The sequence below is a fragment of the Agrobacterium sp. CFBP 3001 genome (assembly GCF_027871605.1).
Taxonomy (GTDB): Bacteria; Pseudomonadota; Alphaproteobacteria; order Rhizobiales; family Rhizobiaceae; genus Agrobacterium; species Agrobacterium leguminum.
Window position 1 is genome coordinate 1 of record NZ_JAQAHD010000007.1, and the last position, 57,671, is coordinate 57,671.

Genomic DNA, 57,671 nt, shown 5'->3' on the forward strand with positions numbered 1-57,671 from the left:
AATGGAGGGCGGCCGGGAGGAACTTTGTTGCCGCGCGAGGAATGGCGGCAGAGCCGACAGGGGAAGAAAGTTTCGGATGGCCGTTGCGGGAAGACGATCGAGGCGAAGCCGCTCTCCGGTCAGACATGCCTCGTCGAGCCCGCAAATGGAGCGCCGCTAACGTCAGGCAAAGGCACGTGGCAATGGTTCCCGTCGAGGGCCAACGGCAATGGTCGAAAGCGGTGCCGCGGCAATCCATATCGGCAAACGTCCAGGGACGCCGGCCGATTGTGTCAGCGCTATCCGGAAATGGAGGCCGGAAATCCGTAGCTATTGTCGGAAAGCTCGGAGCTCACCGCCATGTCGAGAGAATTGTCTGCGCGGCGAAAGACCTCGTAGGTGATCCTGTCGATGATTTCGTTTTTTTCTCCGAAGACCAGCACGCGTGGCTTGAGCTTGATGATGTCATCGACTTCGCAAAAGACGCTGGATGCGATGATAATCTCATCGCCTTGCTGACACGTGCGGGCGGCCGCACCGTTGAGAATGCAGCACCTGGAGCCGGGATCGCCGTAGAGCACATAAGTGCTGATCCTCGCTCCGGACATCTTGTTCCAGATCTCCACATATTCCAGCGGTTTCAGACCGACCTCCCGGCAGAAGTCCGCATCGATCGTGATCGAGCCGTGGTAGTTCAGTTTTGCGTCGGTCACTCGAAGGCCATGCAGCTTCGCGCCCACGTATTTTTCCACGGCCTGCCCCTCCCCAGTCGGTATATTCGCAATCCCACCTATATTTGTGCGATGCAGCATTCCGCAACAACCCATGGGGCGAACTGTGCTCCTTGCAAACAACCTGAGCAGGCGGGCGAGGGTGGAAATTCCCTTTGTCACCAATGGCGTTGGACGTCGTTCCATCGAAACCACCGGTAGGAAACGTTGGAATGACAGCCTGTTGCGTTCAGCAGCGCGCGCGATATCGTTCAGGCGCGATTCGTCAAGCAGGAGGATTTATGCGTCAGCAGACAAAGCCGTTTATCGTCGAGAGGAAGCCGTCCCGCAAACCCAAGTCCGATGCCACGAAGGCATCGATCTGGGGCAAGTTGGACCTTACACTGAACCAGCATCCGCAGACCGAACGAGAGCCAATCAAGAAGACGGCCGTCGGCGTTGACGACCGTCCCTGAATCAAAGCAGCCCTATGCCGCCGCCTTGCTGCTACCCTCCTCGGACCGCTGCAGATCGTGAAGATAGTTGACCGCGCGCTGCGCATGCGCCGCCGCCTGGAAGATGGCACGCTTGTCATTTGAGAGAACGGTGAGCCAGGACTGAAGGTAGGAGGCGTGATCCGGCCGCGGCTCCAGCTCCGGAGCGATGCCGAGGTCAGCGCAGAGGAAGCAACTGCCAAGTTCGGCAATCAGTTCCTCGCGGGCGCGCTCGCTCTTATCTTTCGAATATCGGCTGAGATCGCGGCCGACTCGTCGCGGACTTGCCGTCCAGTGGGTTTCCTCATGACTCAGCGTCGCCACGTAGGAAGCTGCGTCGCGGAAGGTCTCGAAAGGCGGCATCTGGATGTGGTCCGTCACCGGCGAGTAATATGCCTGCGATCCTCCATGCCGGATGACTGCACCAGTGTTGCGGAAGAAGCGATCGGCATTCTCGATCCGCTCAACCGGATCGAGGACCGGTGTCGGACGATGGTAATAATGGTCCGGCAGACCGTCGATCTGGTCAACGTTGAAGACGGAATACGCCTTCAGGAAGGGAATTTCCCGGTCGACATCGTTGCCGTTGCGGTCGGTCTCCGACTTCGTGAAGCGGCTGGCGAACACGACGGTCGAGCCGGTTTCGCCCTTGCGAACCGCGGCTCCGAGCTCCAGCGCCTGCTTGAAGGTCATCCACATCGGAGAGGAAAAACCTCTTGCCATCCCCTCGGACCAAAGGAGGAGAACGTTCATGCCAGAATAGGGCTGGCCGTTGTGTCGCAGCGGCCGCGTAATCCGGCGCTCGGTGTTTGCCGCGTTCCACGGCTTCATCCATGGGCGAACTCCTTTCTCCAGATCCTCGATGATCTTGTCAGTGATCCGCGTGTAGATGTCGGCGCGCTGGCCTTCGTCCTTCCTGCTCATTTCAAACCTCCATTTCAAGGAGGTCGCGCCGATCGCGACCCCGTCACGGCGGTCCAAAGGGCGGAGCGGAAAGGTGTGAGGGCACCGGCAGGCCGGAACGGAAGTGGAGGACGGCGAAGCCGTAGCCCGAACGCCGCGCTCCGCCAGGACCAAAAGCCGGACGGGGTTGCGACGAGCAGATCTCGGCGTCACTCGTTCATTCGCTTCAGGGAATGGTTTCGAGGTCGGTCGACCTGAACTCGTTCGCCGTAGCGAGGATCGGCACGCCATGGAATTTGGCACAGGCATAATGCAGGCAATCGCCGAGGTTCAGACCATGGCGGCCGCTGCGATAGCGGTGCGCTGCGACAAGGGCGAGCCGCGTCGTCTCGGACGCGGGCGGAAGATCACGAACCTCGATTTCGCGCGCCTCGAGGAATTCCATCACGATCGTTTCGACTGCGGGCACCGGAAGATTGAACTTGTCCGGCCGTGCAAGACCGAGGACGGTTTCGAGAATGACGACCGGAGATGTGAAGGGATGTCTGGCAGAAGCAACGGCGTCGGAGACGCGCGCCGCTTCCGGCTCATCGGAGAGAAGCGCGATGATCGCGCAGGCATCGACGAACATCAGGCGTCATCCCACATCTCGTCGAAGGCTTCCCGGGCAAGAGGCTTGCGGGCGTCTTCGCTCATCGCAACCCCATGCTTTTCTCGCAAGCGCGCAGCAGTCTGCAATGGCGTCTCCGTGCGATTGCGACGCTCGATCGCCTCCCGCATGGCGATGACGATGGCGTCGGTAATGCCGACGCCGGCCATTTCGGCGAACTTGCGCGTCAGCGCGTCCGCCTCCGGATTGTTGACGTTGATCGGCATGAGCCGTCTCCATGTAGATAATTCTCGAAAGTAATGTAGATCATTGTGCGAGCTTTTCCAAGGCGGCTTGCCCCTCGCCATGGAAAAGGCGGGGCCGGAGCCCCGCCGGAAAAGCACTCAGTCGAAGGCCGACATCTGTGCTTCGGCCGCCTTGCGATCGAGGGAGTGACCTGGGTTTTCGACGGGCCGATCGAAGGGCTTCCAGGTCTCGCCGACGATGTGCTTGTAGGCTGCAACGGCGCCCTCCGCGGCCATCCGAAGCGCATGAGCCTGCACGCCCATGTCGGCAGCGAACTCGCGTCTGCGCTGGGCAGCACTGTCGTAGCCGACAGGGCCGTCGAGGTCCTCGTCACGGGCGTCGTTGGCGGCTTTGGCGGTGGCGTCCCGCGCCTCGGTGACGGCGCGGCTGTAGAACTGGCCTGCACCGTGCGCGGAACCAACAAAGGCGCCGACGATCCGCTGCAGGTGGATCTGCATGGCCTTTTCGCCGAGGCCATCGCTCAGAGCATCGGCCGTCTCGGAGATCAGGCGCTCATGGAGATTGCGGATTCCGTCGCTGTCGACGATCGCGGTTCCGAAGCTCTCGGCGATCTTGAGCGCCTGGGCACTGTCGGGGCATGTGAGCCGGACCATTTCGAGGGTTGCGCCTTTGCGCAGGGCCACGACGCGGGCGGACTGACGAGGGGAGGTAGCGGGCTTTGCCATGATTTCTTCCTTTCAACCTCGAAGCGGCTCCGGCCCCGTGCCGGCTTGCCCTTCGGTGCGGTCGCCCCGAACCGGCGGAAGACGGGCGCTTCAAGGTCCGGAGACGACAGGCAGAGCGGAGCCGGTTTGCGGGCAAGCGGGGCATCCTGCCCTGCGACGCCCGCGAGCCTGCTCCGTGAAGGACGGCGGTTTCCGGCCGCCCCGCGGCGCGGAACGCGGCCTTGAAGCGACCGGCCGCTGGTTCAGACCGCAACAAAACCGAAGGGCAAACCGGCACGGGTCCGGTCCAACCAGGTGGTGAAAGGAAGATGGTTGCCGGGGACGCTATACGTCGTCACTTCCCGAACCGGCCTCACGCTCAACCGTCGCGATGAGGGTCTCGGTCGAAGGTTTCGGCTTGGGAAGCCGGTAAGATTGCAGCCAGCTCGGACCGTGCGTGTTTCGAAGACCGCGGAGTGTCCCGCCATCGTCATAGGGCGCCCCACCCATCCAGACGTTGTTCAGGATGCTTTTCCAGCGACGCCCGTGTCTGACGGCATAGGCCTGGAGCGCGGCGTGTTGTTCGTCGGTCAATGGAGGAAGCCGTTCGCGCTTTGGAACACCGCCGCGCCTATTCGGAATGACTTCAGCCAGACCCTCCTTCGCGGCGATGATTCGCCTGAGCTCCGCCACGCCCGCATCGAGGCAAGCCTGTCCGTCGAGGTGGTGGAACTGCTGCCAGAACGCGGTGCGCTCCGCGGGCGATGGCCCAATGCCAGCTCTCAGTTCGAGGTCTCCGATCGTTCCCATGGCGCTAGACCTCCGCTCGTGGCTGAGCCGCGTCACCAACGTGTTCGAACCGTTTGCGAAAGGCAGCTATTGCAGCATCCTGCCGGGCCAGCTTTCGTGTCAGCGCATCAAACTCCGGCTGACGCTCCGCCGTCAGGGCGGCGAGATTGTTGCGATAGCGTTCGAGGAAAGAACCGGTATCCGGTGCCTTCCCGCGCCGATATCCAGTTTGCCGGCGCGCGAGCTGCGGCAGGATCGATGTGATCCGGCGCAAGACCTGGCAATCGATCAGTTCCAACTGGCGCTGCGTCTGCCGCCGCGCCCCTTCCATGCGCGACAGTTGCGCATAGTGGATTGGCGTTGCAGCCATCACGCAACCCTCCTTTGCCAACCCGCAAAACTGGAAGGGCCGTCATAGCGACCGTGGCGGTCAGGATCGATGACGAAGCCGAAGCGGTCACGCGCGGCGTATTCGGCGCGGGGCACGAGAAAGCGGATCTCCTGCGCCCGCCCATCGCGCCGGCCGCCACGTGAGGCGACCACCTCCGTCATGTCGGCATGGTGGCTTGAAAAGATCGCGGAGATCACGACCCAGTCGCCGGCATGCCTGCGCTCGAAAGCTTGCCGGTCCTTCGTCCAGGATTGGCCGGGTGCGAGTTCGCGGCAATGGATCGCCTCCCAGGCCGACGGCCAGCTGTTGCGGATCGTCTCGTCCGCACATTTGCGCTCATAGGCCGTGAACAGGTCCGGGAAGGTATGAGCGACGATGGCCCATTCGGCATCCTCCTCGTACCAGGGCGAGGATTTTCGCAGCATGGGAAGGACGCAGGCATTCCGCTCGGCCGACAGATGAAACCCGCCATGGCCGGCCGTCATATGTGAGACGATCCCCTCGGCATAGATGGTCGCGAGCTGCGACGGACCCCACGGCGTATTCGCTGCCATACGGGTTTGGTTCCGCCCGAGCGCGGAAAGTTCACGGCTGTGCCGCGCGGTTTCGAACACACGCGTGCGAAACGCTGCCTCATCTTCGAGGCGCCCTTCATGACAGTGGAAATCCTCCCGCGTCAGCGCTGACAGCGGGCGAGTGAGGCGCCAGGCGCTCGCGAGGAAGCTGGCGCCATCCCGCGCCGGCACCATAGCCAGGAGGGTATCGGCGATCCGCGCGACCGGAAACCCATCGGCGCTGACGCCGAATTCCACGCTCAGATCCTCTGAAGTCGAGGCCGGTTCGTGCTGGAGATCAGAGGTCCTCATGCGGCAACCCTCCCTTCAATGTGAGCGGCAGCAACCTCGTCGGCGGTCACCTCTTCGAGCACGGCGCTCGGGTATCCATGCTCTTTCAGCCAGGCTGCGGCCGCCTCGCGACTGTCGGCGAGATGGACGAGCTCCGCGTTCGCACCGGCGCGATCGAAGACGCGGATAGAACCGAGCGCGGGGCGTTCGAGAACCTTGAAGCTGAGATCGGAAGCGAGACCGAAGGTTCGGTGAATGCGGATGACCACAGTATTCTTGCCGCCGAAGTCCGCCTCATGCAGCGTGAAATATCCCGGTGAGGCGTAGTTGCCGGATTGGCGCGGACCCTCCTTGCGGATCAGGCAGCCCTTGCTGTTGCGGGTCTGCCAGGCCGCGAGCTTCTTCTTGAAACGCTCGGGCGGGCGGGGCGAACCGTCGGACCAGGCGACAATGGAGCCGATCGGGGCGAGGTCGTAGATCAGGGATGCAGACATCAGATATCTCCTTGAAATTCTGCGGTTGATGGAAACAAAGCCGCCGCCGGTGAGGCCGGCGGCGGGTGTCGATCGGATGAGAAGGGAAGAGTGGCTATTCGGCCGCAATGCCGTAGGCAGTTTCGTCCTCGTCGGGAGCACCGTCTTCCGGCGCAGGCGGAGACGCGCCGTGCCCGGCCTCGGGATCGTCCGCGGAGAGGTCGGCCGCATCGCCGGCGGCGCTGCCGTCGGTGAGTTGGCCTTCAAGACTATCCGCCGTTTCTTCGGAGGTGACGGTGTTCTCCTCTTCGACGATCTCGCCTTGCTTGATCAGTCCGGCAATATCCTTCGGGTCTGGCGCGAACAGGGCTGCCGAATGGACGAAGTGCCCCTCCTTGAAGTGTTCGACGAGTGCTGCGCGCGTCTCACGGACCTTTGGACGCGGGAGAACCGCCGCATCCTTGCAGGACGTCTCAAGTGCCTGCCGCGACAGGCAAAGCAGGAAATCCTCCGTGCCCATATTCGGGAGATAGCCATCCGCGCCGATGGCCTCGCCGGCGATACGCGAAACAATACCGCTGTTCGACATACCGCGGCGGCAAGAAAGCACATCGACCAGCGTCGAACGCGCAGCAACCCGCAATGTGTCGATGTCGAAGGACAGCTTGCCGCCGCCGTCGAGCAACCGAACCGCATGGCGAGCGAACCGCTTCGGACCGAAGACGGTGTCGTTTGCACCAGAGTCGACCCGGACGTTCAGACCGGCAAAGGCGAGCACGAGGAGCGCCGTCAGCGTGTCGTCCTCAATCGGTGCGCGAGCGAACGCCTCGTGCAGCGCGTCCGTTCTGAGGTCACCGATGATGTCGTGGCCCTTTTGCGTGACATCAGGACGCTGCTTCGGCGCGTCGATCACGTCGTCGCCAGCGGTGGCACCACCTCCAACGACGGCTCCTTTGCCCGCGGTCTTCTTCTCCTCCGGCATCCGGTAGTGGACGGTCTGAACCTTGCCGTTCCGATCCAGGTACATGGCGGTGTGGTCGCCCTTGTTTGGCTTGCCATAGACGCGGCTCGCCTTCTGCGGCAGCTTTGCGTCGCCCCATTGCGTGACCTCGACGATCACGCCCTTCTTGGGCAGATTGTCGGTCATCCACTCCTGCTGGGCGCCGAGATAGGCTTCGACATTGGTGGTGTAGCGGCTGTCCTCGTCGGCAGGGGCAAACAGATCCTCGATCCATTCGATGCCGTAGGCTTCCCTGAGATCGTCGCCGAAGCTCGCATCCTTGGCATACATGCGGGTCTTGCTCAGCGCGTTGGCGATCTGGAACCACACGGCAGGCTGGCCCTTCTTCGGCTTCTGCGCCTTCCAGACCTCCTTCTGCTCATCGAGGTGTGCGGCCGCGATCGTTCGAAGCTGCTGCTCGTTCGGCATGTCGCCGAGCGCCATCTGATCGAGCATGGCGGGCAAGACGTTGGCGAGCAGCCGCAACTTGCGAATCTGCCGGACGGGCAGGGCAAGTGCGACGGCAATTGCTTCCTCGGTCCAGTCGAGAGCGATCAGGCGTTCGATCCCGCGCCACTGGTCGACCGGGTTCAAAGGTTCGCGTGCGATGTTCTCGACCATGGACCGCATGGCGCCATTGTCGTTGGCGGCTTCGACGACGAGAACCTCGATTTCTTCGAGCCCCGCGGCGATCGCCATGCGGGTGCGCCGATGGCCGGCTTCGATGACGTAGCCATTCCCGCCACCGACCTCGGGAAAGATGACAGGCGGCTGGATGATGCCGACGGCTTTTATCGTGGCGAGCAACAGGGCATCGGCCTGTGGCGTGGATTTGGACTGGCGGGTGTTGTCCGGGTTGTCCTTCAACGATCGCGGATCGACCTTCATGATGTGCATGGGATTTTCCTCTTCCGGGATGCGGGACGCGGCTCTCTTGCCGGTCCTTCCTGTCTTCATTTTTTCCGAAGACACCTCCCGGACCGCAGGGCGGGCGGACCGGCGCAACGGCGGCCGAGCGTCCCTGCTGCGAAGGACAAGCGGGGCTGACAGCCCTGCGCGGGGCGAGGAGCCGGGATGCGGAGGCGGCGGTTGAGCGCACGCGACGACGGTCGGACCGGTCTGCGACCGGTTTCTCTTCCTCCTTCCTCTTTTCCTTCTTCTCACCCTCCTACTCGCACTTTTGAGAGTTCACGGCGGCCAAGAAGGCGCCGTAGGTTGGTGCGCAACTCAAGGAGGTTCCAATGCACGATGCAAAAGAGATATTTGCCTTTCAGGTCGTTCCGGGAACAGACGAGATCCTGGCCTTCACCGAGACCTTGAGGCTCGCCCGGCAGGAGGCGTCCGAGCACTTCGACGGGTTGAGACAGATCGGTGCAAATGTGGATGCCGGAATTGCGATCTACAAAATCGGCTTGAAGGATCCGAGGCTCGCCGACTTCGTGACCGTCCTGAACGACCCGGAGGATATGAGCGAGCGGCTGATCGAAAAGATGGAGCGCGTCGAGGTGATTACCTGAGCGCGGGAACACCGCGACGAAGATGACCCTCGTAAGGGTTGTTTCCATGAACGAAAATCAGGACAAAAAAAGAGGGCCACGAGAAAACTCGGGCCCTTTAGATGTGAAGGTAATTTAAACCTCCAGAGGGGAACAGCTGCTGCGGCGGCACTGGGAGGAAATCCGCCATGTGCATCAGCTGTGTGCACTATGCTCAAATTTCGGTCGGAAGGAAAGCAAATATTGTGCAACGCAGCCATGCAAATGCTGCACTGCATCATAACCGGTGCTCCAGATCAAGCGGCCTCCGCCGGGGCGTCGTCGTTCTGAACTGACGCGGCTGCAAGAGCATCGTCAACGTCGCGAAGCTGCCGGCGCTTTTCGGCAAGTTCGTCGGCGAAGGCGAAAGTGCCGCCTTCGCGGGAGCGATAGGAAACGAGCCGTCGGCGTGCTTCATCCAGACGATGGCGATAGCGTTCCCGCTCTTCTTCAAAGCCGCCGAGCGCATGCTCGAGTCGGGAAATGGCGCCAAGCGGCGTCACGGTGACCGCAAGATCGATCTCGTAGTCGGCGCCGGTGCGTTGGAGCGTGGTGGCGTAGCGATACCCATCGCCCTTTCCGAAGCGCTCGCCCTGATAGACAAGATCGAAGCCGCCGATGGATGCAAGGTGAACCTCGCCCTCTTGCTGGAGCTGGAGGAGCGTCAGAATTTCCTTCATCAGCGCGCGACCAGCCTCCTTGCGCTCATCGTAGTCCTTGCCAAGGACCTTCAGCGCAAACGCGTCGCCCGCTGTAGGCACAAGCCGACCGATATCCTGGCCGATCTCGCCGATGCGGCGGGTCGAGACCTCGATGTCACGCTCGGCATCACGCATCTGCCGACGCACCGCGTACTGGTCATCGTCATGGGCGGCGCGCAGTCTTTCCAGCCGGGCGATATCGGCTTCGAGACCCGCTTTCTGCATCAGCCGCTCGTCGCCCGAGGCGATTGCCTTGGCCATGGCGAACTGGTTGGCTTGCCCTTCACCGAGGTCTTCGAGCCGGCGGATCGAGGTATCTCCGCTGAGCGCTGCCGCGATGAACCGGGCTTTTCGCTCGTTGTTCTGCCACATGGAAGCGTCGAGGCTGCCCTCCGTCGCATAAGCGAAAATATCGACGGCATCGTGCTGATTGCCCTGCCGGACGATGCGGCCTTCGCGCTGCTCGATGTGCGACGGCAGCCACGGCACGTCGAGGTGGTGCAAGGCCTTGAGCCGCGCTTGAGCGTTCACGCCCGTTCCCATCGTCTCCGACGATCCGATCAGAAACCGAACCCGGCCAGCGCGCACGTCGGCGAACAGCCGTTGCTTGGCCTCGGTCTTCTTATAGTCCTGCATGAACGCGATTTGAGACGGGGGAACGCCGAGCCGGACGAGCTCGTCGCGGATCCAGCGGTAAGCGGAAAAGCCGCGGGTCTTCTCGACATTGATCGTACCGAGATCGCTGAAGATCATCTGCGCGGCGCCGGGCAGGTCATAGGACTTGCCGTCGGGCCGGAGATAAGTGGCTTCACCTGTGTCCTGCCAGATCCGGAAGGCATTGCGGACGAGGAGATTGAGCTTGTTGTGCTCCTCGTTGTCGTTGGCAGGCATCACAAGGCGCAGATCGATCGCCGCATGGCGGCCGTCGGTGATCACCGAGAGCAGGATATCGTCGCCGGGCTGCGCCGGTCCCTCGCGCATCTCGATCGCCTTGATGCGGGCGTCGAGGATCTGCTGATAGGTTTTGAACGCTGCCGTCGGCTTGGCGGTCAGGATCTGCCGCCGGCCGGTGGAGATATCCGGCACCTTGACGTATTCGCGGAGATCCGCCGGCATGACGACATCAGCAAAGGCTCGGAACATGGCGATCAGTTCCGGGACATTGACGAAGCTCGCAAAGCGGCTGACCGGCTTGTATTTGCCGGACGGCTGGATCTCCAGCTCGGTCGTCGTGTCGCCGAAGCACGACGCCCAGGCGTCGAATTCGTGCAAGCCGCGTTCGGCCAATGCCTCGTGACCAAGCAGCCGCTGGATCGAGAACATCTCGCCGAGTGTGTTGGTAATCGGCGTCCCGGAAGCAAGTACCAGGGCGCGGCCCGGGTTCTTCGTTTCGAGGAACCGGGACTTCACATAGAGGTCCCAGGCGCGCTGCGAGCCGTTCGGATCGATGCCCTTCAACGTGCTCATGTTTGTAGCGAAGGAAAGCTTCCGAAACTCCTGCGCTTCATCGACAATGATCTGATCGACACCGATCTCCGCGATGGTGAGCAGATCGTCCTTTCGGGTCGCGAGCCCTTCCAGCCGTTCCTGCAGACCTTCCTTCAGCCGCTCGAGGCGCTTGCGCGAAACGCGGTCCTCGCTGTCTACCTTGGTCAGCAGATCCTCGTAGAGTTCCAGCTCATCGTGGATCATCTGTTGTTCGAAGGCAGAGGGCACTGCGATGAACCTGAAGGCCGAGTGCGTGATGATGATCGCGTCCCAGGTGGCAGTCGCCGCGCGCGACAGGAAGCGAGCGCGCTTGTCCTTGGTGAAATTCGTCTCGTCTGCGACGAGAATGCGGGCATTCGGATAGAGTGCCAGAAACTCGCGGGCAGCCTGCGCCAGGCAATGACCGGGCACCACCAGCATGGCCTTGGCGATCAGCCCAAGACGGCGCTGTTCCATGATCGCCGCTGCCATCGTCATCGTCTTGCCGGCGCCGACGGCGTGCGCAAGATAGGTCGAGCCGGAGGAGATGATCCGCCAGATGCCGCGTTTCTGGTGCCCATAAAGAACAAAGGCGCCAGAGGCGCCGGGAAGTTTCAGATGGGAGCCATCGAATTTTCGAGGCGCGATGTTGTTGAATCGGTCGTTATAGACCCGCGCCAGCCGGTCGGTGCGATCGGGATCGGTCCAGACCCAGTTCTGGAAAGCTTCCTTGATTTTCTGCAACTTGTCGCGCGCCGCCTCGGTATCGACGACGTTCAGGACACGCCGCTCGCCATTGAGATCCTTGAAGACGTCGAAGATCTGCGGCACGCGGCTGTTCAGCGCATCGGCCAGCAGTTCGCCAGCGTCACGGCGGCTGGTGCCCCATTCGGATGTGCCGGCGGCACTGTAGCCAAGCTGCCGTGCCTCGACGGTCCAGCTCCCAAGCTCGGGCATATGGTGGATCCTGATCTCGGCGCCCATCATTTCCTTTACAAAAGCCACGACATCGCTGGCCGGAATCCACGGCGCACCGAGGCGCGCGGTGATATCGGAGGGACGAAGGTCGGCGGGTTGGACTGCCTGAAGCGCGCGGACGTTGCGCTCATAGGCTGGATCCAGCGCCGCGGCAGCTTCGGCGACAGCGAGCTTGGTGCGGACCGGGCCGGCGAGATAGGCATCCGCCGTCTGCCAGGATCCGTCGGCCGGATCCCGGAAGATCGCATCGCTGAGCTCGTCGACGACCGCATCGGTGTGTCTGTGCAGCAGTTCGGCGATATGCTCGACGTCGACGCGGCCGCGTTCGTTGAGCACGACGGCCAGCGCATCCGCGGCACTGGTGATTTCGGGCGGGGCAGGGGGCGAGATCACACGCTCGGTAAAGATCGGGCCTGGTTTCGCCGTATCGGTGTCGAGGTCGTAATCCTCGATCGAGGCGACCAGCCAGCAATCGGGATCGTCGAGGAAGGGCTGCAGGTTCGGGCGGCGGTGGGTTTCGCGCACCTCGCCGGATTCCTCGTCCTCGCTGATCGAGACCGTGGTGTGGTTGATCGGGCCGAAGTCGCGCACGAAGCTCGACCAGGCGATGCGCAGGCGAACCTGCAAATCCCGCCACGGACGATCCCGCTCCTGGGCCTTCAATACCTCGCGCACGGCGTCACGGATCGGAATCAGCTTCTTTATGATGCCGACGTGCTTTTCCGGGATGCCGTCACCGGTGCGCCCCTTGCGGAGTTTGACCTCGACAGGCGCGCCGTCGACCATCTGCATGAGACCGCGCCTGATGTCGATGAAGAAGCTACCCTCACGGACCTTGGCGTCGCCTGGGCGAAGATCGACTATCTCGCCGAGCTCGTCCTCGAGGTCGATGTCGATTGCGGTCGGCTCGCCGTCATAGCAGCCTTCGGGGAGGCGCCGGATGGCCCCCTCCAGAAACGCCTGCAGGTCCTCGCCGGCGCGGGGCAGGCAGGTGTAGGTTTCGCCAAAAGGCCCGGAGGTGAGGGCATGATCGCCGAGCACGAATTCGGGATGCCGCGCGAACCAACGGTTCACGCGAATTGCACCCTCGCCTTGGCTTTCGGGGCGCACCTCCTCGAGATCGAGCCATGACAGATCGCTTGTCGGTTCGCCGACCTTGCGTTTGCGGAAGAACAGAAGATCGACCACGACATCCGAGCCGGCGTCACGGCGGAAGCTGCCCTCCGGCATTCTGATTGCGGCGATCAGGTCGGCGGTCCTGGCGATGTACTCGCGCGCAGTCGCGTCCGCCTTGTCCATCGTGCCGGAACTGGTGACGAAGGCGGCGAGCGCGCCGGGTTTGAGCAGGTCTATCGACCGGGCGATGAAGTAGTCGTGCAGCCGGAGACCGAGCGAACGATAGGTCCGATCTGACCGGACGGGCCGGTCGGAGAAGGGTGGATTGCCGATGGCGAGATCATAGATCGGCGCCAGATCGGTGCGCGCAAAGTCACCGTTGATGATGCGAGCCTTCGGCTGCAGCAACTTGACGATTCGGGCGGTGACGGGATCGAGCTCGACGCCGGTGACGAAGGTCCTGTCCCGGAACGCCGCCGGCATCAGAGCAGGAAACAGGCCCGTACCGATACCGGGCTCGAGCACACGGCCGCCACGCCAGCCCATGCGCTGCAAGCCCGCCCAGATCGCCCGGATGATGAACTCCGGCGTGAAATGGGCATATTGCGTGCAGCGGGCGAGCGACGTGTAATCGGCGTCCGAAACAGCGCTTTCGAGCGAGCCGCCGAGCTCGCTCCACTCGGCCCGGAAATCGCCTTCCCCAGGGCGGCGGAACATCCCGTTCGCCAGTTCGCTCGCGCCGAAGCCGGTGAAACGGACGAGTTGCGCCTGCTCCTTCGGCGTGGCTGGTCGATCCTGCTTCTCGATGTTGTTCGCGATCAGGATCGCCGCAACATTGGCGCGGGCACGATCCTTCCAGGATACGGCCAAGCCTCGATCCGCGTCGTCGAGGTAGAAGTTGCGCCGGTTGCCCTGCCGCCGGGGCGCCGGACGTTCAATCGCCGCGACCGGCAAAGCCGGAGCGGGAGAGGGCGGCGTCGGTTCGGGGTCGTCGTCATTGGCCGCGACCGGCTCGAAGCCGCCGAACGCTGTGACACCCAGGCCGAGGCCAGACGACAGCGCGCTGCTGCCGAACATGTCGAGAGTGAAGGGATCGTTGCTCATCAGATTTTCCTCGGGAAATGGCGAGCGTCATCGCCCCCGCGGGAATCACGGGCGGGATTGAAGGGCGCTCAGGGGTTTTGGGGTTGGTGGCCAATACGGGCCGGGCTGTTCGTGTAGAGCCTTAAGACTTCGCGACCAGGAAGAGCTGCATCGAGTCTTGAAGGAATGCGATACGCAGGTGCGTCGCCTCCGGAGCGGCCGCCATCATGGCTTCCAGCTGTTCCGCATCGATGAAATCGACCCCGTCATCGCCGCCGAAGGTCCGGCGTTTGACAGCGAACCAGTCGTCATTGGTGCGGGGATCGCATTCCTCGGCATAGACGACCAAAGGCTTGGCACCCTCGGGCAGTTTGCCGTTGGACAGGAGGTAGACGCCCTGATCACCGACGAGCCAGAGACCCGGCTGTTCGTCCTTGCCAGGGTGCAGGCCGTAATAGGGATTACGAAAGCCGTTATTGGCTTCCGCGTCGGCACGACCGCGGGCGATGACCTCGCGGACCGATGTGAGCGGGAAGGAAAGCATGGCGCACCTCCTTCATGCGGCGATCGACGAGGGGAGGTGGCGCAGCTGCACCGGCAGCTTGGCCGCGATTTCGTCGTCGGTCAGCTCGTCCAACAGTTTCAGGGTGCCGCCAGCCGCGCCGTCGTAGAGCATAATCGTGCGCGTGCCGCGTGCGGCTCCAGGCCAGCGATCGCCGGCATAGCCACGGTAGTCCTCCACCGTGATGCTCCAGATATGCTCCAGGCGTTCCTCGCGCGTCATGGCGCGCACCGGGCGGCTCTCACGCTCGATGATTTCGACCCGCATGCGCTCGACGGACTCCCTGTCGGAAATATCGCAATAGCCATGGAAATGCCGGATGGCGCCATCGATGCGCAAGGCGAAGAACACTGATGTCACCGAACCCGTCAGAAACTCGCGCATCGCGAACATCGAGCCGCGGATCCAGAGCGGTGGAAGGATCTCGAACATATAGTCGTGCTCGGCCTCGCCGATCTCGAACCATTCGCCGGCATAGAGGGGCGAGGCGTCGCCATCCCAACGGTTCGGACGCTGGGCGTGCCGGTCGAACATCCGGAACATTTGCTGGCGTGAGGCGACGCCCTGGAAGACCTTACGGATTGCGGGAGAGGGGTTCATCTGCGGCTCCTTCGAGAGGGTTCCGGACCGAAGCGCAGCATTGTCCTTCCGACCTTGCCATCCTCTTCAGTCCTTCATGACACCTTCCGGGCCGCCGGCATCGCGGCCGGCCGGGTCAAGGGCCGGCTCCGCCGGGCGAAGCTTCCCTTGACGCGGGCGGCGCGAATGCGGCACGCCGCCTTCCTTTCTTTCCCGTTTTTCCTTCTCCCTGATTTTCAGGGTCTCGTTCCAGTCCTCCTCAGTTGGGCGGAGCCTCGACCAATCGCAGCCGGCCTCGTCAGCGAGCGCCCGCAACCGCTCGGCAAACATCTCCCCTTGCGGATTGGCGTCTGTCGCGGCGACCAGGTGGGCGTCAGATCGTGAAGCCAACAGCCGCAGCGCCGCCTCCGTCGACGGCGACCATCCGCCCCCGGTGCTGAGATAGACCGTTCCATCGCGCGGGCCCTCGATGGCGGCGAGGCTCATGGCGTCGATCGCAGCTTCCGTGACGGCCAGGCGCAACGCTGTGACCGGTCCGAGGCGGAAGAGAACCTTCGTTCCTCCGGAGGCAAAGCCCCGATATTCAGGCCCTCGCGCCTCCCAGCCGGTGACAATCCCGGCATTGTCCGTATGCGCTGCCCACATGCTGCCATATGGACCCTCCCGAAGGCGGTCTTGCCTGATCGTGGCGCGGAGCAAAGGGGCCGGCAGGAAGCGCTCACTGTTGAGATAAGCCCATGTCGACGAGCCGGGCCAGGGACGGCGGCGTGCCTGCCAACGCTCGCGCAGAGAAAGGTCGTGGCCGTGATCAGGCGCTGGCGCCTGCCATTCCGGCTCGCTGATCGCGAAACCGACGAGGTCGGCGACCCTCCCGGCGCCTTCGAGAAATCCGACATGATCGAGATGTTCGATAAGTCCGAACACATCCCCTTTCGCATCGCTGAGCGGATCGAACCATCCGCGCCCCTCATGAGTGACGATGATGATCTCGCTCCCTCGGCGAAACTTCACCGCCCGCCGGGTGCTTTCCTTCACGTCGACGGCGAAGCCTGCCTGTTCGAGTACCACCGCGCAGCTCACCCGTTCGCGTAGCGCCTCAATTTCTTCTCTGTTCATGCTTTTTCCTTTTTGCCTTCCTTGCCCGTCACTTCGCAGGCGCACTTCCTCCAGCCGCGAAGAGCAAAGGCGGCAAGGGCGCGGCTGACAATTGTCGGATCATGCAATACCCGGCCGCGGCGCAGCCTCCCTTGCGGCCTGCCGCTCGCAAGCGGCACGCCGAAGGCACAAGGCCGGCTTAATGAGCCGGCCATGGGAAGAACTCATGGACGATCTCAAGATCGTCGTCGGCGTCGATCTCATCGGAAGGAAGCACGCCGTATTCGCCGTCGACTTCGAAGACGGTGACCGGGACCATCAGGTCACGGGAAAGCTGGAAGGCGTGGGACTGAGCGAGGGAAAGATCGTGCGACATGTGAGAGGCTCCTTCGGGAGCGGGCCAATCCCGCTCGATGGCTCCTCAAAAGGCCCGACGACGGGCGCGATCACCGCGAGGCGAAGCCGAAGCGGCCGCAGCTGGCTAGCGGACCCTTTACGGGTTGATCGTGGAAGATCCGGCGCCGGGCCAGGACGCCATCACAAAAGAGCGGGATTGGGCTGCTTCCGCTGGAGATAGAGGCTCCACGCACGCCTATTGACCCTGCGGCAGTTTCGCGCCGTCTCGGCAGCAACAACCGTGCCGGATTTACGCCATCCATCGACCGGAAACTCAGCGAATCCGGAGCGTTTCCGAGGGCGTTTCGCCGAACGCTTGATAATAGGCGGCGGCGAACCGCCCCATATGGGAGAACCCCGCATTGCGCGCCGCATCGGAAATCGATCGTGAGCCGCCATCGCCTACGAGAGCTCTGCGGGCCGCTTCGAGGCGGATCGTTCTGAGATAGCCCAAAGGCGTGGTTCCCTTGAAGCGCTGGAAAGCCGCCTGCAACGCCCTGACGCTCGTACCGATCTCGGCTGCGATCAGGGCGACCGTGATCGATTGCGCCAGGTTCGCGTGCATGTAATCGATCGCGCGTTTCACATGCCAGGGGACAGCCGGCGAGACCGGCCGCTCCAGTCGCGGCATGTAGCTGTTGGGAGCGACCTCCAGAAGTGCGATCATCGTCGCCTGAAACAGGCGCTCAATGGCGGCCGGTGGCAATCGATCCACGTCGGAGAGATTGACACAACTCCAGACAAGATGGCCGAGTGCTGCCAGCCGCAGACCTTTCTCGGTGGTGAGATCGACGACGCGGTCGAATTCGAGCTCCGCCGTGACAGGACCATCGAGCAGCTCACTGACCTGCTGCACCATCGCCGACTTTTCGAAGGACAGGCCGATATAGCTCGGATGTTCATGAGGAGTCAGCTGATCGAACCGCGTAAGATCTTCCAGAAAACCGACTGTTCGCGTCGTGGAGAAACGGTGCGCACCGCCACGGCTCTCCGGCAACGCGGCAGAGGAAGGCAGGTAAAGAACATATGCGTCAGACGCGCCATCGAACGCCTGTTTCAGGGCTGAACGACACTTTCCCTTCCAGGCGCTGAAACGGCCGACAATGTAATGTGCATCTCCGGCAGAAGACACGTGGTCGCGATCCAGCCGGCCCGCGGGGCCGGTCTGCACGATGTCGCCATGTCGGAGTGCAGCATGCTGCAATAGATCTCTCCAAAACCTGAGTCTGGTCGCAAAACAGCAGCGACGCGAACCTATGCATCCCCGCGTGAACCGTTCACTTCCGTCGCGGCCATTGCCTTGACGAGGGATACGACCTGCCGGCGCACTGCGGGTTCCGCAATCCTGGCGAATGCACCGTTGAGATCCCTGCCTTCGTCGGATTGGACGAAGGCGCCCAGCTCTGTTTCCGCGGTGGAACCTCTCGGTCGTTCAGCTTGTCCGTCTCGGGTGTCGGAATTGAAGAATGACGACACAGGCACGCCCAGCACATTCGCGACGTTGAGCAACCGGCTCGCGCCGACGCGGTTCGTGCCCTTCTCGTATTTCTGGACCTGCTGGAAGGTGACGCCCAAAGCCTCGGCGAGCTTGGCTTGACTCATTCCAAGCACGCGCCGCCTTGTGCGAATTCTCGCACCGACCTCGACATCGATCGGGCTCGGTGTTTTGGGCGCGTTCTGATTTTTCACATGATCGGTCATTTCATCGCCATCCCTGTCGTTGAAAGGTCGTGGGTTTGCTGCTTGCCGCCCTGCGGCCAACATCAGTCGGGCTCCGAAAGGTTTGCCTTCTCAAGAGCCTCCTGCATCGTGCTTGCCTCGAGTGCGCCAAGCGCCTGATCGAGATAACCTTCGATTTCGACGACGCTCTTGCCTTGGAGCAAGGCGATTTCGTCGACTGTCTTGCCCAGCGACACCCACCGAAGGCAGGTTTTTTCGATGGGCGAAAGCATCCATGGCGTCATGATCAATCGCTTTCGTGTTTCTTGTGATACCTCGCACAATTGGGCGGATCGTCCGCCCGACACTTTTTTCCCGGACTTCGGCAACAGAACGAGCGGGCGTCCTACGTCCTCGTCGCCTCGCAGATTTGAAGAAAGCTCTCGGCTCGCAGACTAGCGCCGCCGACAAGAACACCGTCGACGTTTTCAAGAGCAAGAATCTCGATCGAATTTTCTGGTTTGACGGAGCCGCCGTAGAGGATCCGCATTTGAGCACCGACCGGTCCATAGGCATCGATCAGACTGGATCGGATGCAGGCATGAGCGGCGAGAATTTCGCCTTGGTCCGGCAGGCGTCCGGTCCCGATGGACCAGACCGGCTCATAGGCTATGACCAAGGCGATTTCGTTCATTTCGGCGGGCAGGCAACCCTGCAGCTGGTTTTTCAGGACAGCGAGCGTCTCCTGGCGGAGATGCTCTGCTTCTGTCTCACCCACGCAGATCACCGGAGTGAGGCCGGCGCTGAGCGCAATCTCGGCCTTGCGCCTGACGATCGCGTCCGTCTCGCCCTGATACTGACGTCGCTCGGAATGACCGAGTATGACGACGCGGGCGCGGCAATCGGCGATCATCCTGGCGGATATGTCGCCGGTATAGGCGCCAGCTTCCTGAGCGCTGCAATCCTGGGCACCGAGAAGAAGTCGGCTTCCGGCGGTTATTCTCACGGCGGATTGCAGAAGCGTTGCCGGAGGACATATAGCCACGTCTGCGCTGAGGTCGCCGATGTTCCACGCGAGCTTTTCGATCTCGGCGAGATCGGCCGTAAGCCCGTTCATTTTCCAATTGCCGACGATGAGCCGGCGGGGTGTATTGATCATGATCTGCCCCGATTAGTGGCTGTAGCGCTTCGCCATCTCGGCAAGCGGCAAGGGCTTGATGGCAGAGGCATGTCCGGCGGCGCCGAACTGCTCGTATCGGTCGCCGCAGACCGCTGCCATCGCCTCGATGCCCGGGGCGAGGTATTTGCGCGGATCGAATTCGTCGGGATGGAGGGCAAAGACGCGGCGGATCGCGCCGGTAAACGCCATTCTGAGGTCCGTGTCGACATTCACCTTGCGGACACCGTGCCGGATACCTTCCTGGATTTCTTCGACCGGAACGCCATAGGTCGGTTTCACGTCACCGCCATGCGCGTTGATCAGTTCCTGTAATTCCGCCGGCACGGACGACGACCCATGCATGACGAGATGGGTGTCGGGCAGACGGGCGTGGATCTCTTTCAGGCGCTTGATGGAAAGGATGTCGCCGTCCGGTTTCCGGGAGAATTTGTAAGCGCCGTGCGACGTGCCGATGGCGATGGCGAGCGCATCCACCTTCGTCAAGCGCACGAATTCCGCAGCCTCTTCCGGATCGGTCAGCAACATGTCGCGGCTGAGCTCGCCGTCGAAGCCGTGCCCGTCCTCCGCTTCGCCGCGGCCGCTCTCCAATGAACCGAGATGGCCGATCTCTCCTTCGACGGAGACGCCGACCAGATGCGCCATCTCGGACACCTTTGATGTCACCGCAACGTTGTCGTCGAAGCTGAGAGGCGTGCGGCCATCCTCGGACAGAGATCCGTCCATCATCACCGAGGAGAAGCCGGCAAGAATTGCCGACATGCAGGTCGAAGCCGAATTCCCGTGGTCCTGATGCATGCACACCGGGATATGCGGATACATCTCGATCGCCGCACGGATCAGATGCGACAGCGTCGCATCGCCTGCGAAAGCTCTGGCGCCGCGGCTTGCCTGCATGATGACCGGGCTATCTGTTCGAGCCGCAGCCTTCATGATGGCGAGCATCTGCTCCATGTTGTTCACGTTGAATGCCGGGATGGCGTAGCCGTTCTCGGCGGCGTGGTCGAGCAATTGACGAAGGGTGACGAGAGCCATTTACGAGCCGATCTCCTCTTGCGAGTGATGGATTTGGTGGAATTGCACGAGGCGTTGGATTTCGTTGCTCGAGCCGAGCAAGACCGACACGCGCTGATGATGAGCCTGCGGTTGGATGCGAAGGATGTCTTCGGTTCCGGTGGAAGCTGCACCGCCGGCCGCCTCAATGAGGAACGCCATGGGATTGGCTTCGTACATCAGGCGAAGCTTGCCGCCGGCGCGACGATTGGAATCGTCCGCCGGATAGAGGAACACCCCTCCGCGCGTGAGAATGCGATGCACATCCGCGACCATGGAGGCCGTCCATCGCATATTGAAATCCTGTCCGCGTGGCCCAGCGGACCCTGCAAGGCATTCGTCCACGTACCGGCGGATCGGTTCGTCCCAAAAACGTTGCCGCGACGAGTTCACGGCAAACTCGGTCGTTTCCGTGGGGACGCGCATGCGCGCATTGGTCAGTTTGAATTGCCCGTCGGACGGATCCAGCGTGAAACCGACCACGCCGAGGCCGAAGGTGATGACGAAGAGCGTGGACGGCCCATAGATGGCATAGCCGGCGCAGAGATAATCCCGGCCTTTGCGCAGAACGTTGGTATCGCCGTCTGCCTGGACCTGGCTGACGGCAAAGATCGAACCGACGGAGAGGTTGACCTCGAGGTTCGATGAACCGTCCAGTGGGTCCACGTAAAGAATGAGGTCGCCCGCGGCGGGAGCTTTCAACCAGGTGACGTCCTCCGCTTCCTCAGAAACATAGGCGGCAAGCGAGACCGCCTCGCCGCATGTTTCGCGAAACACACGATCGGCCAGGACATCGAGGAGCTTCTGATCTTCACCCTGGACATTCGTCGTGCCGGCGCTGCCGATATGGTTCTGAAAGGCTGCTTCCTTCAGATGATCGGCTACGACGGTCGCAGACGCTGCTATGCTTTCAATCAAGCTTGCCAGGGCAGGGTCGATTTTCCTCTGGAGCAGATATGCGCCAAGTTCGATGTCTGGTGTGATCGTCATGTTTCAACCTGTCATGTGGTCCCCGGGGGATCCGATTTCGTTACTCCGCTTCAAACGCTGTTCTGTCCCGCCACATACAGTTCGGTGACGACTTCATGCCGCACTTTGATTGGCCGGTTGGTGCGACAGTTCCTCGGCGTTTGAGAACCCAAATTCTCGTGCATTTCCTTCGATCCTGAACTGCTGAACCAGCGCCAGCAGGCTGTCGGCCTGGGAGGCGAGCTCGCGGCTTGCGGCCGTCGTTTCCTCGACCATCGCCGCATTGTGCTGTGTCATCTGGTCCATCTGATTGACGGTCGAGTTGACCCCCTGCAGCGCGCTCGACTGATCATGGCTGCCACGGGCGATCGTCTCGACATGCTGGCTGATGGTGACGATCTGGGTGCTGATCTTCGCAAGGACCGCGCCGGTTTCCTGGACCAGATGCGAGCCGGTATTGACCTCGGCCGTCGACTTGTTGATCAGGACCTTGATCTCCTTGGCCGCCTTGGCGGAGCGTTGCGCGAGTTCGCGCACCTCCTGGGCAACGACAGCAAAGCCTTTTCCTGCCTCGCCTGCGCGGGCCGCTTCGACGCCGGCATTCAGCGCCAGCAGATTGGTCTGGAAAGCGATCTCGTCGATCACACCGGTGATCTGCTCGATCTGGCGGGAGGCCTCCTCGATGCGGCCCATGGCGTCGATCGCGTTGTTGACGACGATCGCCGAGTCGTCGGCGCTCTGCTTGGCCTGACGGACGATCTGGTCGGCATCCTTGGCCCGTTCCGCCGACGAGCGAACCGTGACGGTGATCTCGTCGACGGCGGCAGCCGTTTCCTCAAGCGAAGCAGCCTGCTGCTCGGTCCGCTTGGCGAGGTCCTCGGCGGCCTCCGCCATCTGGTTGCCATTGCCCTGAATCATTTCGACATTGTCGCGGATCTGCCGCATCGTCGCCTGCAGGTGCAGCATCGAGGCATTGAAGTCCTGCCGAAGCTGATCGAGCTCACCGTCGAGAGGACGGCCGATGGTCACTGTCAGATCGCCGCTCGCCAGCTTGTGCAGGCCGGATGCAACCGCCTCGACCGCGTTACTGATGGCAGCCGCATCGCGGGTCTTGCGCAGGTCGTCTTCCTGGCGTTGTTGGCGCGCGAGCGACCTCGACTGTTCCGCCTCATTTTCCACGCGGATCTTTTCGAGCGCGTTGTTGCGAAAGACATCAAGCGCCCTTGCCATCTCGCCGATCTCGTCGCGCGTTTCGACGCTGCCGATCTTTTCATCGAGCTTGCCTGATGCAACCGCCTTCATGGAGGCCGTCAGCGCTTCGATCGGAGACTTGATGGTTCTCAGCAGCAGATAGCCGGCGACGCAGCCGAAGAGCAGGGCGATCACGGTCGTCACTAAGGATATGGTTTGCGCCTGGTCTTGGGCCGCGGATGCATGGCCGCGCTGGATGTCGGCGAATAGAAGGATCTTGTTCCAGGCGTCATTCATGCTGGCGCTCGCAGCCTTGAAGGCAGCGTCACGTTCTCCGACCTTGACGAGGAGTTGGTCGAACCTCTCCGAGGTCCCGCCGATCACGTCGATGGCTTTGCTGGCCAATTCCTGGATAGGACCGTTGGCGGCATGCTGTTCTTTCACCTTGCCGAGATAGAAGCCTAGCCCCTTGAGACGGCCCTTCACCTTCTTGAGGGTATCGTCGTTCATTCCACCCAGAAAATCGGAGGAGGCGATCCGAAATTCATAGTTCATGGAATTGATCTTGTTCAGCGTTTCCGCCGTCGCCGCTTGTGCCGCCGCCTGGTCGGCGGGAATGTTGAGGTAAGTCTGCAGCTTGGACTGCACGTCCGACAAGGTTGCGAGATCGCTAGCGATACCCTCGCGAAGTTTCCTCTCGTCGCTGTGCATTTCCCAGAGGCCGTCGATCGTCCTGGAGACCTCTTCGGCAATCGTCCCGGCGGCAAGCAAGCTCTGCCGTTCATCCTGCTCTTGGGCGAAGGACAGGCTCGTCGATATCTTGGCGCTCTGGTCGGCGAGCAGCGCCTTCAGCGCGTCGCGCTTGGCCTCGGTCGCCTCAAGCAGGAAGGAGTTCATCCCGTCCTGGGCTTGTTTGATCGCAGACAGCGTGACCATCCCGCTCGAGCTGCTCGCGAGCTGGGTATTCAGCATGTTGCCGGAGAGATAGTTGACGAGGCTCAAGCCAGCGATGCCGACAAGTATCGGCGTCAGCAGGCAAAAGATTTTGGTCCGGATCGGTCCGCGCAGCAGCAGGAAGTCAAAATGAATGCTCATGATTCTCCACCCAAGATAACGAGGTCCAATAATAATTATTCTGAGTGAATGAATATCCGGTAAAATTGATCTCGAATTAGTAATGTCTCAGGAATATTCGGCCGCGGCCGACTCCAGGAGCTCCAGAATCCGGGCGGTCACTTCCTCGGGAGCGGCAAGACCATCGATTTGAAAGTACGGCGACCGACCCTTGTAGAACTCGCTGACAGAGAGGGTCTCGGCCCGATATGCCTTGAGGCGCAGTTCCAATGTTGCGGCATTGTCATCGGCGCGCTGTGCGCCGGCGGACTCTGCCGCTCTTCTGCAGATGCGGTCGTAGAGTTCTTCCTCCGGGACGACGAGCTCGATGACAGCCGTCAGGGAATGCTCACCGAGTGATTGATCCAACGCGGCAGCCTGCGAGATCGTGCGCGGGAACCCGTCGAGCACAAAGCCGCGTTGAGCTTCCGGACCGGCAATCCTGCTGGCAACGATCGCCGAGACGGTATCGTCGGAAACGAGCCCGCCGGCTGCCATTGTGGCCGCGACCGCCAAACCGAGGGGCGTTCCCGCCTTGACCTCGGCCCGGAGGATATCGCCGGTCGACAGATGCGGGATGCCGAGCTTTTCGCAAATGCGCTTTGCCTGGGTCCCCTTGCCGGACCCGGGCGGGCCCATCAGTATCAGTCTCATGGGATAGTCCTTTCCTTCGGTCTAGGCCGCCTCGGCTCTGTTCTGCCGGTTGGCGATCAGGTCGTCGACGACAGCGGGATCGGCAAGCGTCGAGGTGTCGCCCAGCGACCCGAAATCGTCCTCGGCGATCTTGCGCAGGATGCGGCGCATGATCTTTCCCGAGCGGGTCTTCGGCAGGCCCGGCGCGAACTGGATCTTATCAGGCGAGGCGATCGGCCCGATTTCCGCGCGGACATGTTTCACCAGCTGCTGGCGGAGCTCTTCGGACCCTTCGCTGCCCGCCATCAGCGTGACATAGCAATAGATGCCCTGGCCCTTGATGTTGTGCGGATAGCCGACGACGGCTGCCTCGGAGACGAGGTGATGCGATACCAGGGCGGATTCGACTTCCGCCGTCCCGAGCCGGTGGCCGGAGACGTTGAGCACGTCGTCAACACGGCCGGTGATCCAGTAGTAGCCATCGGCGTCGCGGCGACAGCCGTCGCCGGTGAAATATTTCCCCTCGTAGGTGGAGAAGTAGGTCTGGATGAAGCGCTCGTGGTCGCCATAGACCGAACGCGCCTGACCCGGCCAGCTGTCGGCGATGCAAAGATTACCGTCGGCGGCCCCTTCGATGAGCTTGCCTTCGGCATCGACGAGCTCCGGTCTGATGCCGAAGAAGGGCCGTGTAGCCGAGCCGGGCTTCAGGTCGGTCGCGCCAGGCAGCGGCGTGATCATGATGCCGCCGGTTTCCGTCTGCCACCAGGTATCGACAACAGGGCAGCGCCCGTCGCCGACCGTATGATAGTACCATTCCCAGGCTTCCGGATTGATCGGCTCGCCGACCGAGCCAAGCAATCGCAGGCTGGATCGGCTGGATCGTTTGACGAAATCATCGCCGGCGCCCATCAGCGAGCGGATTGCGGTCGGCGCGGTGTAGAAGATGTTGACCTTGTGCTTGTCGATCACATCCCAGAAACGGCCAGCATCGGGGAAGGTCGGGATCCCCTCGAACATCAGCGTCGTCGCGCAGTTGGCGAGCGGCCCATAGACGATATAGGAATGTCCGGTGACCCAGCCGACATCGGCCGTGCACCAGTAGATATCACCGTGCTGGTAGTCGAACACATATTCATGCGTCATCGAGGCGTAAACGAGATAGCCGCCGGTGGTGTGTAGAACGCCCTTCGGTTTGCCGGTCGAGCCTGACGTATAGAGGATGAACAGCGGATCCTCGGCTTTCATCGGCTCGGGCGGGCAGTCCGCCGAAACAGTGGCTGCTTCCTCGTGATGCCAGAGGTCGCGGCCCGGCGCCCAACTGAGCGGGCTGCCGGTGCGGCGGATCACCAGAACGTTCTTGACCATGACGTGACCGCGCGCGGCGATATCGATCGCCTTGTCGACATTGGCTTTCAACGGAACCGGCTTGCCGCCGCGCAGGCCTTCGTCGCAAGTGATGACGAAGGTCGACTGGCAATCGACGATACGGCCACCCAGCGCCTCGGGTGAAAAGCCGCCGAACACCACCGAATGGATCGCGCCGATACGGGCGCAGGCGAGCATCGCATAGGCCGCTTCCGGCACCATCGGCATGTAGATGGTGACGCGGTCGCCCTTCTTGACCCCGTGCTTCTTCAGGACGTTCGCCATACGACAGACGTGCTCGTAGAGCTCGCGGTAGGTGATCTTCCTGTCGAGCGACGGATCGTCGCCTTCCCAGATGATGGCGACCTGGTCGCCGTTTGTCGCGAGGTGCCGGTCGATGCAGTTGTAGGAGACATTGGTCTCACCGTCCTCGAACCATTTGATCGAGACGTCGCCGGTAAAGGAGGTGTCCTTTACGCTGGTGTAGGGCTTGAACCAGTCAATGCGCTTGCCGTGCTTGCCCCAGAACTGCTCGGGGTCGGCGACGCTTTCCGCGTACCATTCCTGGTACTCGGCCTTGTTGATCAACGCATGGCTCTCCACCGGCTTGGCGACCGGATAAATCTTTTCCGACATGAAAACTCCTCAAACGTCACGCTGTCGGCCGGCACGATCGATGCGCGGCGGCCGACCAAAGAATCTCACTGCGCGGCGACCTGCCGCTGGATGATTTCAGAAATGAATTGGTCGAGAAGGGCCACTTCGCTGTGGCTGAGATGCAGCCCCTTCTTCGAGCGTCTCCAGAGAATGTCATTCGTTGTGCGCGCCCATTCGTGCGCCATCAGATAGACCACTTCGGCTTCGTAGAGATCGGACCCGAACAACCGGCCGAGGTCCTCGATCTTCTCGGCAGTGCCGAGAAGAGCGGATGCCTTGGTGCCATAGCGGCGAACGAGCCGGCGCGCATGCGAAGGGGCGAGGAACGGATAGTCCTTGTGAAGCTTGGTCACCTCCGCCTCGTAGCCTTGAACCGGAAAGTCGCCGCCCGGCAGATGGCTCTTGGCGGTCCAGGGAGCCCCCTTGGTGCCGATCGCCTCACCGATCTTCTCCAACGCGTGCTCCGCCAGACGCCGGTAGGTGGTGAGCTTGCCGCCGAAGACGTTGAGGAGCGGAGCCCTGTTGACCTCGCTGCCGACGAAGCCGTCAAGTTTCAGCACATAATCGCGCGTCGCCTCCTGCGCCTTCGTGGCGCCGTCGTCGAAAAGCGGGCGGATCCCCGCATAGGTCCAGACGATATCGTCCTGCCTGACCGGCTCCTTGAAATATTCGCTCGCCGCCTTGCAGAGGTAGTCCGTCTCCTCCTGCGAGATCCTGACGTCCTTCGGGTCGCCGCTGAAGTCGCGATCGGTGGTGCCGATCAGCGTAAACTCGTCCTCATAGGGAATGGCAAAGATGATGCGATTGTCGGGGTTCTGGAAGAAATAGGCCCGCGGCCCGTCGAACTTCTTCTTCACGACGATATGGCTGCCCTGGACGAGACGGACGTTGCGCGCCTCATTCTTGCCGAAGGCGCCTCGGATCACATGGTCTACCCAGGGACCGGCCGCATTGACGAGCATGCGCGCCCGGTGAACCGCCGCGATCCCGGAGATCGCGTCCACGGTCTCGATCGTCCAGAGCCCGTTCTCGCGCCGCGCCGAGACAACCTTGGTGCGCGGCATGATCAGCGCGCCCTTGTCGGCAGCATCGCGGGCATTGAGCACCACGAGGCGGGCATCGTCGACCCAGCCGTCGGAATATTCAAACGCCTTGGTGAAGAGCGCCTTCAGCGGTTTGGCCGCCTCGTCGCGGCGCATGTCGAGTACCGCTGTCGGCGGCAGCAGCTTGCGGCCGCCGAGATGGTCGTAGAGGAAGAGTCCGAGACGGATCAGCCAGGCCGGGCGAATACCGCCCTTCTGATAGGGCAGCACGAAGCGCATCGGCCAGATGATGTGCGGCGCCATCGCCCAGAGCACCTCGCGCTCCATCAGCGATTCCCTGACCAGCCGGAACTCGTAGTGCTCGAGATAACGCAAGCCGCCATGGATGAGCTTGGTGGCACCCGATGATGTGCCGGATGCAAAGTCGTTCATCTCCGCCAAGGCGACCGAATAGCCGCGACCGACCGCGTCGCGCGCGATCCCGCAACCGTTGATGCCGCCGCCGATTACGAACAGGTCGTGGATCTTATCTGCCATCTCGGTCTCCCGTAACGTCACGCCGTTGCCGCATAGGAAAGCGTGCTTGCAACGGCGGCGCGCCATTTCCGATAGCGTCGCGCCCGCTCGTCAGTGTTGAGGTTGGGGGTGAAGCTGCGCTTTGCCTTCCAGTTCGCGGCAAAGGTCTGAAGATCGGGCCAGACGCCGCTCTCAGCGCCCGCAAGTGCCGCAACGCCGTAAGCGGTCGCTTCCTGGCTTTGCGATCGCTCGATGACGCTGCCCAGGCAATCGGCCAGCGCCTGCATGGCCCAATCGCTGCCCGACAGGCCGCCGTCGACGCGAAGGGTCGCGCCCCTGACCTCCATCGGGTAATCGCAGGCCATGGCCTCAAGGAGATCGCGCGTCTGGTAGCAGACGGATTCCAGCGTCGCCCGCGAAAGTTCCGCGATCCCCGTCCCTCTCGTCAGGCCGAAAATCGCGCCACGAGCCTGCGAATTCCAGTGCGGTGCACCGAGCCCGGTGAATGCCGGCACCAGATAGACGTCTTCCTGTTCGTCGGCCAGATGCGCAAGACGGCCCGTCTCGTCGGCCTCCTTGATGAGCTTCAGGGAGTCTCGCAGCCATTGAACCGCGGCCCCTGCCATGAAGATCGAACCCTCAAGCGCGTAGGTCGTTTTGCCATTGAGGCGATAGCCGATGGTCGACAGCAGGCGGTTGGACGACCGGACAATCTTATCGCCGGTATTCAGAACGACGAAGCAGCCCGTGCCGTAAGTCGATTTGAGCATTCCGGGCTTCAGGCAGGCCTGACCAAGCAGGGCGGCCTGCTGGTCGCCGGCGAGCGCCCGGATCGGAATTTGAGCGCCGAAATGGGCGGCGATCGTCTGACCGAAATCGTCAGCACAATCCTTGACCTCAGGCAAAAGAGCCCGCGGCACTCTGAAGGCGCCTAGCAATTCGTCGTCCCAGCAATTCTCACGAATGTCGAACAGCGAGGTGCGCGACGCGTTGGTGGCGTCCGTCGCATGCACGGCGCCGCCGGTGAGCATCCAGGTGAGATAGGTGTCGATGGTGCCGCACAGCAGTTGGCCGTTCTCGGCCGCGCGCCGCGCGCCCTCGACATTGTCGAGGATCCAGGCGATTTTCGTGGCGGAAAAATAGGGATCGAGCAGAAGACCGGTTTTTTCCTGTATCAGGGGGCCAAAGCCGTCTGCGCGAAGGACCTCGCAGGCGCCGTAGGTCCGCCGGTCTTGCCAGACGATCGCTGGATGGATCGGCTTGCCCGTCGACCGCTCCCAGACGAGGCATGTTTCGCGCTGATTGGTTATGCCGATCGCCGCGACGTCGCGCGCCTCTATGCCGGCCCGCGCAAGAGCGTTACGGGAGGTCTGAAGGACAGATTCCCAGATTTCAGTGGCGTTGTGCTCGACCCAACCCGACTTCGGAAACGACTGGGATATCTCTTTTTGATCGATCGCGATCGGCTGGGCATCAGGGCCGTAAACGATGGCTCGTGAGGACGTCGTCCCCTGGTCGATCGCCAGAACATAGCCGGTCATGGAAGCCTCAAATCTTGTTGGCGGAAGGGGACCGCCAGCGTCCTTGGGAGGGAGGCGCTGGCGGCCGGCGGCGGAAGACTGCTAAGCCGCAGCGTTCTTCGCCTCTTGTGAGAAAATCGCTTCGACCTTCGCCGCGATCGCATGGCCGAGCGTGATGTTCGTCTCGGCGGAGAAATGGATTCCATCGCAGCCGTCGGTCTTTACAAACTCGCCGGCGTCGAGGAAGTCGACCTTCAGGAAGTTGGCGAGCGCCTTGTACTGCTTTGCGAGTTCGAGCGACTTTTCGTAACCGCCACCGAACATGCCTTCGAACCACGGGTCAGGCATGGGAGCGAGCGGCGGCGGCGAAACGATCAGAAGCTTCGGGGCAGGGTAGGGCGTGCCGATCCCGCCGGCCGAGGTCAGAACCTGTCCGGCAAGCTTGCCCATGCCGTTGGCGATCTCATAGGGCGTGCGGCGGAAATAGGACTTGGTGTCGTTGGTGCCGAGAAGGATGATGACGAGATCGAGCGGCAGATGGCTGGCGAGCGCCATCGGCAGGTAGGCGCTGCCGTTCAGCCTGGGATCGTTCGGATCCTCGACGCTGGTCGTGCGGGCGGAAAGGCCTTCCTCGATGATTGAATAGCCGTCACCGAGTGCCGCAGCCATTGCACCGGTCCAGCGCTGCTCAAAGGGATATCTGAGCGTCGGCGACGACTCCGGTACCGGAATCCAACCCCATGTGAGTGAATCCCCAAAACATAATATTGAGCGGCTCTCTGCCATATCGTTACTCCTCCGATAACTACGAGTTGCGTGCCTTGAGGCCGTAGAAAATGGCCGCAAGCAGAATGATGAGGCCCTGCGCGATCAGCTTTCCGGAGTCGCTGACGCCGAAGGACGTCATCACGACAAAGAGGAGCGCGAACGAAAGGACACCAAAGAACGGCCCCCAGACGCCACCTTCCCCCCGGCCGAACACGACGCCGCCGAGAATGGTCGCGGCAACCGACAGGATCGGCAAATCCAGACCGACGCGGACGCTTCCGACGGCGATCGATGCGGTTTGAACGAGGGCTGCGATGCCCGCGATCAGGCCTGCGAGCGTATGCGCCACGACGACCGTGCGTTCGACCGGAACGCCTGAGAAGTGCGCCGCTTCCGCATTGGCGCCGACGGAGGTCACGTAACGCCCAAACACCGTTCTCGAAAGAACCAGGGACAGCAGTGCCGTCAGCGCGACCCAGAACAGGACCGGGAGAGGCAGGGGACCAAGTTTCACATTATAGATGTCGTTGAAGTAGCTGGGCACGTTGCCCGGCGGCTTGCCGCTCGACAGAAACTGGACAGCGCCGACAAGAATGATGCTGACGGCGAGGGTGACGATAACAGCCGAGACGCGCCGCTTGCCCACCATGAACCCGTTGAACAGCCCGATCGCAGTGCCGGTGAAGAGCCCCAGCAGCACGAAACCGGTCGCAGACATTCCAGGAAACTGGCCGGATGAGATGAAGTAGTTGACGAGCAGGATGATGCCGCCGCCGGCGAGATCGATGCTCTTGACCCGCATGACGAGCAGCTGCCCGAGAACGAGGACGCCGAGAGGGGCGACCTGGCGAATGAAGATGCCCATCACATTTGCATTGAGCATCTGTGGGCGCGAGACCCACAAGACGAGCAGAAGCAATGCAAAGACGTAGTAGGAGGGCGCAATCTTGAGCATTCGCTGAATTGCAGGGTTTTTCGCGAAGGCTGACATCTTAGAGCCCCATCTTCTTGCGTGTCTGGAAACCGACGACAAGGAGCAGGATGCCGCCCTTGATCGCCGTCTGGATGAACGGCGAAATGTTGACCAGATTCATGCCGTTCGAGAGGAGCGCCAGCACCAGGGCGCCGATAATCGTTCCCTGCAGGCTGCCGACGCCGCCGGAGAGTTGTGTGCCGCCAATGGCGACTGCAGTGATCGCGTCGAGTTCAAAGAGAAGCCCGACATTCGGGTCGCCGGACACGATGCGGCCGGCCAGGAACACGCCGGCAAGGGCAGCAAAGCACGAGCAGGCGACATAGGCGAGAATGACGTTGCGCTTGTCGGCGACACCGAAGTTGCGCGTGGCATCTTCGACGCCGCTCGCAATACCGCCGCCGATCGCGAAGAGATGCAGGCCGAACCGCGAGCCGTAGAGCAATTTCCAGGCGACCACGGCGACACAAATGCCCCAGAATATCGGCATGGGGATGCCGAGGAACGACCCCGAGACCGAGCTGATGACGGCATCCGGGATGGTCCCGCCGGAGACCGGACGCAAGATACGTGCAGCGCCAAGGACGATGTACTGCATCGCCAGTGTCGCGATGATCGGGTGCACGTTGAGGCGGGTAATGACATAGCCGTTCGTCAGACCGAGCAGTGCCGCCAGCAGAAAGACCGCCGGGATCGTAATGTAACCCGGCGCGTCCAGCGCGAGGATGGCCGTCGTGAAGCTGATCAGCGATCCGACGGAAAGGTCGAGACCGCCGACCAGGATGACGAACAGCTGACCGACCGCCGTGATGATCAGCGGCATTGCCTGCGCGACCAGGTTGAACAGGTTTTCCCGGTTCAGGAACTGGTCCGTCTGGATGATCAGGGCGATACTGAGGACGATGGTAATCAGCAGGGGAACGATCCAGAGACCTTGGCGGCTCTGATTTCCCTTGAATAGTCTTGTGAGGGTCTTGGTCATCGGAGTGGCTCTCTGTTGGCGTTCACGCGCTCAAGGCGGCGTCGAGGATGTCGTGCTCTGTCGCCTTGGCGGCGGGCATGTCGGCCACAACCGTGTCGCCATGGACGACATAGATGCGATCGCAAAGGCCGATGAGCTCAACGGTTTCTCTCGACAGGACCAGCACGGCCCCGCCGTTCTGCGTGAAGTCGCGAAGCAGTTTGTAGATTTCCGACTTGGCGCCGATATCGACGCCGCGCGTCGGCTCCTCGATCAGCAGGATATCGAGATTGGCGGCGATATAGCGGCCAAGCAGGACCTTCTGCTGATTGCCGCCGGAGAGAGCGCCGACGGGTGCGGATGCGTTGATCGTCCGGACGTTCAGCCGCTTGATGGTGTCGGCAACCAACGTCCGGTAGTTCTTGGCGGGAGAAAATCCTGCGCGCGCCGAATGGAGCGCAATCTCGATATTGTGCGCGATCGGGAGGTTGAGGAACAAGCCTTCCTCCTTGCGGTCCTCAGGAATGAAGCCGACACCCATCTGCTGCAGCTTGCGCACACCGTTTTCGTTCGGCACCGGCAGGGCGAGCGATTTTCCGTTCAGCGTGATGGTACCGGAAAACGGTTGGAATTTGCCGACGAGCGAGCGCAGAAGCTTCTGCTGGCCTTGTCCTTCGAGCCCTGCCAGGGCGACGATCTCGCCCTTGCAAACATGGAGCGAGAAAGGCTTCGTCGAGGCACCGATCTTGAAATGCTTGATGTCGAGCATCGGCTCGCCGGATGCCGAGCCGTTTCTTGCCGGGAAGAGGTCCTTCAGCTCGCGGCCGACCATCATTGCGATCAACGACGTCGGCGTCATTTCCGAAAGCGGGCGCGTGCCGATCAGCTTGCCATCTTTCAGCACCGTGACGGTGTCGCAGATCTGGAAGATTTCATCCATGCGATGCGAGATATAGACGAGGGCCTTGCCTGCATCGCGCAAGCGGCGGATATGCTTGTTGAGGATCTCGACGTCGGCGGCGTTGAGTGCTGCTGTCGGCTCATCGAGAATGAAGATCGAGGCATCGGCCTTGATCCCGTGGGCAATTTCGACGAATTGCCGCTCGGCAATGGTGAGGTTCGAAACCAGCGTCCGAGGATCGAGATCGAGCGAAAGCTCCTTCAACGCCTTTCCGGTTTCGGCATTCATGCGCTTGTAGTCGACCGTTCCGAAGCGCGTGACCGGCTCACGTCCGAGAAACATGTTTTCGGCGATCGTCAGGTTCGCCAGAAGCGTCATCTCCTGGAAGACAGTCGAGATGCCGAAGTCGAGCGCCTCTTTCGGATTGAGGAAGGCAATCTTGTGGCCGTTCTTGAAGATCTCGCCGCTATCGGGCTGGTGAACACCCGCGAGGATCTTCATCAGCGTCGATTTGCCGGCGCCATTTTCGCCCATCAGGGCATGGACGGAACCCGGCAAGAGCTCCAGCGACACCCTATCCAGTGCCAGACTTCCGCCAAACGACTTTGAAATGTTCGACATTTCTATAAGGTTGGCCATTCGTTCCTCCCAATCCATGCAACTCCGTTCGGTCACCATCCGCCGGTTCCGGAACGAAACCGGCGGATGCGCCTTGGGAGGGATAATTAGTTCTTGCTGTAATACTTCTTCAGGTCGTCCTCGGACAGCTGAGAAGGCCACCAGACGTTCGCCGAGAGATCGTCGCGGTAATACTTCTTGACCTTCTCGAGATCCCAGCCCGGAGGATTGTAGTCGTAGTGCTTGTAGAGCTGCTTGCCTTCGAGCAGAGCGATAGCCGCATGCACACCTTCCGCACCCTGTGCCGGCGAATACTCCGCGGAGATCGACTCGAACTTGTCGTTGATCCACTGGCCGAAGAACCCGTTGTTGCCTTCGCCAGAGATCGGCGGGATCTTGGCGCCGAACTGCTTGAAGACGTCGACGCAGGCGCGGGTCATGTCGGCACCCGACGACCAGATGCCTTGTACGTCAGGGTTGTTCAGGTAGAGGGTCTCGCAAACGCTCTTGCCCTTGTCGTACTGCCAGTCGCCGTGTTCTTCGGCGACGATCTTGACGTTCGTGCCCTTGAGCGATTCCAACAGGCCGTTATACCGGTTGATGTCTTCAGGATGGCCGGCGAGGCCGCGTAGTACCCAGATCTTGCCGTCGTTTCCGACTGTCTTGACGAGCCAGTCGCCCATGACCTTGCCGAAATGCTCGGCGCCGCCCTGGATTTCCGTCGTGTAGTCATCCGTATCGACGCGACCGGTATGAACGATGACAGGGATACCCGCGGCAATCGCCTTTTTCATCGATGCGTTTGCGGAGGTGGACGTGACCGGCTGGACGATGATCGCATCGACCTTCTGCGCGATCAGATCTTCGATGTCGGCGACCTGCTTCTTCTGGTCAAAGCCAGCGTCGAGCAGGACGAACTTCTTGATGCACTTGTTGGCAGCGGCAGCAGCCTCGGACTCGTGAGCGACCTGGACCGTCCAGGTGTTGGCGTTGACGCCAAAATCGCTCATGCCGATGACCCAGCCGCAATCCTTCTTGAACTTGCCCGCTTCGGTCTGCGGATTGTCGCCAGCCCGTGGCGTGATGCCGTCCATAAACTTGACGTCATCAGCCCAAAGCGGGCCCGCGGTCGACGCCATCAAAAGCGTAGCCCCGAGGATAGATTTCAGATAGCCGTTCACGAGATTTCCTCCCTTGCACAAACACCGTCGTCCTCACGACGTCGGATCTCCATTGATACGGAGACGCATTTATCCAGGCCGCTGAAGCGGCTTTAATCGCGGGCCAACGCCATTGGATGACTGGGGTTGGCTATGTGCAGTTCCTGGAAAATCTTGCTCTCCCATTCATAGAAATGCCATACCTCTAAATCGCTGTCAATAATTATTCAGACTGAATGAATATCAATAAACTTGCGCCATAGATCGACAAAGGCCATAGTCAGCTGAGAATGTTCATGCGTCTTTATGATTTGCCATAAAGGTGGGGAGGAAATGCGGTCAGTCTTATGCTACGGCGACTCGAATACGCACGGCCAGATTCCGGGGGGCTCACCGCTCGACCGATACGGGCCGAACGAGCGCTGGCCTGGCGTTTTGAGACGGGAGCTTGGAAGCCAGTGGTATGTGATCGAGGAGGGCCTGAGTGGCCGCACGACGGTTCGCGACGATCCGATCGAGGGCACGATGAAAAACGGCCGGACCTACCTGCGTCCGTGCCTCATGAGCCACGCGATCCTCGATCTCGTGATTATCATGCTCGGGACGAACGACCTGAAAGCGCGCTTCGGTCAACCGCCATCGGAAGTGGCGATGGGGATCGGCTGCCTCGTCTACGATATCAGGGAGCTGGCGCCCGGACCGGGCGGCAAGCCCCCCGAAATCATGGTGGTTGCTCCGCCGCCGATGCTGGACGATATCAAGGAATGGGAACCCATATTTTCCGGCGCCCAGGAGAAATCCCGGCGTCTCGCGCTTGAGTTTGAAATTATTGCTGATTCGCTTGAAGTACACTTCTTTGACGCCGCGACCGTCGCATCGTGTGATCCTTGCGATGGTTTTCACATCAACCGGGAAGCGCATGAAGCCTTGGGAACAGCGCTTGCCAGGGAAGTGGAGGCGATCGGTTGGAGATGATGATATTGCCGCAGCGACACGACAAATGGATGCCAGTTCATCTTTATGCCTTACTCGGCGAGGATTGCATTGATGCCTGATATGCGTTTTGCACCACCCAATCCCTTGCGTATTGCCGATCGGGCAACCGGCCTGAATGCGGTCAGCGTGCGCAGCTACAATGAGCGCCTGCTCCTGTCGCTGCTGCTTCAAAACAGCGAGATCACCAGACTGGAGATCGGCGAACGGACGGGTCTCTCAGCCCAGACGATTTCGGTACTCGTGAGGTCCCTGGAACAGGAGGGGCTGGTCTCCAAGGGCGAAGCACAGAAGGGGCGTGTTGGCCCTCCGACCGTCCCTGTCGCCCTCAATCCGGAAGGCGCCTTCTCGATCGGCATCAGCGTCGGCCTGAAGCGGACAGACGTCGTTCTGATCGATTTCGTGGGCGCCATTCGCTACCATATGCAGCTACCCAACCCGCAGCCCGAGCGCGACAGCAATCAGACGATGTTCATCGACACCATTCGACAGGCGGTGAACATCGTTCCGAAGAATGCTCAAAAACGCCTGGCCGGCATTGGCCTGGCGCTGCCGTCGAGCGCTTCGGAGGGCCGCGAGGAAAAGGCCTATTTCGACTCCCTCCAAAAGGAAGTCGAGGAGCTTACCGGATACTTGGTGTTCGTGCAGAACGACATCACGGCTGCGGCGAGCGGCGAGAGCATGTTCGGCGTCGCCAAGCCGTTTTCCGACTATCTCTATTTTTACATCGGCGCAAACCTCCACAGCCGCCTGGTGTTGAACCACCAGATTCATCACGGCAATTCGGTGGTCAGTTTCGATGTGGGAGTGGCGTCACTGGAAACCATGTTGACCGCTGCGGGCGCGCCTACCGATCATCTTTGGCAGCCGCTGGCCCCATGGCCTGAGAACGGTCTGGTTCTCGACTGGGAAGGCAGGCTTGCAGAAGAGATGCACCGCATCATCAAGTCGCTTACGCAATTTGTCGAGCTGGAGGCCGTGATCGTATCTTCCTTTGTGCCGGCCAACATCTCTCGGAATGTTTGTCTCTCGCTACAGAAGCTGGCTCCAGAGGTCACGATCACGCCGACGAGCATCTTGAGCGCGCCTAAGGCGGTCGGTGCCGCAAGTCTGCCGTTCATGTCCAGATTTATGGTGGAGAGTGGTGTTTAGCCGGCCTGAGCGCGGCTCGCGATCGACACCTCCCTCTGCTGAATCGACCTTTAACTTCACGCGTAGCGGCGTGATGCGTCGGTCGCTGACTGGTTCTCATCCTGCCGACAACATTCGTTGCCGGCATGGGCAGTGAATGCGACGAGGTGAGGGCGCCAAATCCGATTGACCTGCTGCAGATCAAGCTGCCCTGTAAACGCTTAATTCTCGTGCGTTTCCTTCGATCCTGAACTGCTGGACCAGCGCCAGCAGGCTGTCAGCCTGGGAGGCGAGTTCGCGGCTCGCAGCCGTCGTTTCCTCGACCATAGCCGCATTGTGCTGTGTCATCTGGTCCATCTGATTGACGGTCGAGTTGACCCCCTGCAGCGCGCACGACTGATCGTGGCTGCCGCGGGCGATCGTCTCGACGTGGTGACTGATCGTGACGATCTGGGTGCTGATCTTGGCAAGGACGGCGCCGGTTTCCTGGACCAGATGCGAGCCGGTATTGACCTCGGCAGTCGACTTGTTGATGAGGACCTTGATCTCCTTGGCCGCCTTGGCAGAGCGTTGTGCCAGTTCGCGCACCTCTTGGGCAACGACGGCAAAGCCCTTGCCCGCATCGCCGGCGCGCGCCGCTTCGACGCCGGCGTTGAGCGCCAGCAGATTGGTCTGGAAAGCGATCTCGTCGATCACACCGGTGATCTGCTCGATCTGGCGGGAAGCTTCTTCGATACGGCCCATAGCGTCGATCGCATTGTCGACGACGATCGCCGAGTCGTCGGCGCTGCGCTTTGCCTGGCGAACGATCTGGTCGGCATCCTTGGCACGTTCCGCCGACGAGCGGACCGTGACGGTGATCTCGTCGACGGCGGCTGCCGTTTCTTCGAGCGAAGCAGCCTGCTGTTCGGTGCGCTTGGAGAGATCCTCGGCCGCCTCGGCCATCTGGTTGCCGTTGCCCTGGATCATTTCGACATTGTCGCGGATCTGGCGCATGGTCGCCTGAAGCCGCGTCATCGAGCCGTTGAAATCCTGGCGAAGCTGGTCGAGGGAGGGCGCGAAAGGATGCTCGATGCGATGATCGAGCCGTCCCTCCGCCAGGTTCTTCAGTCCGGTCGCCAGCTCGGACACCGCCACTTCCAGCTCCGCGGCACTTCTTGCCCTGTCGGTTTCGCGCAGCTGCCGCTCATGTTCCAGCTGCCCATTGCGCTGGATCGCCTCCTCCTCCATTCGCACCTTGTCGGCTGCGCTTTGACGGAATGATTCGAGCGCGCGCGCCATAATGCCGATCTCGTCGGAGCGGGACACGGATCGAATCTCGATCGTCTGGTCGCCATTGTTCAGGCGGTTCATCAGTCCAGTGATGTCCTTCAAGGGTTTGGTGAGGCGGGATGAAAAGACGTAACCCACGATCCCCATGCCGAACAGCACGGCCAAGGTCGTCAGACCTGCCCATTTCGCAAGTTCATCAGCCGAGGCGAGAACTTTGGACTTTTCCTGACCGATAACCAGAAGGTGCGACTGCCCGAACAGATTTACGGGCACGTAGGAATAGAAATAGGAGCCTTGGGAGCCACCAGCGAAGACGGAGCCACTCATCTGCTCTTTCGCGGCGCTCAGCAATTCCGGCGCCACCCCATTTTCCCCTGCGAGGGTGCCGGCTCGCAAGGTTCCGTCAGCGGCGATCAGGAAGGCTTCGTCGACGCTCCGTCCCAACCCCTCGGGCGAAATAAGCGCCAGCAGATTTGCCGGCGCGATACGGATCACGACGGTGCCACGCTTGACGACGGAGCCCCAGACGACGTTGGCAAGGGGTTTGGCAAGAAAGGCCGAAATATCGCTTTCCTCGCTCTTGAAGGGTATGAACCCCGTCCGGTAAATCTGATCGGCGGGTCCGGCGGTGGATGCATCAAACAGCGACTTCAGGGATGCGTTCTTCGGATCCTGGACGCTCGTCATGAACTCGGGGCCTTTGGTGACCGTGTAGACCAGCTGGCCATTGTTATCGATGACGAAGATATCGCTGAGATCGGCATTCTTCCAGGCGCTGAAGAGTGGTCCATGCACCGAGCTATGCTTGACGGCATAGAGCATCTTGACGGTCGATCCGTCGAAGGCCGCTCTTTGCTCCGGAGTTTTCGACGTATCCTGGAACGCTTCCCGTATCTTGGCGTCAGACATTGCGATCGCCTTTCCGGCCTGCTCCGTCATTTCTCCGAGCGACTGGCTCTGCGCTATTTCGGTTAGCGTCTGCTGAACCCTTTCATCATAGGCTCTCAGCGCCTTCGACTGATTGGCTGCGATGGCCTCCAGGCGGATCTTGCTCGCCTCGATCAAACCGTCCTTGCCGATCTGGTAGCTCAATGCTCCAACAGATGCGCAAGAGACGATCGCTGTCCCTATGATCACCACGGCAAACTTGGCCTTTATGGACCGCATGCGGTGGGAGAATTGCAAAGCATTGTGGAAAATCTGCATTTTGAATCCATTTCGAGTTCAAACAGTTGCAAATCATCATCGATGAGAGTCCTGAAAAATCCGTTACGCGTCAAAACTTTCTTTCTACTTTCAATATGTTACTCATGAATACCCCCACGACTTTTGAGGTTTTGCGCTGTTGCATTTGTGGCTTTATGCGATCTTTTGCGATGATTTCGCTCTAATATTCCAACATTCCCACATGAGAGCAGTGACAGAGTGAAATTCACCCGCACCCGGATTTGTACCGAAGGTGTCATTTTCGCATGAAGGCAAGGTCGCTGCGGATCACATCCGCAGCGATTCTGGCGCGGGCGGGGTGGGCATTGCACGGTGGAAGTTCGCGTATTTTGTTTGAAAGATCCGCAAACACCACATAAATACACAAATCCAAGGACAACGTCGTCGGCTTCCCGGTTCACCGTCATCCTTATAAGCATCTCGCAACCTTACTCCGAAGGCTTGCGAGATAGATCCGCCGCTTTAAGGGATTGTCAGCATCAGCGTTGCTGCCGGCCCGCACCGACCCGAGGACGAAGCTGTCAATGTCGAGTGAAGTTCGCAAAGAAGTCATTCTCGAACGACTCGATCGTGATCAACGCGTCAGCGTTCTGGAGCTTTCGACAGAGTTCGGTGTTTCGGGTGAAACCATTCGGCGCGACCTGAAGGATCTTGAGGCCGAGGGAGCCGTCCGGCGCGTTCACGGAGGCGCTATACCGGCCGGCCGAACCGCGGATGTGCCGATTACCGACCGCATCAGGTTCAATGCGCTCGAAAAGGACGCGGTCGCGCAGATGGCGCGCAACCTCATAACCGACGACTGCGCCATCTTCCTCGACACAGGCACCACCACCCTGTCCCTTGCGCGCCACCTGACTGGCTTCAAGAAGCTGCGGCTCTACACCAATTCGCTAATGATCGCGCAAGCCGCCTGCCAGCATTTCGGCGTCCGGGTCCAGATGACACCGGGAAATCTCCGCCCGATCGAACAGGATCTCGTCGGCTACGATACGCTGTCCTACATCCAGCAATTCCACTTCGACATGGTCTTCATGGGTGCTGCGGCGATCGCGGCGGAATATGGCTTCATGGACTATGAGGAAGATGAAGCGCGAATCCGCCAGGCTCTGCTGAAGCAGACGGCCAGAAGCATCATGCTGGCCGATCACTCCAAGTGCGGCAAGACGGGCAATGTCATCACGGCCGCATTTTCCAGCGTCAGCACATTGGTCACCGATCAGCGCCCGCCGGCGAATATACTGGCGGCGGCCAAAAGGGGCGACCTCGAAATCATCCACGGTTGACCATCGCGCAAAGCATCAGGCTGGCAGGATCCGCCGTCTGAGGAAAACCAGCGTCAATACCCGTGCAGGCAGGCCATGATCTGTGCATGCAGGGTGGCGTTTGCCGCGGCGACGATGCCGCCGCCCCGTTCGGCTGGTCCCCCATCCCAGTCGGTCACGACGCCGCCGGCCTGTTCGATGATCGGGATGAGCGCGACGATGTCATAGGGATAAAGGCCCGCTTCGACGACGCAGTCGATCTGGCCTGCCGCAAGCATGCAATAGGCATAGCAATCGGTCCCGTAGCGGGCGAGGCGGACCTGTTTTTCGAGCAGGTCGTAGCTTGATCTGCGATCGGCTTCGAAGATCGCCGGCGTCGTTGTGAAGAGCGTCGCGTCGGCGAGATCCTTCGTGGCGCTGGTCGCGAGCTGCGTTTGACCGTGCGGTCCCTCGTAAAACGCGCCGTTCCCGGTCGAATAAAACAATTCGCCGATAAAGGGCTGCGCCATCATGCCGGCCACCGCATCACCATCCCTGGTCAGCCCGACAAGCGTGCCCCAGAGCGGGATACCTGAGATGAACGACCTTGTTCCGTCGATCGGATCGATGACCCAAACCAGCTCCGCATCCGCGCCTTCATTGCCGTACTCTTCGCCGAGGACGCCGTGGCCGGGATATTCGGAGCGGATAAGCGCTCGAAGCGCTTTCTCCGTTTCGCGGTCGGCCTCGGTGACCGGATCGAATCCGCCGGCAATCTTGTTGACGACGGTTCCCGGCAACCGAAACCGGGGCAATGTCTCGCGGGCGGCAACTGCCGCCAGGCGGCGAAGAAAATCGGGGGAGATCACGTCTTCAGTGCTTTGCATGTGTCAGACCGCCTTCAGCCACTGCGGCCACAGCGGATTGCTCATTGCGAACCGCGCACGCATATGTTTCCAGAAGCCATATTTGAAAAAGTCGAAGTCAAGCCGTGAAACTTCATTCTGCACCATCGCCCAGGTCGACCATTTGAGGTCGACGAGGGCCTTGAACAAAGCGATCCGCGCCAGAATCCCCGGATCGGCCCGGCCATAATATTCCTCGATCAGTTCCTTCTCGGTCTCCGGCGAGAAGCACATCTCGCAAAACCAAAGCGCGAGTTCCGCCGCCCGATCATTGGTGGAGGCATATTCGAAGTCGACGAGCATGACCCGGCGATCGGAATGGAGGAGGAAATTGCCGGCCAGTGTGTCGTTCATGCAGGGCGCCAGATCGAGACCCGACGCCTCAAGCGCGCCTCGCGCCTCGCGATAGCGCGCATTCATCCAGCCGAAGTCGCTCGGGAAATCGCCGCCGAGCTCCAGGACCTGCTGGAAATGCTCGTCGATCATGTCGAAGGTGGTCTTTCTCTGCGACAGCGGTGCGGTGTCGTTGAAAGCTTTCAGCGCGCGAAGACCGTTGAAGCGGACGACCGGATCCAAAAAATCGGCATTGGTCGATGTTCTGAGCCCTTCGACAAATTCACTCACCTCGACTCCCGTTTCGGGGAAGAAGTCGATGATCCGCGCGCCGACGCCCGCCTCGTGCGCCTTGCGGCCGGCTTCGTTCGCGGTTTTCCGGTCGATGAACATTTCGGTTCCAGCGCCAGGTATCTTCACGAAGAAGCTGTGCGGCGCACCGGCGACGTAAACCCGCCAGTTGGGATTGCTGATGCCGCCTGGCACCGGTTCATAAGAGACGTCGAGGTCTCGCCAGTCCGCCACGGCTATGATGGCCTGCTCGATCGCCTGTTCGGCCTGCGATGCGCCTTCACCCAATCTCAGTCTCATCGCTTTCTCCGTCAGACCTGTTTCAGCCATGTCTCGAAGCGTGGTCCTTCGATGACCGTGCGAGCTCTCAGGAGCCGCCATTCGGCATATTTGAAGAATTCAACGTGCTTGCGCGGGGAGCGCGCGGCATTGATGAAGCCCCAAAGCGCCCACATGAGATCGTCGGCCGCACCATAGAGACGGGCACGCGCGAGCACGCCCGCATCCGGCTTTCCGGTTGCAATCTCGATCGCCAGCAACGCCTCGCCATCGAAAGGGAGGAGTTCGGCCAGCACGGTTCCGAGATCGTAGGCGGGGTCCGCCTGGCGCGCCCACTCGAAATCGACCAGCCGAACTCCGTCGTCCGGCCCGACCATCACGTTCGACGAGATGCCGTCCGCGTGGCACGGGACCGTATCGATACCCGCGGCGCCAATGGCGCCGGCAATGCGCTGGACGGCAGCCGAGACGGTGAATACCGGCGCCGGCAAGATCACATCCGCTCCTTCGGCGAGTTGCCGATAGGTGGCAACGAGAGCGAAAACGCTGCGCCCTTCGCCAAGCGGCTCAGCCTGATGGAAACTGCGTTTTGCCGCCAGAAGATTTTCGAGAACCCGCGGGCGGCGAAGGACATCGACATGCCCCCACGCCCATTCCTCGCCAAGCGCCTCGAACACCAGAACGCCGCCCTCGGGATCGGCATAGACGAGCCGCGGGGCGATGCCCAGTTCGCCTGCCTTGCGGCTGGCCTCCGCCACGTGATCCAGCGCAATAAACTGGGACATGTCATCGTGGAGACGTTTGACAAAAACCCGTGGCTGATCTGCCTTGCTTGCGAAAAAGCAGTGGTTTTCGACGCCGCGGTGAATGGGCGACACCACTCCGCCTATCGGAGCTGAAAGGGTGGCGCCGGAAAGGCCGACCGCGTCGAGCACAGCCTGAACTGCAGCATCATCCTGCATGAAACTCTCCCTCAATGAGGTTGCGAAGCGTGGCGGTCAGCACCGTCAGACCCGCCTGCACGTCCTGTGGCTCGGTCAGTTCGTCGGGATGATGGGCAATGCCATCGACGCTCGGAATGAAGATCAGGGCCGACGGGATACCGCTGTTTTGCAAGGTGACAGCATCGTGCCCTGCGACCGAACGCATGGTCAATGGCTCGAAACCGCAAGAACGTGCCGTGCGATCGACGAGTGCCATCAACCGCCCGTCCATGCTGGCGGGATCGCGCAAAGTATCAGCGACGATTTCCAGCTGCGTGCCCGTATCGGCTGCCGCTTTTTCGAGTGCGGCAAGGGCGAGCTCACCTGCCACGTCGAGTTCGGCCACGTCAGGCCCCCTGAGCTCGAACCACACAGTCGCCCGGTCGACGACAACGTTCGGTGAGTTGGGCTCGACCACGAGGCGCGCAGCGGAGCGGTGGAGGAGGGGATGGCTTGCCGCAACGACTGCTTCGAAGGCGGCAATTCCTCTTGCTGCGGCGAGAAGCGCATCTCGGCGATCGGCCATCGGCGTCGGACCCGTATGCGCTGCGCGGCCGATCCAGCGGACGGTCGTCTTGCGCGCCGCCCAGGTTCCCTCGACGATACCGATTTGTCGGCCGGCTTCGAGAAGTTTCCGACCTTGCTCGACATGCAACTCGACATAGGCTTTGGGGGAAGGGGGAACGGCTCTGGTCTCGCCGTTGATGCCTATCGCCGCAAGCGCACTCTTCAGCGATACGCTGTCACCGTCAAGCAGCTCAAGTGCATCCTCGAGCCCCAGTGTGCCTGAGAAGACCGCGCTTCCGGTGAGGCTCGGCTGGTAGCGAGCGCCTTCCTCGTTTGTCCAATTGACCACCGCAAGGTTATAGCGCGGCTTGCAACGGCCACGTTGAACCTCGGCGTGAATATCGAGTGCAGCCTGTCCGGCGGCCAGCACACCAAGGGTGCCGTCAAAACGACCACCTCGCGGCTGGGTGTCGAGATGCGAGCCCGCAAAAATCCAGGGGGCATCCGGACCGGCCCAATCGAAGCAGGCAAACTGGTTGCCGATCGCATCATGGGCGACCTCTACGGCCGCGTGCTCCATCCAGATGGCGAACACGCCTCGCGCCATGCCGTCCTCGGCGCTTGCCGTCAGACGCGTCACGCCCTCTCCAGCCTCAGCGCCGATGGCAGAAATCCGGTCGAAGATCGCATCGAAATCGGCTCGTGGCATCGTCCCTGTTTCAAGCATGGATGATCTCCAACTCTTCAGCGCGAACGGCGCCCAGGATATCTTCCGGCGGACGCCGGTCGGTCACGAGCGTGCCGATTTGTCCGAAGGGAGCGGTGATCACATTGCCGACCCTTCCAAACTTGGAATGATCGGCCAGCATGACGCTTCGCGACGATCGTCTGATCAGGATCTGGCGAATTCGTGCCTCGTCCTCTTCATAGTCCATGAAGCCGTATTCGACATTGACTGCCGCAGCACCCATAAAGACCATGTCGAAGTGGAACTGCTGGATGTAGGACAGCGTGTCATAGCCGACCAGGTCCTGTTCGACCGGGCGCAGATTGCCAGGTGTCACGTGCACGCTGACGCCGAAATGCTGGCAGGCCGCTTGCGCAATCATTAGCGAATTGGTGTAGAGCCGCAGCTTCTTGAAGCCGATCAGCCGGCGGGCAAGCGCAAGCGTCGTGGTCCCTGTATCGAGGAAGATCACGCAGTCGTCATTGATCAGGTTGCGCGCCACGCCGGCGACCGCATCCTTTTCGATCGAGTTGAGCTTGATGCGCTCGGTAATCGGCGTGTCGGCGGTGCGGCCAGCTGGAATTGCACCGCCATGCACGCGGCGCACCGCACCTTCTGCTTCGAGGTTCTTCAGATCGCGGCGGATCGTTTCGCCCGAAACACCGAACTCTGCTGAAAGCTCGACAACGCTGACGCGCTGGTCACGGCCGAGACGCTCCAGGATGATCTCCTTGCGGATCTCACTGGACATGGACCGCCTCGTCCTCATGGCGATGCAGGCAGGCTGCGTAATTCCCGCCGTCAGAACCCTCGAGCATCGGATCGGTCTTTTCGCAGTCGCTCTGCGCGCGCGGGCAGCGCGAACGGAAAGAGCAGCCGACCGGAAGATGAATGGGGCTCGGAGGCTCGCCATCGAGCAGATATTGGGCGCCCGGGAAACGGTTTTCCTCCAGCGTCGGCATGGCGCTCAGCAGCGCTCGCGTATACGGGTGGTGGGGATGTTCGAAAAGCGTCTTGTTGTCCGCGAGCTCGACGATGCGCCCAAGATACATGACCGCCACGCGGTGACAGATGCGACGGACCAGCGCCAGATCGTGCGATATGAAAATATACGAAAATCCGTGCGCCGCCTGGAGCCTTTTGAAGAGATCGAGGAGCTCGGCCTGTTCAACCTGGTCAAGTGCCGACAAGGTCTCGTCAAGGATCAAGAGGCGCGGCTTCAGCACCAGGGCCCGGGCAATGTTGATGCGCTGGCGCTGCCCGGCGCTAAGCCCCACCGGCAATCGTTCGGCGAGGTCCGCATGAAGGCCGACCTCCCGCATGGCCTCCTGTGCGCGTTGCTCGGCATCACGCCGGGCGACCCCGTGGATCAGAAGCGGCTCCTCGATCATCCGTATGATCGACATGCCCGCCGGCAGCGATCCATAAGGGTCCTGCAAAAGCAGCTGGAACGATTTGCGCATCTCCGTCAACGAACGAGCGGAGAGATTGGAGAGGTTTTTCCCGAGGAACGCAATGCGTCCGGCGTTTGGCTGTTCGAGCCAAGCAAGCAGGCGCGTAAGCGTGGATTTGCCGCAGCCACTTTCCCCGACGATGCCAAAATTCTCACCCGCCTTGACGGTAAAGGACACGTCCCGCACCGCCTTGACTTCGTTGAAGGCGTTGAACGCATCGCGCCGGCGCACGCTATAGGTTCGGGTTGCATTTTCGACGGTCAGAACAGCCTCGCCGTCTTTTGCCTCCGGCGCCGATACGTTCTTCCATATCGATGGAATTCGGGAAAGAAGGGCGCGCGTATAGGCCTGCTGCGGGTTGGCGGCGATATCGGCGGTCTCGCCCTGCTCGACGATGCGGCCGCCTTGCATGACGAGCGTTCGCTCGGCAATCTTGGAAACCACGGGCAACGACGACGAGATAAACAGGAATGCCGTATCGAGGCTTTCCCTGAGATTGTCGATAAGCCGGATAATCTGGGCGGCGACCGTGACATCGAGCGGCTGCGTAATATTGTCGGCGATAACAAGCGATGGCTCGGAAACGAGCGCATCGACAATCATCACGCGCTGCATCATGCCGCCGGAGAATTGGAAGGGTGCCTCATGGAAGCGAGAGCGCGGTGAGGGAATATGCACCCGGCCAAGAAGATCGAGAACCTTCTCCTTGGCTTCCGCCTTGCCGATATCAGGCCGGACAGATCGAAGCTTCTCGACAATCTGGTGGCCGATCGGCAGCCGCGGATCGAGCGAACCCATGGGGTTCGCACCGATGAAGCCAATGCGGTTTCCTCTTATCGACCTCAGACCCCGCGCATCGAGGGAGAGGACGTCCTTTCCTTCGAAAATCACCTGACCCGAAGAGATGTCCAGTGGTGCTTGAATGGCGTTCACCATGGCGCGCGCCAGCACCGACTTACCCGATCCGGCCTCGCCGACGAGGCCGAGAACTTCGCCTGGCTGGAGCGCAAAGTCCACATTGTCGACGATGCGCCGTTTGCTGCCATCGCGCAGGAGATCGACTGAGAGATTGGAGACCGCGAGAATTGGATCACTCATTTACGCATCCCCTCTCAGAACGGCATTGCGCGCGCGCTCCAGTGCTGAACCCATCAGATTGAGGCAGGTCAGTGATATCAGCATGAACAGGCCGGGCATCGTCGCGATCCACCATGCGTTCAGCAGATACTTTCGCGAATCCGCGATCACATTGCCGAATGTCGGTGTCGGCGGCTGAACCCCGAGACCGAGAAAGCCCAGGATCGACTCGAAGATCATCATGCGGGCGATATCGAGCACAGCGACAAAGGCGATCGGAGGCAGAACGACAGGCGCCACAAACAACAGCATGATGCGAAGGTCCGAGGCACCGAGAACCCGCTCACCGAGAACATAGCCGCGATTGCGTTCGCCGAGCGCCACGGATCTCGCGACGCGGGCATAGAGCGGCCAGCCGGAGAGGCCGAGCACGAGGATGATCGCAGGCACGGTCGGGCGGGACACGCCGAGAATGGTGATGGCAAGAATGATCATCGGGATCGAGAGCTGCGCGTCCGTCAGCCGCATGATGACCGTATCGAGCCAACCACCACGAAAACCGGCCAAAAGTCCGAGACTGCAGCCGACGATGAACATCAGGATCACGGTCGTCACACCGATGAACAGCGAATAACACAGTCCGACGAGACAGCGCATGAGGACGTCACGGCCGAGCTGATCAGTGCCGAGCACATAAGGCCATTGCCAGCCCTCGGAAGGGAAGGGCGGAATGAACTTGTGGCTGTAAGCCATCTTGAGCGGATCAACCGAACTGATGAATGGCAGGAGAATCGCAAGTCCAAGCAGCAATCCAAAGCCGATGAGGCCAATGCGAAAGTCGAGGCGCCCCACAGCAATCTGCAACATGCGTCGGGTCGGTGTGGTGCCGCGCTTGACGACGGTGCGCTCGGTGGCGCTCAGTTCTACGATATCGGTCATCTCAGTATTCCAGTCTCGGATCGATGGTCATCGCGATAAGATCGACCAGGATGTTGATCACCACGAACATCACGGAAATGAAGATCGCGACGCCCTGGATGAGCGGAAAGTCGCGCTGTTGAACGGCATTGATCGTCAAGAGCCCGAGGCCCGGATAGTCAAAGATGAACTCGACCACCAGAACGCCGCCGAGCAGCATGCCAAGCTGCACGCCGAGCAGGTTGATCAACGGGACCGCGGAATTGCCCAGCACATGCGAGAAGATCGTGCGCCCGCGGCTCAGCCCTCTGACCGCAGCAAGCTGAATGAAGTCTTCGCGCAACACCTGAGCGACAGAAACGGTCAGCGTACGCAGGATGAACGGCGCAATCTCCACCGCGAGCACGATCGCGGGCAGAATGGTGTATTCGAAGCCGTTATAGCCGATCGCGGGAAGAACCCTGAGCTTCACCGACAGAAAGAGTGTGAGAACGATGCCAAGCCAGAAGTTTGGCGTCGAGACGAAGATCGACCCCAATGCGAGGGCGAGTTTGTCGGGCCAGCGACCCTGATAGAGCCCGCCGGCGAGGCCGAGGGGAACGGCAACGAGCAACGCGATGACCAAGGCGACGGCAGCGAGCTGCAGGGTCATCGGCAATGTGCCGAGAATAAGGTCGAGGACCTTCGCCCGCTCTTCCCGCGTCGGGTCGTTATAGGCCGAGCCGGCGAGGCTTGCCCCGCTCTTCGGCCTGACGAACGACGTGCCGAGATCACCAGTCGCCAAATGACCAAGATAGGATACGAATTGCAGCGGGATGGCCCGGTCGAGACCAAGTTCCTTTGCCTTCATCGCCACCACCGCATCGGGGGCCATGCCGCCCACGATAAGACGCGCGGGGTCACCCGGCACCACACGCAACAACGTGAAGATGATGAATATGACGAGAAGGATGATCAGGCCCCCCTGCAGAAGCCGTCTCATCAGGAATGATAGAAGGAACATGTACTTACCCTAGTCTGTCGGGGCCAAGGCGGCCACTGCCAGGCAGCGGCCGCAGCGCTGGATCAGGCCAATGTCGCCTTGTTGGCGTCCATCATACCATTCGGGTAGATGTAGAGACCACTCAGGCCATCACGCATGCCGTGGATGAAAACGGACGTGAAGAGAGAAAATGATGGCGTCTTGGTCGCCAGCAACGGCATCAGCTCGGTCTGAATGACCTTCTTGCGTTCCTCGGGCTTCGCGGCGTTGCGCTCCTTATCGAGGGCAGCATCGATTTCCGGATCCTGGATCCCGCAGATGCGGTGCGTCGTCGAGTGGAAATGGGTCCTGAGCACTAGATCCGGCTCCGGCGAGCCCGTGGACCAGCCGCAGTCGATCATATGACCAGGCCCGCCGCCGGGACGATCGTAGAGAGCGTCGCCCCAAGCCGCAACTTCCATGACGTTGAGCTTGACCGGGAAGCCCTGTTCCTGGAGCATCGCCGTGATGGCCTCGGCATATTCCTTGGTCTTCGGGTAGAAGCCCACCGACGTGATATATTCGAGTTCGGGCAGACCTTCGCCTTTCGGGAAGCCTGCTTCCGCCAAAAGCTTCTGGCACTGTTCAGGGTCGAACTTCGGATAGTTCGGGATATCGACATAGCCGAACTTGACCGGAGACACGTAGCAGTTCGAGGCATGGCCGGAAACGCCGAGGATATCGTCGATCACCGACCGGTCGATCGCGTGGCAGACGGCGCGACGCAGTCTCCAGTCGTTGAAGGGCGGCTTCGAGCAACGGAACCAGAGATACTTGTTTTCGACCGAGATCGCCTTGTGAAGCTGGAAGCCCCCGGTCTTTTCGATCGTCTCGACCTGTTCGGCTTCAAGCCGTTCGATAAGGTCGGCCTCGCCATTCAACAGCGCCAGTGTCCGGGTCGTCGCATCGCCGACAAAGCTGAAATGCAGTCCGGGAATCGTCGGCTTGCCGAGGTAGAAATTGTCGAAGGCCTCGAGAACGGTCGTGTTGCCGTCCTGCTTGACGAACTTGAAACCGCCAGTGCCGTTCGGCCGCGCAGAAAGCGTCTTCGGGTCGGCAACGTCCTTTGCCGACATGATCGGCAGGAAGGAGGACAGGAACCAGAAAAGGCTTGCGGGGTAGCCGGCCTTGTCGGTCTTGACGCGCGCGACGTAATCGCTGACGACTTCGACTTCGCACGGACCGGGATACCAGGCGGCCGGCCGGTCTGGGCGGCTTGCATATTCGTACGTCGCCTTGACGTCTTCGGCGCTGAACGGCTTGCCATCATGGAAGGTGACGCCTTCGCGCAGCTTGAATTCGAGCGTGTGCTCGTCGATCAGCTTCATCTCGGTCGCCAGTTCCATGACGAGTTCGTCAGGTTTTTCCGGCGTCATTGGTGCACGGGTCAGATAGCCGAACACGAAGCTCTCAAGGTTGATCTGCGCCAGCGTCGTGTGAGACGACGGATCCCAGTTGCCGGTCAGAGTTTCGGCCGAGAGAAATTTGAGGACCTTGTTTTCCGCGGCATTGGCCGGGTTGACCAGGAACTTGGTATTGAGGATAGGCATGCCAAGCGCGATGCCCGCAAGCGCCGAACTCTTTAAGAGCGATCTTCTATTGAACTCCATGACGACATCTCCACAGTTGATTTGCTGGGCGTTCCCCACCCCATCTTGTCGCCAGCAACGACAAGTGGAGGATTGTTGTTTTTGAAAAGATGGTCCTCGGCCTGCTGGCAGAATGCCATGACAAGCGCATCGGCGTGGCGACGGCCGACGACCTGCAGGCCAACGGGCAACCCGTTGACGGTCAGGCCGCAAGGCAACGAGGCTGCCGGGTTGCCGGAAAGATTGAAGGGATATGTAAAGGGCGTCCAGCCCGTCCACGCGAGGACTTCCGAGGGCGATTGGAACCCTTCGGGCGCCTCCCGATCCGCCGCAAACGGCTCGACCGGGATGGTTGGCAAGAGGAGCAGGTCGACGTCCTCAAAGAGTGCGTGCACGCGACCAGCAAATTCCGCGCGCGCTTTCGCAGCCGAGAGATAATCCTTAAGATCGTAGCGTGCCGACGCTTCGACGAGCGCACGGAAACCGCTGCCAAAATCGGAAAGATCCGACTGGGACCCATAGGCGACGCCCCGGCCGGCAACCCAGAGTGTCTCGAAGATACGGATCGGATCTTCCCAGTCCGGGGAAACCGAACGAACATCGATAGTGAGCGCCTTGGTGAGCGCATCGACCGCTTCGCGCACGACCCGGTCGATTTCCGGCGCGACTTTGAACCCGAAGAGGCTTGGTGCAAAACCAATCCGGAGGGACTTTGTCGATCGCGTTTCAGTGTAATCTGCTCCGTCGTCCGGCAGCGCCTGATGGTCTCGCGGATCGGGCCCCTTGGCAATATTGAACAAGAAAGCGCTATCCTTTGCCGAGACGCTCATCGGACCGGCGTGGGACAGCATCTCCGTCGCGCTCCAGGGCCAAGCCGGAACGCGCCCCAGCGAGCCCTTCATGGCAAACACACCGCAGAAAGCTGCCGGGATGCGCACGGAACCACCACCATCGGACCCCAATGTGAAGGGAACCATTCGGGCCGCGAGCGCAGCACCCGAACCCGAGCTCGAACCACCACTTGTGAGCTTAGGGTCCCATGGATTGCGTGTCGGGCCATAGAATTCGGAAAAGCCGGAACCGGACCATCCCATCTCGGTGGTCGTGGTCTTGCCGATGATGATAGATCCGGCGTCAATCATCCTCTGGACGATCGGCGCCGTCGCCTTGGGAGCGAAATCCTTATAGGCACGAGATCCGCGCTGGCAGAGCTGCCCTTCCACGAAGAAGAGGTCCTTCACGCCCATCGGGATACCATGAAGAGGACCACGGAACCGACCTTCGGCTGCCTCGCGATCGCAGGCCCTCGCTTCTTTGAGGGCCTGTTCTTCAAACACCTGGCTGAAGGCATTGACGATGGGGTTCAGCCGCGCAATGCGCGCCAGGCATTCCTGAACGAGCGCTTCGGATGTGAGCTTGCCGGAAACAATTGCTGAGCTGAGCGAAAGAACTGAAAAATCCACGATTGCGATCTCCTTGGAATGTGGATTTATGTGGATATTTTGCGTTTGTCAACACACCCGATGAGGGTTTTTCAATTTCCGTAGCTAAGAAAGTCGCCATGAGAGTGATCGCGGCTGACAGCACAAGCGTCGGCACAGGATGGGAATTGGATAAAATGCTCTGAGGATCTGCCTTACAAAAAGGCATATTGTGCAGGCATTTTGCCCATGTTTTCGGCAACAGTTAGAAATCGGCGTAGCGAACGAGGGGCCGTGACGGGGCGAAACCTCCCCGCGACGGAGGGCTACTTTATGCAATGTTGATATCATGTTGCTTTTATTGTTTTCGTTGTTATTGTGTGGATATCAACGGAGACTGTTATGGGTAAATTGTCGTTGCTCGCCCCTGGCGAGTCTGCAATCGCGATCGAAAACAAGGCCGCGCTCGGCAAGTTTGTAATCGTCTGCGAGCATGCTTCACACCTGATCCCGCCTTCACTCGGCGACCTCGGCCTTGATGCGTTTGCGCGTTCAAGTCATATCGCCTGGGATCCGGGCGCCCTGGAACTCGCACGATATCTTTCGTCATCTCTCGATGCGGTCCTCTATTACCAGCGCTTTTCGCGGCTCGTTTACGACTGCAATCGCCCGCCGGAGGCAGTGCCTGCAATTGTTGGCAAAAGCGAGATTTATGACGTTCCGGGAAATCAGAGCATGCCGGAAGCAGATCGCCTGACGCGGATCAACGAGATTTATCTATCCTTTCGTGATGGACTGTCCGAAATTCTCGCCTCTTGCAAGGCCCAGGGGCGCGGGACGATGCTCGTCACAGTCCATAGTTTCACCCCCGTCTATTTCGGCAAGAAGCGCGAGGTCGAGATCGGGATATTGCACGACAGCGACACGACGCTCGCAGATGCAATTCTCGCGGAATCCGAAGGGGCCGATCGCAAGTATGTCGTCATGCGCAACCAGCCATACGGTCCAGCCGATGGGGTCACGCACACGCTCGTCGAGCACGGCATCGCGAACGGTATTCCAAATGTCGTGATAGAGGTGAGAAATGACCTCCTGGTGACCGCGGATGACCAAGCTGCGGTTGGCAGCTATCTCTCCAGGCTCATTGGAAAGGCTGCCTCGACAGTGAAGGCCGGGCAAACGGTCAGTTGAAGCCGCCTCGGGCAATCGAGTTCCGAACGCCTCATGATCCATGGCGGATCCGAAATGCTTCGGTCACGGCTTGCATAGTCCGGAGGCATGTTAAGAGCACAAGCCCTTCGATGAATGGATCGCGCGCCCGAAGCCAGGAGTGGCATGGATCGTGCATAGCTTTTAGCAGGCATGGCGCCCGCACTGCCCAGTTCGGGCTGGACTTACAATTTCGAAGGTAGCTTCGCCCTTGCGCAAGAAATGGGCTGCCTGATACCCACGAGCGGAGATAAAATGTATTCGATCATACTTGGACGCGAGCGCCATGTCTTCGCCGACCTGAAATCGGTCATGGCCTGTGCCTCGCCACTCAAGTCAGGCGATGTGCTTGCGGGGGTTGCAGCGTCAAGCAACGAGCGGCGGGTGGCTGCCCGCTGCCTGCTTGCCGACATGCCGCTCAAGACATTCCTGGAGGATTTGTTGATCCCCTACGAAGCCGACGAGGTCAGCCGGTTGATCATCGATCGCCACGACCCAATTGCCTTTGCGCCGGTTTCACATATGACGGTCGGCGAGTTTCGCAATTGGCTTCTCTCCTACGACGCGACAACCGAAAGGCTGGCAGCACTCGCGACGGGCCTAACGCCGGAAATGGTCGCGGCGGTCTCCAAGATCATGCGCAATCACGATCTGATCACCGTTGCCGGTAAATGTAACGTGGTCACTGCCTTCCGCTCCACCATCGGCCTGCAGGGCAGGCTGTCGAGCCGGCTCCAGCCCAACCACCCGACCGACGATCCAGAAGGCGTCGCCGGTTCGACATTGGACGGCCTTCTCTACGGAATCGGCGATGCGGTGATCGGCATAAATCCCGCCACCGACAACCTCGATGCCTGCACCAGGTTGATGGTCCTTTTCGACCGGCTGCGCGAGCGGTTCGAGATTCCCACCCAATCCTGCGTGCTGACTCATGTCACCACTTCCATCAAGGCGATCGAGGCCGGGGCGCCGCTCGATGTTGTGTTCCAGTCGATTGCCGGCACCGAGGCTGCCAACAATGGTTTCGGCGTCGATCTCGCCGTTCTCAGGGAAGGCAATGAGGCCGCGCTGTCGATGAAGCGCGGCAGCGTCGGAAACAACGTGATGTATCTGGAGACCGGTCAGGGCAGCGCTCTTTCGGCAGATGCACATCACGGCGTGGATGAACAGACGGTCGAGGTGCGGGCTTACGCAGTCGCACGTGAACTCCGCCCGCTGCTCGTCAACACCGTGGTCGGTTTCATTGGACCGGAATATCTGTTCGACGCCAAACAGATCATTCGCGCCGGGCTAGAGGATCATTTCTGCGGAAAACTGCTCGGTGTGCCGATGGGGGTCGATGTCTGCTATACCAACCATGCCGAGGCAGACCAGGACGACATGGACAATCTGATGGTGCTGTTGACCGTCGCGGGCGTCAGTTTCATGATTGCCGTGCCCGGCGCTGATGACGTCATGCTCAACTACCAGAGCCTGTCTTATCACGATATCGTCGGCCTCAGGCACCAGTTCAATCGTCCGCCGGCGCCCGAATTTGAGGCCTGGCTCAATCGCATGGGCATGCTTGATCACTCGGGCCGGCTGGCGCCCGCCAGCGCCTCGGGCCAATTCTCTCGCAATCTCTTGAGCTACGGGGTGTCCGCATGAGTTGCGGTCGAGACCCGTTTGAGCGCTTCCGCCATTCGACACGCGCCCGGATTGGACTCGGTAGAGCGGGCGACGCGTTGCCGACCTCGGCAATTCTGGATTTCCAGCTGGCGCATGCGAGGGCCAGGGACGCCGTGCACGGTCAAGTGAATTTTGTCGCCCTCGCCAAGCAGCTTGCACCGGTATCAACGATCCGGATCAGGTCCTGCGCCACGGATCGTACCATCTACTTGTCGCGCCCGGATCTCGGTCGCCAGCCGCTTGCAGCCGATCTTCCAATGCCAGGGGATAGCCATGACATCGCGTTCGTCATCGCGGACGGGCTTTCCGCCTCGGCGGTCGAGCGTCATGCCGTTCCGCTTTTCAAGGCATGCATGAAGCGTCTTGGCGGCTTCAGTGTCGCCCCGGTGATTTTGGGCGAACAGGCGCGGGTAGCATTCGGCGACGAGGCGGCGGCGGCGTTCGGTGCGGAGGTCGCAATCGTCCTGATCGGCGAGAGACCGGGGTTAAGCGTGCCTGACAGTCTGGGTGCCTACATCACCTTCCGCCCCCAGGCAGGACGGCGCGACAGCGAGCGTAACTGCATTTCGAATATTCACGCCGACGGGCTCGGCTACGAGATTGCCGCGGATAAGATCGCCTGGATCGTCCGGGAGGCGCTGCGCTTGCAGTTAAGCGGTGTGGCGCTTAAGGAGGGCGCCGAGAGTTCGGCAAAAATCTCTTCGAACCCTGGGCAAGAATGAAGCGTGAGGCGCGATCACCGAGGGCTGTCCTGACGCTCCCCTCTCGTTCGGTGGGCGAGCCTCTTGGAATCACCCCGAGTGCGAAAGGTTCACCGTTCGGATCGGGGAGGGCAACTCGGAACTCTTCCCAAGCCACCTGCTTGACGGCAGCTTTGCCGGCAAAGGCCTTGGTCACACCCGACGCCATCCGCCGCGCTGGGGAGGCAAACCGGGCAGGAGGTCGGACCGGCCGACGAGATCGCGAAGCCGTCCCCTCACCCGCGAGCGAGGCGCTCGCCGCGTTGCTCTCTTCTGCCATCGCTGCATTCTGCTGAGTCATTTGGTCCATCAGGTTGACAGCCGTATTGACGTCGGCAAGGCGGACCGACTGTTCGCGTGCCGACGTCGCGCTCGAGTCCGCGTGATGATTTACCGTGACGATATAGCCTTCGATGGTCTTCAGCACCTGACCGGTTTCGCTCGCCAGCTTGACGCCACTCTGGACTTCCGCAGGCGTGAACTGCGCCCAGCGCTCTGCGAGAGTGTGGTCGCACAGGGTGCAATCAAGCTCCAGGAGACGATCATGAAGCTTCCCAGAGTCATTACGACAATAAGACCGAAATCCGCACAGAGGTGCAATATTCGTGTCCCTTGAGTTAAGCCGAGCGACATGGTTGGTCACATCATTGTCGGTAGGTGGCGGTGAGAATATCTCGAAGCATGCGGTTCAGCACGCAGACGTCGGCGGACTGTTGTCGCGCTTCGGCTAAAGGCATGAAAGTTGCGTTTCAACGAACAGGCTCGATCGAACCAGCGACCCGACGTTAATGATTACAAACTGCAAACCGTAACCCTTAAATGTAACCATTTCCAAAGTTTCATTTGTAGCGATTTTGAATTTTTCATGTGTAGAAGCGTTCCTGATATCAAGTTATAGTCCTCGCAATCGATCCACCATAGAAAGATTGCTCATCTGAGCTTAAGGAATTCAATTCTTCCTCAGATATACCTGGAGCCACGCGGGCCATCTAACTGACTTCTAGGTTTTGATGAACACCATGTCCCCTCAAGGGCTTTGAGACCGCACCGGATGCTCATTGAGTATTGAAATCAGCACCGTTACCGAACTTTCCATCCTGGCTGGCTGATCACACACGATTGGAAAGCGAGGGGAATAGGAGTGGCAAGCATGCCAACCGACGACATTGTAATGTCCGATCCCGGAATGGCTGCTGTTGACACGTCTGTCCCTATGCGCTTCCAGACAGATCTTCGCCAGTTCAGTAACCTGCTGGACGAGAGCAATATTGTGGGATGGGTCGTAAACCACGCCGCAAATCGCAATGCGTGCTTCGGACAAGACCAACTTAAGATTTCGGCGGCTCGGGCACTCACGCACTACAAACGGCCGGTACAAGAAATCGACCTGCTATTCCAACAGGTCGTCGCAAGCGACAAACTGACCCGGCTTGATTCTCCAGATGGCCAACCTCTCTACACCTCTACAGAGCTGAGAGCTGCGGAACAGAATACTGTACGTCATGTCACTAATCTTTCCGCAGAAGAAAGCTTCGGCGTTCCGGGAACCATTGTTGATATGGTCGCCGATAGAAGCATTTTCACACCGGAGCTCAGAGGAGCATTACATTATCTGTCTAGGCGAAATCGAGCTTCCACTATGGTGGGCGTAGCGGGTTCCGCAAAAACAAGTGTACTTGGAGCCCTGAACGAAGCGGTGGACAGGTTCAACGAGGAAGCGCTCCCGACCGAGAAAATAAAGTTGATTGCCTT

Annotated in this window: 50 protein-coding genes and 2 pseudogenes (1 of these 52 running past the window's edge); 10 read left to right on the plus strand and 42 right to left on the minus strand. The window is 60.7% G+C overall.

The window, feature by feature from the left end; translation table 11 throughout:
• Positions 1–278: 278 nt before the first annotated feature.
• Positions 279–731 carry an aspartate 1-decarboxylase gene (gene panD / locus PH605_RS11105; protein ID WP_236774472.1) on the minus strand — a complete coding sequence of 151 codons (453 nt, stop codon included), beginning with the start codon at positions 729–731 and terminating at the stop codon, positions 279–281.
• A 260-nt stretch (positions 732–991) separates the two neighbouring features.
• Between panD and PH605_RS11110 the strand changes: the two genes are divergently transcribed.
• Positions 992–1,165: a hypothetical protein gene (locus PH605_RS11110; protein WP_162854484.1), complete on the plus strand. Its 174-nt coding sequence runs from the start codon at positions 992–994 to the stop codon at positions 1,163–1,165.
• Between the two features lie 12 nt (positions 1,166–1,177).
• Here PH605_RS11110 and PH605_RS11115 read toward each other — a convergent pair whose 3' ends face one another.
• From PH605_RS11115 to PH605_RS11155, 9 genes are all read right to left on the minus strand, one after another.
• The gene (locus tag PH605_RS11115) at positions 1,178–2,107 is read right to left on the minus strand and encodes an ArdC family protein (protein ID WP_010900290.1); all 930 of its coding nucleotides are present in this window, start codon (positions 2,105–2,107) and stop codon (positions 1,178–1,180) included.
• A gap of 205 nt (positions 2,108–2,312) precedes the next feature.
• Positions 2,313–2,717: a type II toxin-antitoxin system VapC family toxin gene (locus PH605_RS11120; protein ID WP_010900289.1), complete on the minus strand. Its 405-nt coding sequence runs from the start codon at positions 2,715–2,717 to the stop codon at positions 2,313–2,315.
• Positions 2,717–2,962, minus strand: a complete 246-nt coding sequence (locus tag PH605_RS11125; RefSeq protein ID WP_142845044.1) for a type II toxin-antitoxin system VapB family antitoxin — start codon at positions 2,960–2,962, stop codon at positions 2,717–2,719. Before PH605_RS11125 ends, PH605_RS11120 begins: the two co-directional genes overlap by 1 nt.
• Before the next feature lie 117 nt (positions 2,963–3,079).
• Entirely contained in the window at positions 3,080–3,667 is a 588-nt protein-coding gene (locus PH605_RS11130; protein ID WP_142845045.1) for a hypothetical protein, read from the minus strand.
• 324 nt (positions 3,668–3,991) lie between these two features.
• On the minus strand, positions 3,992–4,456 hold the full coding sequence (locus tag PH605_RS11135; protein ID WP_010900286.1) for a hypothetical protein: 465 nt from the start codon (positions 4,454–4,456) through the stop codon (positions 3,992–3,994).
• A gap of 4 nt (positions 4,457–4,460) precedes the next feature.
• Positions 4,461–4,805 (minus strand): hypothetical protein, encoded by a 345-nt coding sequence (locus tag PH605_RS11140; protein ID WP_142845047.1) that lies wholly within the window; start codon positions 4,803–4,805, stop codon positions 4,461–4,463.
• A complete protein-coding gene (locus PH605_RS11145; RefSeq protein ID WP_010900285.1) occupies positions 4,805–5,692 on the minus strand; it encodes a DUF7007 domain-containing protein in 888 nt (295 codons plus the stop codon). The genes PH605_RS11140 and PH605_RS11145 overlap by 1 nt, the downstream gene beginning before the upstream one ends.
• The gene (locus PH605_RS11150) at positions 5,689–6,165 is read right to left on the minus strand and encodes a hypothetical protein (RefSeq protein WP_142845048.1); all 477 of its coding nucleotides are present in this window, start codon (positions 6,163–6,165) and stop codon (positions 5,689–5,691) included. The genes PH605_RS11145 and PH605_RS11150 overlap by 4 nt, the downstream gene beginning before the upstream one ends.
• Positions 6,166–6,259: 94 nt before the next feature.
• A complete protein-coding gene (locus PH605_RS11155; protein ID WP_142845049.1) occupies positions 6,260–8,041 on the minus strand; it encodes a ParB N-terminal domain-containing protein in 1,782 nt (593 codons plus the stop codon).
• 344 nt (positions 8,042–8,385) lie between these two features.
• Between PH605_RS11155 and PH605_RS11160 the strand changes: the two genes are divergently transcribed.
• A complete protein-coding gene (locus PH605_RS11160; RefSeq protein ID WP_142845050.1) occupies positions 8,386–8,661 on the plus strand; it encodes an ArsA family ATPase in 276 nt (91 codons plus the stop codon).
• A gap of 275 nt (positions 8,662–8,936) precedes the next feature.
• On the opposite strand, the gene PH605_RS11165 is transcribed toward PH605_RS11160, so the two are convergent.
• The 21 genes and pseudogenes from PH605_RS11165 to PH605_RS11265 all read right to left on the minus strand — a co-directional run bounded on the left by PH605_RS11165 (position 8,937) and on the right by PH605_RS11265 (position 34,912).
• Positions 8,937–14,045 carry a DEAD/DEAH box helicase family protein gene (locus PH605_RS11165; protein ID WP_142845052.1) on the minus strand — a complete coding sequence of 1,703 codons (5,109 nt, stop codon included), beginning with the start codon at positions 14,043–14,045 and terminating at the stop codon, positions 8,937–8,939.
• Positions 14,046–14,166: 121 nt separating this feature from the next.
• Positions 14,167–14,568 carry a DUF3085 domain-containing protein gene (locus PH605_RS11170; protein WP_010900282.1) on the minus strand — a complete coding sequence of 134 codons (402 nt, stop codon included), beginning with the start codon at positions 14,566–14,568 and terminating at the stop codon, positions 14,167–14,169.
• Between the two features lie 12 nt (positions 14,569–14,580).
• Positions 14,581–15,186, minus strand: coding sequence for a DUF1419 domain-containing protein (locus PH605_RS11175; protein ID WP_010900281.1), 606 nt, complete (start codon positions 15,184–15,186; stop codon positions 14,581–14,583).
• Positions 15,187–15,252: 66 nt separating this feature from the next.
• Entirely contained in the window at positions 15,253–16,281 is a 1,029-nt protein-coding gene (locus PH605_RS11180) for a DUF3991 and toprim domain-containing protein (RefSeq protein WP_010900280.1), read from the minus strand.
• A gap of 178 nt (positions 16,282–16,459) precedes the next feature.
• On the minus strand, positions 16,460–16,636 hold the full coding sequence (locus PH605_RS11185) for a hypothetical protein (RefSeq protein WP_162854485.1): 177 nt from the start codon (positions 16,634–16,636) through the stop codon (positions 16,460–16,462).
• Positions 16,637–16,930: 294 nt separating this feature from the next.
• Positions 16,931–17,860 carry an AraC family transcriptional regulator gene (locus PH605_RS11190; RefSeq protein ID WP_142845055.1) on the minus strand — a complete coding sequence of 310 codons (930 nt, stop codon included), beginning with the start codon at positions 17,858–17,860 and terminating at the stop codon, positions 16,931–16,933.
• A 50-nt stretch (positions 17,861–17,910) separates the two neighbouring features.
• The gene (locus PH605_RS11195) at positions 17,911–18,357 is read right to left on the minus strand and encodes a helix-turn-helix domain-containing protein (protein WP_142845056.1); all 447 of its coding nucleotides are present in this window, start codon (positions 18,355–18,357) and stop codon (positions 17,911–17,913) included.
• Positions 18,358–18,419: 62 nt separating this feature from the next.
• Positions 18,420–18,620, minus strand: a complete 201-nt coding sequence (locus PH605_RS11200) for a helix-turn-helix transcriptional regulator (protein ID WP_142845057.1) — start codon at positions 18,618–18,620, stop codon at positions 18,420–18,422.
• A gap of 101 nt (positions 18,621–18,721) precedes the next feature.
• Positions 18,722–19,474 carry a triose-phosphate isomerase gene (gene tpiA, locus PH605_RS11205; RefSeq protein ID WP_010900276.1) on the minus strand — a complete coding sequence of 251 codons (753 nt, stop codon included), beginning with the start codon at positions 19,472–19,474 and terminating at the stop codon, positions 18,722–18,724.
• Positions 19,475–19,486: 12 nt separating this feature from the next.
• On the minus strand, positions 19,487–20,527 hold the full coding sequence (fba, locus tag PH605_RS11210) for a class II fructose-bisphosphate aldolase (protein ID WP_010900275.1): 1,041 nt from the start codon (positions 20,525–20,527) through the stop codon (positions 19,487–19,489).
• Positions 20,528–21,535 (minus strand): class 1 fructose-bisphosphatase, encoded by a 1,008-nt coding sequence (locus PH605_RS11215; protein ID WP_010900274.1) that lies wholly within the window; start codon positions 21,533–21,535, stop codon positions 20,528–20,530.
• Positions 21,536–21,628: 93 nt separating this feature from the next.
• Positions 21,629–23,242 (minus strand): annotated as a pseudogene (locus PH605_RS11220) (methyl-accepting chemotaxis protein); the annotation flags it as partial.
• A 645-nt stretch (positions 23,243–23,887) separates the two neighbouring features.
• Positions 23,888–24,472 carry an adenylate kinase gene (locus PH605_RS11225; RefSeq protein ID WP_010900272.1) on the minus strand — a complete coding sequence of 195 codons (585 nt, stop codon included), beginning with the start codon at positions 24,470–24,472 and terminating at the stop codon, positions 23,888–23,890.
• Positions 24,473–24,493: 21 nt separating this feature from the next.
• The gene (gene acs, locus PH605_RS11230) at positions 24,494–26,452 is read right to left on the minus strand and encodes an acetate--CoA ligase (RefSeq protein WP_010900271.1); all 1,959 of its coding nucleotides are present in this window, start codon (positions 26,450–26,452) and stop codon (positions 24,494–24,496) included.
• A 65-nt stretch (positions 26,453–26,517) separates the two neighbouring features.
• Complete coding sequence (gene glpD / locus PH605_RS11235) at positions 26,518–28,053, minus strand: glycerol-3-phosphate dehydrogenase (protein WP_142845058.1); 1,536 nt, start codon at positions 28,051–28,053, stop codon at positions 26,518–26,520.
• A gap of 17 nt (positions 28,054–28,070) precedes the next feature.
• Entirely contained in the window at positions 28,071–29,573 is a 1,503-nt protein-coding gene (gene glpK / locus PH605_RS11240) for a glycerol kinase GlpK (protein ID WP_010900269.1), read from the minus strand.
• 81 nt (positions 29,574–29,654) lie between these two features.
• The gene (locus tag PH605_RS11245; protein ID WP_010900268.1) at positions 29,655–30,338 is read right to left on the minus strand and encodes an SGNH/GDSL hydrolase family protein; all 684 of its coding nucleotides are present in this window, start codon (positions 30,336–30,338) and stop codon (positions 29,655–29,657) included.
• A 19-nt stretch (positions 30,339–30,357) separates the two neighbouring features.
• On the minus strand, positions 30,358–31,311 hold the full coding sequence (locus PH605_RS11250; protein ID WP_010900267.1) for an ABC transporter permease: 954 nt from the start codon (positions 31,309–31,311) through the stop codon (positions 30,358–30,360).
• Position 31,312: 1 nt separating this feature from the next.
• Positions 31,313–32,275 carry an ABC transporter permease gene (locus PH605_RS11255; protein ID WP_010900266.1) on the minus strand — a complete coding sequence of 321 codons (963 nt, stop codon included), beginning with the start codon at positions 32,273–32,275 and terminating at the stop codon, positions 31,313–31,315.
• Positions 32,276–32,297: 22 nt separating this feature from the next.
• Positions 32,298–33,794, minus strand: a complete 1,497-nt coding sequence (locus PH605_RS11260; RefSeq protein ID WP_010900265.1) for a sugar ABC transporter ATP-binding protein — start codon at positions 33,792–33,794, stop codon at positions 32,298–32,300.
• A gap of 86 nt (positions 33,795–33,880) precedes the next feature.
• Complete coding sequence (locus PH605_RS11265) at positions 33,881–34,912, minus strand: ABC transporter substrate-binding protein (protein WP_010900264.1); 1,032 nt, start codon at positions 34,910–34,912, stop codon at positions 33,881–33,883.
• A 354-nt stretch (positions 34,913–35,266) separates the two neighbouring features.
• Between PH605_RS11265 and PH605_RS11270 the strand changes: the two genes are divergently transcribed.
• The gene (locus PH605_RS11270; protein WP_142845060.1) at positions 35,267–35,908 is read left to right on the plus strand and encodes an SGNH/GDSL hydrolase family protein; all 642 of its coding nucleotides are present in this window, start codon (positions 35,267–35,269) and stop codon (positions 35,906–35,908) included.
• 81 nt (positions 35,909–35,989) lie between these two features.
• On the plus strand, positions 35,990–37,078 hold the full coding sequence (locus tag PH605_RS11275) for an ROK family transcriptional regulator (protein WP_142845073.1): 1,089 nt from the start codon (positions 35,990–35,992) through the stop codon (positions 37,076–37,078).
• A gap of 180 nt (positions 37,079–37,258) precedes the next feature.
• On the opposite strand, the gene PH605_RS25335 is transcribed toward PH605_RS11275, so the two are convergent.
• Positions 37,259–39,496, minus strand: a complete 2,238-nt coding sequence (locus tag PH605_RS25335) for a methyl-accepting chemotaxis protein (RefSeq protein WP_416172086.1) — start codon at positions 39,494–39,496, stop codon at positions 37,259–37,261.
• Positions 39,497–40,080: 584 nt separating this feature from the next.
• Between PH605_RS25335 and PH605_RS11285 the strand changes: the two genes are divergently transcribed.
• Positions 40,081–40,839: a DeoR/GlpR family DNA-binding transcription regulator gene (locus tag PH605_RS11285; protein WP_010900260.1), complete on the plus strand. Its 759-nt coding sequence runs from the start codon at positions 40,081–40,083 to the stop codon at positions 40,837–40,839.
• A gap of 53 nt (positions 40,840–40,892) precedes the next feature.
• Here the strand turns inward: PH605_RS11285 and hisN are convergent, their stop codons facing one another.
• From hisN to PH605_RS11335, 10 genes are all read right to left on the minus strand, one after another.
• On the minus strand, positions 40,893–41,684 hold the full coding sequence (hisN, locus tag PH605_RS11290; RefSeq protein ID WP_010900259.1) for a histidinol-phosphatase: 792 nt from the start codon (positions 41,682–41,684) through the stop codon (positions 40,893–40,895).
• A 3-nt stretch (positions 41,685–41,687) separates the two neighbouring features.
• A complete protein-coding gene (locus PH605_RS11295) occupies positions 41,688–42,626 on the minus strand; it encodes a choline/ethanolamine kinase family protein (RefSeq protein WP_142845061.1) in 939 nt (312 codons plus the stop codon).
• Between the two features lie 11 nt (positions 42,627–42,637).
• On the minus strand, positions 42,638–43,567 hold the full coding sequence (locus tag PH605_RS11300; RefSeq protein WP_010900257.1) for a phosphotransferase: 930 nt from the start codon (positions 43,565–43,567) through the stop codon (positions 42,638–42,640).
• The gene (locus tag PH605_RS11305) at positions 43,557–44,822 is read right to left on the minus strand and encodes a Zn-dependent hydrolase (RefSeq protein ID WP_010900256.1); all 1,266 of its coding nucleotides are present in this window, start codon (positions 44,820–44,822) and stop codon (positions 43,557–43,559) included. The genes PH605_RS11300 and PH605_RS11305 overlap by 11 nt, the downstream gene beginning before the upstream one ends.
• Positions 44,815–45,573 (minus strand): DeoR/GlpR family DNA-binding transcription regulator, encoded by a 759-nt coding sequence (locus tag PH605_RS11310; RefSeq protein ID WP_010900255.1) that lies wholly within the window; start codon positions 45,571–45,573, stop codon positions 44,815–44,817. Before PH605_RS11310 ends, PH605_RS11305 begins: the two co-directional genes overlap by 8 nt.
• Positions 45,563–47,374 (minus strand): dipeptide ABC transporter ATP-binding protein, encoded by a 1,812-nt coding sequence (locus PH605_RS11315; RefSeq protein WP_010900254.1) that lies wholly within the window; start codon positions 47,372–47,374, stop codon positions 45,563–45,565. The genes PH605_RS11310 and PH605_RS11315 overlap by 11 nt, the downstream gene beginning before the upstream one ends.
• On the minus strand, positions 47,375–48,292 hold the full coding sequence (locus PH605_RS11320; protein ID WP_010900253.1) for an ABC transporter permease: 918 nt from the start codon (positions 48,290–48,292) through the stop codon (positions 47,375–47,377).
• 1 nt (position 48,293) lies between these two features.
• On the minus strand, positions 48,294–49,274 hold the full coding sequence (locus PH605_RS11325) for an ABC transporter permease (protein WP_142845063.1): 981 nt from the start codon (positions 49,272–49,274) through the stop codon (positions 48,294–48,296).
• A gap of 62 nt (positions 49,275–49,336) precedes the next feature.
• Positions 49,337–50,902, minus strand: coding sequence for an ABC transporter substrate-binding protein (locus PH605_RS11330; RefSeq protein WP_010900251.1), 1,566 nt, complete (start codon positions 50,900–50,902; stop codon positions 49,337–49,339).
• Positions 50,875–52,344: an amidase gene (locus PH605_RS11335; RefSeq protein WP_205125160.1), complete on the minus strand. Its 1,470-nt coding sequence runs from the start codon at positions 52,342–52,344 to the stop codon at positions 50,875–50,877. Before PH605_RS11335 ends, PH605_RS11330 begins: the two co-directional genes overlap by 28 nt.
• A 360-nt stretch (positions 52,345–52,704) precedes the next feature.
• Between PH605_RS11335 and PH605_RS11340 the strand changes: the two genes are divergently transcribed.
• The 5 genes and pseudogenes from PH605_RS11340 to PH605_RS11365 form a co-directional block, all read left to right on the plus strand.
• Positions 52,705–53,493, plus strand: coding sequence for an N-formylglutamate amidohydrolase (locus PH605_RS11340; protein ID WP_010900249.1), 789 nt, complete (start codon positions 52,705–52,707; stop codon positions 53,491–53,493).
• A gap of 240 nt (positions 53,494–53,733) precedes the next feature.
• Positions 53,734–55,158 (plus strand): ethanolamine ammonia-lyase subunit EutB, encoded by a 1,425-nt coding sequence (locus PH605_RS11345; RefSeq protein WP_142845074.1) that lies wholly within the window; start codon positions 53,734–53,736, stop codon positions 55,156–55,158.
• Positions 55,155–55,901 carry an ethanolamine ammonia-lyase subunit EutC gene (gene eutC, locus PH605_RS11350; protein ID WP_010900247.1) on the plus strand — a complete coding sequence of 249 codons (747 nt, stop codon included), beginning with the start codon at positions 55,155–55,157 and terminating at the stop codon, positions 55,899–55,901. Before PH605_RS11345 ends, eutC begins: the two co-directional genes overlap by 4 nt.
• 617 nt (positions 55,902–56,518) lie before the next feature.
• Positions 56,519–56,644 (plus strand): annotated as a pseudogene (locus tag PH605_RS11360) (IS110 family transposase); the annotation flags it as partial.
• A 425-nt stretch (positions 56,645–57,069) separates the two neighbouring features.
• Positions 57,070–57,671, plus strand: the 5' portion of a protein-coding gene (locus PH605_RS11365; protein ID WP_271040146.1) for an ATP-dependent DNA helicase. Its footprint extends 2,974 nt past the window's final position; the window shows 602 of its 3,576 coding nt (coding positions 1–602); the start codon lies at positions 57,070–57,072; its stop codon lies beyond the right edge, outside the window.

Bases quoted from the DNA above. Each gene is read 5' to 3' on its own strand.
- PH605_RS11110 (WP_162854484.1), top strand. From the start codon at position 992: ATGCGTCAGCAGACAAAGCCGTTTATCGTCGAGAGGAAGCCGTCCCGC.
- PH605_RS11115 (WP_010900290.1), bottom strand. From the start codon at position 2,107: ATGAGCAGGAAGGACGAAGGCCAGCGCGCCGACATCTACACGCGGATC.
- PH605_RS11120 (WP_010900289.1), bottom strand. From the start codon at position 2,717: ATGTTCGTCGATGCCTGCGCGATCATCGCGCTTCTCTCCGATGAGCCG.
- PH605_RS11125 (WP_142845044.1), bottom strand. From the start codon at position 2,962: ATGCCGATCAACGTCAACAATCCGGAGGCGGACGCGCTGACGCGCAAG.
- PH605_RS11130 (WP_142845045.1), bottom strand. From the start codon at position 3,667: ATGGCAAAGCCCGCTACCTCCCCTCGTCAGTCCGCCCGCGTCGTGGCC.
- PH605_RS11135 (WP_010900286.1), bottom strand. From the start codon at position 4,456: ATGGGAACGATCGGAGACCTCGAACTGAGAGCTGGCATTGGGCCATCG.
- PH605_RS11140 (WP_142845047.1), bottom strand. From the start codon at position 4,805: ATGGCTGCAACGCCAATCCACTATGCGCAACTGTCGCGCATGGAAGGG.
- PH605_RS11145 (WP_010900285.1), bottom strand. From the start codon at position 5,692: ATGAGGACCTCTGATCTCCAGCACGAACCGGCCTCGACTTCAGAGGAT.
- PH605_RS11150 (WP_142845048.1), bottom strand. From the start codon at position 6,165: ATGTCTGCATCCCTGATCTACGACCTCGCCCCGATCGGCTCCATTGTC.
- PH605_RS11155 (WP_142845049.1), bottom strand. From the start codon at position 8,041: ATGCACATCATGAAGGTCGATCCGCGATCGTTGAAGGACAACCCGGAC.
- PH605_RS11160 (WP_142845050.1), top strand. From the start codon at position 8,386: ATGCACGATGCAAAAGAGATATTTGCCTTTCAGGTCGTTCCGGGAACA.
- PH605_RS11165 (WP_142845052.1), bottom strand. From the start codon at position 14,045: ATGAGCAACGATCCCTTCACTCTCGACATGTTCGGCAGCAGCGCGCTG.
- PH605_RS11170 (WP_010900282.1), bottom strand. From the start codon at position 14,568: ATGCTTTCCTTCCCGCTCACATCGGTCCGCGAGGTCATCGCCCGCGGT.
- PH605_RS11175 (WP_010900281.1), bottom strand. From the start codon at position 15,186: ATGAACCCCTCTCCCGCAATCCGTAAGGTCTTCCAGGGCGTCGCCTCA.
- PH605_RS11180 (WP_010900280.1), bottom strand. From the start codon at position 16,281: ATGAACAGAGAAGAAATTGAGGCGCTACGCGAACGGGTGAGCTGCGCG.
- PH605_RS11185 (WP_162854485.1), bottom strand. From the start codon at position 16,636: ATGTCGCACGATCTTTCCCTCGCTCAGTCCCACGCCTTCCAGCTTTCC.
- PH605_RS11195 (WP_142845056.1), bottom strand. From the start codon at position 18,357: ATGACCGATCATGTGAAAAATCAGAACGCGCCCAAAACACCGAGCCCG.
- PH605_RS11200 (WP_142845057.1), bottom strand. From the start codon at position 18,620: ATGACGCCATGGATGCTTTCGCCCATCGAAAAAACCTGCCTTCGGTGG.
- tpiA (WP_010900276.1), bottom strand. From the start codon at position 19,474: ATGATCAATACACCCCGCCGGCTCATCGTCGGCAATTGGAAAATGAAC.
- fba (WP_010900275.1), bottom strand. From the start codon at position 20,527: ATGGCTCTCGTCACCCTTCGTCAATTGCTCGACCACGCCGCCGAGAAC.
- PH605_RS11215 (WP_010900274.1), bottom strand. From the start codon at position 21,535: ATGACGATCACACCAGACATCGAACTTGGCGCATATCTGCTCCAGAGG.
- PH605_RS11225 (WP_010900272.1), bottom strand. From the start codon at position 24,472: ATGAGACTGATACTGATGGGCCCGCCCGGGTCCGGCAAGGGGACCCAG.
- acs (WP_010900271.1), bottom strand. From the start codon at position 26,452: ATGTCGGAAAAGATTTATCCGGTCGCCAAGCCGGTGGAGAGCCATGCG.
- glpD (WP_142845058.1), bottom strand. From the start codon at position 28,053: ATGGCAGATAAGATCCACGACCTGTTCGTAATCGGCGGCGGCATCAAC.
- glpK (WP_010900269.1), bottom strand. From the start codon at position 29,573: ATGACCGGCTATGTTCTGGCGATCGACCAGGGGACGACGTCCTCACGA.
- PH605_RS11245 (WP_010900268.1), bottom strand. From the start codon at position 30,338: ATGGCAGAGAGCCGCTCAATATTATGTTTTGGGGATTCACTCACATGG.
- PH605_RS11250 (WP_010900267.1), bottom strand. From the start codon at position 31,311: ATGTCAGCCTTCGCGAAAAACCCTGCAATTCAGCGAATGCTCAAGATT.
- PH605_RS11255 (WP_010900266.1), bottom strand. From the start codon at position 32,275: ATGACCAAGACCCTCACAAGACTATTCAAGGGAAATCAGAGCCGCCAA.
- PH605_RS11260 (WP_010900265.1), bottom strand. From the start codon at position 33,794: ATGGCCAACCTTATAGAAATGTCGAACATTTCAAAGTCGTTTGGCGGA.
- PH605_RS11265 (WP_010900264.1), bottom strand. From the start codon at position 34,912: ATGGCGTCGACCGCGGGCCCGCTTTGGGCTGATGACGTCAAGTTTATG.
- PH605_RS11270 (WP_142845060.1), top strand. From the start codon at position 35,267: ATGCGGTCAGTCTTATGCTACGGCGACTCGAATACGCACGGCCAGATT.
- PH605_RS11275 (WP_142845073.1), top strand. From the start codon at position 35,990: ATGCGTTTTGCACCACCCAATCCCTTGCGTATTGCCGATCGGGCAACC.
- PH605_RS25335 (WP_416172086.1), bottom strand. From the start codon at position 39,496: ATGCGGTCCATAAAGGCCAAGTTTGCCGTGGTGATCATAGGGACAGCG.
- PH605_RS11285 (WP_010900260.1), top strand. From the start codon at position 40,081: ATGTCGAGTGAAGTTCGCAAAGAAGTCATTCTCGAACGACTCGATCGT.
- hisN (WP_010900259.1), bottom strand. From the start codon at position 41,684: ATGCAAAGCACTGAAGACGTGATCTCCCCCGATTTTCTTCGCCGCCTG.
- PH605_RS11295 (WP_142845061.1), bottom strand. From the start codon at position 42,626: ATGAGACTGAGATTGGGTGAAGGCGCATCGCAGGCCGAACAGGCGATC.
- PH605_RS11300 (WP_010900257.1), bottom strand. From the start codon at position 43,567: ATGCAGGATGATGCTGCAGTTCAGGCTGTGCTCGACGCGGTCGGCCTT.
- PH605_RS11305 (WP_010900256.1), bottom strand. From the start codon at position 44,822: ATGCTTGAAACAGGGACGATGCCACGAGCCGATTTCGATGCGATCTTC.
- PH605_RS11310 (WP_010900255.1), bottom strand. From the start codon at position 45,573: ATGTCCAGTGAGATCCGCAAGGAGATCATCCTGGAGCGTCTCGGCCGT.
- PH605_RS11315 (WP_010900254.1), bottom strand. From the start codon at position 47,374: ATGAGTGATCCAATTCTCGCGGTCTCCAATCTCTCAGTCGATCTCCTG.
- PH605_RS11320 (WP_010900253.1), bottom strand. From the start codon at position 48,292: ATGACCGATATCGTAGAACTGAGCGCCACCGAGCGCACCGTCGTCAAG.
- PH605_RS11325 (WP_142845063.1), bottom strand. From the start codon at position 49,274: ATGTTCCTTCTATCATTCCTGATGAGACGGCTTCTGCAGGGGGGCCTG.
- PH605_RS11330 (WP_010900251.1), bottom strand. From the start codon at position 50,902: ATGGAGTTCAATAGAAGATCGCTCTTAAAGAGTTCGGCGCTTGCGGGC.
- PH605_RS11340 (WP_010900249.1), top strand. From the start codon at position 52,705: ATGGGTAAATTGTCGTTGCTCGCCCCTGGCGAGTCTGCAATCGCGATC.
- PH605_RS11345 (WP_142845074.1), top strand. From the start codon at position 53,734: ATGGGCTGCCTGATACCCACGAGCGGAGATAAAATGTATTCGATCATA.
- eutC (WP_010900247.1), top strand. From the start codon at position 55,155: ATGAGTTGCGGTCGAGACCCGTTTGAGCGCTTCCGCCATTCGACACGC.